The organism is Dialister sp. i34-0019-2H8 (assembly GCF_042846925.1).
GTDB lineage: Bacteria > Bacillota > Negativicutes > Veillonellales > Dialisteraceae > Dialister.
Window position 1 is genome coordinate 1948015 of sequence record NZ_BAABYQ010000001.1, and the last position, 57671, is coordinate 2005685.

Consider the following 57671-nt stretch of genomic DNA (forward strand, 5'->3'; position numbering starts at 1 on the left):
TTATTAGAACCAATAATAGTTGTATTTTGAGCATTGGTTACGGTATTCTTGTAACCATTAATCATAAGTTAGCAACCCCCATTTCAAATGGGGGTTTATTTGGAACCCCTCCGGGGTTTTGTACTGACACCTGCCTATGGCAGGTCTAGCAAATCGTCTTTGTACTTACAGCCGCCTATGGCGACTCTTTCGCTTATTCGTCTTACTTACTTCTCGAACTTATCGCTTTCTTCTTGCTCTGAAATGTAACGCTTGATAACTTCTTCGTTGATATTCCCGACGGTTTCTACATAATAGCCTCGTGCCCAGAGATGCCGTTCTCCCCATCTGGCTTTTATCTCGGGATGCCGGTCGTATATCATTAACGCACTTTTCCCTTTGATATAGGCTACTACGTCTGATATATTCAACTTCGGCGGTATCCCGAGATACAGATGCACATGATCCACGCATGCAGCTCCCTTGATCAGTTCCACTTTCTTCATCTCGCACAATTTTCGGATGATTTCAACCAAATCTTTCCTCATTTGCCCGTAGAATACTTTCTTGCGATATTTTGGGATGAATACGATATGATATGTGCAATTCCATTTGGTATGAGCTATACTATTGTTGTCCATTTGGACTCCTCCTTTGTTAGCTAAAGTGGTTTGCTAGACCCTCTTTATTCTAACACTGGAGGATTTTTTATACTCTAGGCAAAGCTACGGCTCCACCGGGTCCCCCATCTCAGATGGGGGCTTAATATACGAATACAGTTAATTTAGAAACATCCTTCTCTGTCCCAGTCAACGTATTCTGTACACCCAGTAGCTGGGAATAAATTGCCCAATCCGCTTTATTGCCACCGCCGATAGCCATGACAGAACCGCCAGCATATTGGTCAGAAGACTGCATCGCCTTAATGATTTCTTTCTGCGCATCAGAAGCTGATGTCTTATTCCACTTGGTACTAAAAGTTACATTCTCGATAGAATTGGTTACTTCATTCCCGGTCCCCCAAACAAGGGATGCATTGGTATTCTGTGTTCTATTGCCAAATCCTAACACACTATTTGCCATACCAGCTGAATGACTACTTGCAGATGAAGATTCTATGCTATTTAAAGAACCGTAGATAGTTGCACCAAAGTTCTGCGTACCATAACTAGTTGATGTACCTTTATTTGAAATAATCGAAAATGCTCCTGTTACAGCAGACATGGAGCCACTATTATAACTACTTGACCCCAATGTGGTAGAATATACGCTATCATTGAGTGTCATTTTCTTGGCAGGATCTACCTCAATGTCACCCAATTTTCCTACATAGGTATGATCTCCAATCATTACAGAACCTGTACGAGCCATCGTATTTTTCCCAATAGCAATAGCTCCTGCTAACTTTGTTCCATCTGTTACTCTATATTTTCCCCACGTTGCACTACCAACAGCACCTTGATTAAAATCCAAGAGGTATTCTTTGGTGCCAATACGAGCTGACCATTTCCTTGTTAAATAATCTTGAAAAGAATACTCCCCATCCCAAGCATACGCATTTTCACCAATAGCAATATATCCACTAGTGATTCCATCATGCCCAGTCTGTCCATTCCAAATAGCAAAATCTGCACCTTTTCCTATTTTAATATTAGTATCATCTGGTGCTGGATTGGCCGCTTCAATAGCCATACCGCCAAAACCGGTGAGCATCATGGCAGCCGCTACTACGGCAGTCATACTACGGACCCGTTTATTGCTTTGGCTATGACTTTTGGCAATTTCAGAAACTACGGTATAGCAATGTTTCGCTTTATTCCAAATGACCTTGTAAATATGATTCATGATATACCCTCTCTTTCAATGAATTCAGGGAGTAGGATAGGTTCGTAAAGATTAAGCGAATCCCTAAGCATTTATCCTTTTTTCTTCTGTTCTCGAATCACTTTTGGTCTAACTCTATGCTGACTCTATGCTGGGCTTCCCGACAGGTCTCACTGCAAGCACCGAAATGAACGAATGAGTACGGCTTCCTGCGTATGTACTTCATCCTTGGGCAGTCGTTTCCGATTGGCAGCTACACGGCAGGCTGGCGAGCAATATCTCTGCCAACTTTTTAGCGGAGTAAACTCTTTCCCGCACCATTGACATTTCATACCATGCGCATGCCTCCCCTCCTACACACTATCCACTCCGGAAAATTTTTCTTTTCATGATTTGAGAAAATATCTCTTTTCTCACTTTCCATTTTCTCCGCCGGTGAATAATAATGCTTAAATTCTAATTTAGACAATACTACCGCCCTCCGGTTTCGTCAATGCCTAAACCAATTGATCACTACATGTTAAAACGCTATATGGGGAATGGGTATATTTCTGAAATAGCATCCATTGGATCATTCCTATCTCCCGTGACCTGAGCAACAAAAAAACTGGTGACTCATCACTGAGAGAACCTCCCAGTGATGAGTCACCAGTCACGAATCTTAAAATTCACATTTCCAAAGGCCATGCAGATTGCAATATTCATACACCACGCCATGCGGCACATCAGCAAAGACGGCTTTCGGTTCTTCTCCCGGTTTCAGATAGCGCACTTGGAATCCCTCTTCGGTCACCAAAGCGATCCACTGGATGTAATGGTTTTCCAACATAGGATGCAGCACTTCCCCCACTTGTACGTGAAGGAGATCCCCCTCATGAGTCACCACCGGTACATGTTTTTCCCTGGCTCCATCACTGGTGCCTGCTGTCAGCGGCTGCCATGTTTCGCCACAGCAAGAAACAGCCATGGCTTCGCCGGTTTTGAATACGAAAGAATCGCAAGATGGGCAATAATAGATATGAAGTGTCATGATATTCTCCTTTCTCTGCCGGTGGCAGAAAAAACTAGGTGACCAGTGACTAGGGATCAGGTGTTAGGGGTTAGGTACTGCACTCTCCTAAACGTAATTCTTGTCCGCTTGCCATGTTCATGGGGAAGCAGACCGCCAGTCGAGCCTCTCTTGTATGATCCCCCAACGGGGGATACACACTAAAAATGATTTTCTTACCCGTCACAGGTCACTTTATCGATATTTCTCTATATCTATATATTACCATATGGTTCGATATTTATCAATGTGCAAAACATAATCGATAAGGAAACACTGACTCAATCGCAGAATCAGATTTCAAATGGATGAAATACATACTGCTGCAACTGACGCCAGAGTCAGGCGTGGTGCCCACTTGAGACCTGGAGCCTTTAGACTCCAGATGTCAGATGTCTAACGTCTTTCAGTCTCCCAGTCACCAATCACTAGTCCCCGGCCACTACTTCTCCCATTCCAATTCCAGCAGGCGGAAGCGGTGATCCGCGCTGTGCTTCTGCAGAAGATAGATATCCTTTCCCTGCTCTTCATTCTGACGAAGCGCTTCCTCCGCTTCATAGCGGATATCATTCAGCTGCTCGTCATAGCAGGACGCCTCGATATTCATCATCCGTTCCTGCAGGTCAGTGATCAAAAACTGCTGATAAATGACCATGCCGAGCAGCATGGCCATGATAAGGTAGAGATATTTGCGTTCTCTCCACTGTATTTTCCTTTTCCACTGTTCCATGGAAATCCTATTTCCTCATCATATCATCGATCTTACGCGGGTCATTCAAAAGCGTCAGATGGTCTTTGGTGAATTCGATCCAGAGACGGGCAGCACGGGAGAGGTAGCGGCCCTTCTTCCAGATGGCATAGAGGTGATGCGTCATGCGCGGCTCTGTCATCACACGGGTGACGACCTTGCTTTCCTCGCTGTTTGCCGGGCACAGGCGCGACGGCAGGATCGCGACGCCAAGGCCGCTCGCGACTGTCTGCAGCATCAGCTCACGCTGGCTCGTCTCGAATACGATCTTCGGCGTGAAGCCGATCTTTTTGCAGTTCGACATGATGTCATCATGCATATTGAAATCATCGCGGTACAGCACGAGCGGATAGTCTGCGAGCAGCTTCATCGGGACGACAGGGTGCTCTTCGAGCGGATAGCCCTTCGGCATGACGACGCACATCTCATCCTCCGAAAGGAAGAAGGACTCGAATTCGTTATTCGGAATGGTGCAGATGATGCCGACGTCGATGACCCCCTCCTGGACAGAGGTCTCGATGACCTTCGAACCGTGCTCATAGAGCTTGATGGCGATCTGCGGATAGTTCTTCTTGAATTCGCCAAGAAGCTTTGCAAAGACATGCGCATCGGTGATCGGCGGCAGCCCGATCTCGATGGTATCCTGCTTCAGGTTGAATTCATTTTCAAAATCCGACTTCAGATGTTCAAAAATAAAAAGACACCGCTTCGCATAGTTCAGGAAAATGGTCCCCGGCGCTGTGATCTCTACCGTCTTTGCGTTGCGGATGAAAAGCACGACCCCCAGCTCATCCTCCAGCGACTTGATCATGCGGCTGATGGCGGACTGGGAAATATGAAGATTGCGCGCTGCTTTCGAGAAGCTCTTCTGTTCAGCGACTTCCATGAAATATTTCAGATGACGATAATCCATTGTGATCCTCCATGAAAGAGTAAAAAGAAAGGTAAGAGGGTGCATCTTCAGGATGAGTCCGTGGGGCGGGCTGCTTTAGGGAAACACCGATTCAATCGTTGTCAGATTTCATTCTTGGATTTTTATACAGAGCGAGGAATCATCTGACGCGAATAGCAAGCTATTTAAGGAAGATGATGACGAAGCCATGTATAAAAATCCATGTGAAATCCGACTCTGCGATTGAATCAGCGTTTTCCTGGATCCCATGCCGGAGAAGCTCCGCCGGTTCCAAGGGGCATGATGCTCCGCATAAAAAACAGCAGTACGCTCATCAGCTGCTCTTGATTTCTTTCTCCTTCTCATTTTCTTGTGAAATCCATATCTTTATTCTATAATAGAAATGTATCTATTCGGATGCCCTGGAAATGTCCATGGTCTATGACTTAGTATAGAATAAAGTGAATCCATCTATGCAAAATTATCATAAAACCATTGTACCTAATTTTCAGGTATCTTGCAAGGGAAGAGTAAAGGCAAAGGTATAAAAGCCAGGTAACTGATGAGCAGGGATCCGTGGCCGGAAAGGCGCCGCCTTCCTCATCCTTCATCTCCTCTGCTCCCCTTGAACAGATTTCCCATATAAAGGAGTGTTGATCTGTGAGAAATGTAAAAACAATGGATGGCAACACAGCTGCTGCGTATATTTCCTACGCATTCACAGAAGTAGCTGCTATTTATCCGATCACCCCTTCCTCGCCGATGGCGGAAGAAGTGGATGAATGGGCCGCTCACGGCAAGAAGAACATTTTCGGTGACACCGTACACGTCGTCGAGATGCAGGCAGAAGGCGGCGCAGCCGGCGCATTCCACGGCTCTTTGCAGAGCGGTGCGCTGACTACCACCTATACGGCATCTCAGGGCATGCTGCTCATGGTACCGAACATGTACAAAGTCGCAGGCGAATTGCTCCCGGGCGTTTTCCACATCGCAGCGAGAGCTCTTGCAAACCACGCACTCTCCATCTTCGGTGACCATCAGGACGTCATGAGCGCACGTGCGACGGGCTGCGCGATGCTCGCAGAAGCGAATGCCCAGGAGATCATGGACCTCGCAGGCGTTGCCCATCTTGCTGCCATCAAAGGCCGCGTACCTTTCATCAATTTCTTCGACGGCTTCCGCACGAGCCATGAGATCCAGAAGGTCGAGGTCCTAGACTATGAAGAGCTCGCTCCGCTCATCGACCAGAAAGCCCTTGCCGACTTCAGAGCCCGCGCTCTCAATCCGGATCATCCGGTCATCCGCGGCACCGCAGAAAACCCGGACGTTTACTTCCAGCACTGCGAAGCAGCGAACCCCTTCTACAATGCCCTCCCAGACATCGTTCAGGGCTACATGGATGAGATCTCCAAGATCACCGGCAGAAGCTACCATCTCTTCGACTATTACGGCGCAGCCGATGCTGACCGCATCATCATCGCGATCGGCTCTGTCACCGACATCTGCAAGGATGTCACCGATGCGCTCAATGCCAACGGCGAAAAAGTCGGCGTGCTGAATGTACACCTCTACCGCCCATTCTCTGTCAAGCACTTCCTTGACCAGATCCCATCGACCGTCAAGAAGATCGCCGTCCTCGACCGCACCCGTGAACCGGGCGCCATCGGCGAACCGCTCTACCTGGATGTCGTATCTGCGATCGCCTCTTCCGGCCGCGCCATCAAAGTCTGCGGCGGCCGCTACGGCTTAGGCTCGAAGGACGTCATTCCGGAAGACATCATGGCTGTCTATGAACACCTGAAGGAAGAGACCCCGCGCCACAACTTCACGCTCTCCATCAAAGACGACGTGACGAACCTCTCCCTCGCTCCGCTCCCGGTACCGGAAATCCCGTCCAAGCTCGTCTCCTGCAAATTCTGGGGCTTCGGCTCTGACGGCACCGTCGGTGCGAACAAGAGCGCCATCAAGATCATCGGCGACCACACCGACCTCTATGCGCAGGGCTACTTCGCCTATGACTCCAAGAAATCCGGCGGCGTCACCATTTCCCATCTGCGCTTTGGCCCCGATCCGATCAGAAAGCCTTACCTCATCCGCAAGGCTGACTACATCGCCTGCCACCGTCCGTCCTACATCTATAAATACGACCTTCTCCGCGGCTTCAAGCCGGGCGGCATCTTCCTTCTGAACTCCCCATGGAGAAAAGAAGATCTGGACCGCGTCCTGCCGGCAGCCATGAAACGGAAGCTCGCTGCCCTCAAGGCAAAATTCTACATCATCGATGCCTTTGAGATCGCAAAGAACATCGGTCTCGGCGGCCGCATCAATATGATCATGCAGTCTGCCTTCTTCCACCTCACCCACATCATTCCTGATGCAGATGCCGTGAAGTACCTGAAAGACTCCAACGAAAAATCCTACGGCAGAAAAGGCCAGAACGTCGTCGACATGAACAACAAAGCTGTCGACGCCGGTATGGAAGGCATCGTCGAAGTCGAAGTGCCGGCTGAATGGGAACATGCGACCACCGGCGGCTCCATCGCCAAGGTCAGCCGTCCGGACTTCGTCAAGAACGTCTGCGACGTCATGAACCGTCAGGAAGGCGACGATCTCCCGGTTTCCACCTGGAAAGGCATCGAAGACGGCACCTTCCCGTCCGGCACCTCCCAGTACGAACGTCCATCGGCAGCCATCATGATCCCGGAATGGATCCCGGAAAACTGTATCGGCTGTAACCAGTGCGGCGTCGTCTGCCCGCATGCTGCCATCCGTCCATTCCTCGTCACTGAAGACGAAGCAGCGAATGCGCCGGAAGGCTTCATCGTCAAAGACTTCAGAGGCCCGGTCAAAGGACTCAAGTACCGCATCGTTGTCGATCCGGAAGACTGCTACGGCTGCGGCATCTGCGCGAATACCTGCCCGGCTCCGAAGAAAGCCCTCGTCATGCAGCCGGCAGAGACAGAGCTTTCCAAGCAGAACCTTTGGGACTATGCAAAGAGCCTCCCGGCAAGAGACAATCCGCTCGGCAAAAAGAACCTCAGAAGCGCCATGTTCGAACCGACCTACTTCGAATTCTCCGGTGCCTGCGCAGGCTGCGGCGAGACCCCGTACATCAATATGGTCACCCGTCTCTTCGGCGACCGCATGATGATCTCCAATGCGACCGGATGCTCCTCCATCTACGGCGCAAGCGCCCCGTCCATGCCATATACCAAGAACAGCAAAGGACAGGGCCCGGCTTGGGCGAACTCCCTCTTCGAAGACAACGCGGAATATGGCCTCGGCATGCACCTCGGTGAAGCGAAGCTCAGAAGCCGCCTGACCGAAAAGCTCGAAGCCCTCCTCCCGGCAGCGGAAGGCGATGTCAAGACCGCCATGGAAGAATGGCTCGCCAAGAAAGACCTCGGCGAAGGCACGAGGGACCGCGCCGACAAGCTCGATGCGGCCCTCACCGCTGCGGTTTCTATGCATCCGGAATACAAAGAACTGCTGGATCTCAAGGATCACTTCGTCAAGAAATCCCAGTGGATCTTCGGCGGCGACGGCTGGGCATACGACATCGGCTTCGGCGGCCTCGATCAGGTCCTCGCTTCCGGCGAAGATGTGAATGTCCTCGTCCTCGATACCGAAGTCTACTCCAATACCGGCGGACAGTCCTCCAAGTCCACTCCGGCTGCTGCCATCGCCAAATTCGCAGCCTCCGGCAAGAAGACCAAGAAGAAAGACCTCGGCATGATCGCCGTCTCCTACGGCTACATCTACGTCGCACAGATCGCCCTCGGCGCTGATATGAATCAGGCCTTCAAAGCCATCAGCGAAGCAGAAGCTTATCCGGGACCGTCCCTCATCATCGCCTATGCGCCATGCATCAACCACGGCCTCAAAGCCGGCATGGGCAAATCCTCCGAAGAAGAGAAACGCGCCGTCGAATGTGGCTACTGGTGCAACTGGCGCTACAACCCAGAGCTTCTGGAACAGGGCAAGAATCCGTTCCACCTCGACAGCCGCGAACCGAAAGGCAACTTCCGCGACTACCTCATGGGCGAAGTCCGCTTCGCATCTCTGGCGAAGCTCTTCCCAGACAAAGCGGAAGAACTCTTCGAAAAGACCGAACGCGATGCCAAACAGCGCCGTGAAAACTACGTCCGCATCCAGAAATCCTATGACCAGGAGATCGCAGATCGCAAAGCTAAAGAAGAAAAATAATTCTCACGCTGCGTCATACGAAAGCGTAAACAAAGGGGCCGCTGACTCAAAGAGTCAGCGGCCCCTTTCGCGTGGGTCTTCCGGGATAAAGAGTGACTAGTGACTGGTGACTTGAATACTACTTTCGGGCATCGCCACCATCTATACTCCGCGGCATTTCTATATTTTATGCGCCGCACCACCACTCCTCATCCCCGAACTCATTTTCTTCTTGCATCTTACGCGAGACTATGGCATAATAATCTTCGTCAATGATTTATGGGCGATTAGCTCAGCTGGGAGAGCGTCTGCCTTACAAGCAGAATGTCAGCAGTTCGATCCTGTTATCGCCCACCAAAAGAAAGCATCACGTAATCCGCTCCGTGGTGCTTTTTTCTTGCTTTTTGCCTTTTTTCTCTACAGTCATTTAACCTCCTGCATCCGCGCTCACGATCATTTGCGCGTCGCTTTGCTCCTTCAAAATGTGTTCGCTGCGGAACCAGTTCGATCCTGTTATCGCCCACCATAATGAAGGCCTCATGTGATCCGCTCCATGCGGTCTTTTTTCTTGCCTTTTTCCTTTTTTCTCTGCGGTCATTTAACCTCCTGCATCCGCGCTCACGATCATTTGCGCGTCGCTTTGCTCCTTCAAAATGTGTTCGCTGCGGAACCAGTTCGATCCTGTTATCGCCCACCATAATGAAAAGTTCCACGTGCTCTGCGCCGTGGGATTTTTTTATTGCCATTTTTACTGAGAAGTGGCTAGTGGCTAGGGATTAGAGATTGGGGGGTGCAAAGTGACTAGTGACTTGTGACTGGTAGCTAGGGATTAGGGATTGGGGATTAGGAGTGACTGGTGGCTGGTGACTGGGATTTCTCCGCTCAGGATGACGAAATGCGCCGCACCTTCCCCGCCCTACCCTCAGAACCTATAGAACCTGCTGAACCTCTTTCCCAATGAAATCAAAGGGCAACTCGCCCGATGAGCTAACCCCGAACCTTGAACCCTGAACCTCATTCATCTTTTTCTAATCAAATTCCCCCTTGCAAAGCACTGCGAGATTTGATATTATAATGCACGTACTCACGTACAGATTCCTGAATAGCTCAGCCGGTAGAGCGCGTGACTGTTAATCACGATGTCGCAGGTTCGAACCCTGCTTCAGGAGCCAGTGGCCTGTTCGTCAAGCGGTTAAGACACCGCCCTTTCACGGCGGGTTCGGGGGTTCGAATCCCCCACAGGTCACCATGGGCGATTAGCTCAGCTGGGAGAGCGTCTGCCTTACAAGCAGAATGTCAGCAGTTCGATCCTGTTATCGCCCACCAAAAAGAAAGCGTCATGTGCTTCGCGCCATGATGCTTTTTTCTTGCCCTTTCCCTCCCACCTTATTTATCATTTAACCTCCTGCATCCACGCTCACGATCATTTGCGCCTCGCTTTGCTCCTTCAAAATGTGTTCGCTGCGGAACCAGTTCGATCCTGTTTTCGCCCACCATGATGAAAAGTTCCACGTGCTCCGCGCCGTGGGATTTTTTATTGTCATTTCCCTTTTCCCTCATTTGTCATTCCCCCCTGCCCTTAAAAAATCTATTGCATCTCACCCCCAAAAGGGGTATAATACGTAAACACATGGGGCATTAGCTCAGCTGGGAGAGCGCAAGGTTCGCAATCTTGAGGTCAGGGGTTCGATCCCCCTATGCTCCACCAATAAAAAAACGATCCATGGTATGACTCCATGGATCGTTTTTTATTGGTCTAAAACCCGCAGCGCCTCTCTTTTATGATGCACCGCGCTTCTATTTCTCATTCACTGAATCATCGGCAGTGTCGATCCACCGACAGGAATGACGTAAACGCTCGCCTTCGCTCCCCTCTTTTCCAACGCCTGATCGACAGCCTGCTGAAGGTCATGGAAAGGCACCATATTCGCTTTCCTGACAAGGGCATCGTCCATATCGGTCACGAGATAGATGGTGCATTTCTGCTGCACAAGGCCGAGCGCCGCCGATTTGTGACCACCGAGCTCGAAGTGCTCGTGAATGGCCGCGATGCGTTCTTCCGGTGTCGGATAGCTCTCGATCCAGCGGGTGAAGGGCGCGCTGCCGTAGCCTTCGTGGCAGGATGCGGCAACGATCATGATACCGCCCTCTTTCACAGCGTGCTTCGCGTTATCGATGGATTTCTGTGCCTGATAGAGATTGATATCCTTCGGATAGCCGCCAGTAGAAACGATGACGACGTCAGCCGGTTTCTTGATATCCACCCTGTAGAGACCATCCAGGAAACGGCAGGCGTCACGATGCGCTGCGACGGGATCTCCGGCTGCGGCATAGGCGATCTTCTTATGATCATCCAAGACTACATTCACGATGAAATCGGCAGGGCAGTACGCTGCCGTTTCTTCGATGTCCTCGCGCACAGGATTTCCATCGAGATGCCCCGCATACGCACCGGGGCGGATCATATTTTTGTGATTCGACTGGATCGAGGCAAGCGAAGCGCAGCCCGGCATGATGGCTTTCATGCCGCCGGAATAACCGGCAAAGTAGTGGTACTCGACATTGCCAAGAAGAATGCGGCGGTCGGCTTCGGCAACCGTGCGGAAGATATCGACGGAGGTCCCATTCCTGCAGGTGCCAAGATGCACGCAGTCTTTCGGATCGCTGTCGATGCATTTCACTTTGTGATACGCCCATTCACCGGCAAGACGCTCTCGTTCCTCTCCTGTCAGATGGCGATGGGAACCCAGTGCAAAGACGACGGTGATATCTTCCTCGCGGACGCCCGCAGCTTCCAGCTCTTGCAGGACACAGGGGATCAGAAGCCAAGAAGGCACGGGGCGCGTAACGTCGCTCGTGATGATAACGACCTTTTCCCCCGCCTTCACGATCTCAGAGAGGCGCGCCGAGGAAATCGGATGAGCAAGCGCCCTGCGGATTTCCTCTTCTTCGATATCTGCCTCTTCGCAAGGATGAGGGAGAAGTTCTTTCACCGGATGGCTGTCATCTACATGAAAGGAAATGTAGTCTTTGAAGTATTTGATACTGAAATCCATGGTTTGGCTCCTTATACATGAGAAATGAAGGCAGCGGCTTCGCCGCCCTATAAAAACGGGCGATGTTCCTAGGGAAACACTGATTAAATCGTTGTCAGATTTTACTCTTGAATTTTTTATGCATAGCGAGGAATAACCTGACGCGAATAGCGAGCTATTTAAGGAAGGTTATGACGAAGCTATGTATAAAAATTCTTGTAAAATCTGACTCTGCGATTGAATCAGCGTTTCCCTAGCTCTTTTCTTCCATTATAGCGTTCTAGGATGATATAGCGAATATCAAGTAGGCATGAGTAAGTATGGACATCATGCATTCATTCGATAGAAGAGCGGAGATTAGGGATTGGGGATTAGGGATTGGGGATTAGACGTCAGACTTCGAACTGCTGACTTCTGACGTCCGACATCTAAAGTCTCTTAGTCTAACGTCTCAAGCGGATATCGCCATTATTTATACTTCGCGGCGCTTCCATATTTTTATGCGCCGCACCACCATTTCTCATTTCTCATTTCTCATTTCTCATTCCATCGAGGCTTTCAAACGTAATCAAGTGGCGAGCCGCCCCGGAGGGCTCTCCAAATCCCATATTTCCCTCTTGACAACTTCCCCGCCCCGTTCTATAATCCAATCATACGAAACAAGCGATGATGAAGAAGGGTGCTTGAATCTTTTTCAGAGAGACAGCGGTCGGTGTGAGCTGCCAAAGGGACAAGGACTTTCCACTTCGGAGATAAAGATGAAGAATCTTTCGGGATCTGCCCGTTACAGGAGACTAAAGATGGCCGGAAGGCAATTTGGGTGGTATCGCGGGTGCTCTCGTCCCTTTGAGGATGGAGGGCGTTTTTTATTATCCGTATACTGACTGATGCACCGGTTAAATTGGGTGGTACCGCGAGAAAAGAGAAGCTCGTCCCATGGGACGTCTTCTCTTTTTGTGTTTTTTTAGGAGTTTTTTATGAAACGAGTCTATAACTTTAACGCCGGTCCCTCCCCCATGCCTTTGGAAGTTTTGGAGGCGATGAAAAATGACCTCACCGATTTCAAAGGAACGGGCATGGGCATCACAGAGATCAGTCATCGTTCGAAGGAATTTCAGGACATGCTGGATGAGACGAAGGCTCTTCTCCGCGAGCTGATGCACCTTGATGATGACTACGAGATCGTATTCATCCAGGGCGGCGGCACGATGCAGTTCCTGATGACGGCGTATAATTTCCTTCATACCCGCGCCGCCTATGCCGACACCGGAGTGTGGGCGCACAAAGCAAGAAATTCTGCTGCCTTTTTCGGAGAAGCCTATGATGCCAATTCCGCAGCGGACAGAAATTACTCCTACATCCCCGACACCTATGAGGTGAAGCCGGGGACGGACTACCTGTACCTTTGTGCCAACAATACGATCTACGGCACAGAGTACTGGAAATTCCCAAAGGTCAATGTACCTCTTATCTGCGACATGTCGTCAGATATTCTCTCCCGCGACATCGATTTTGGCCAGTTCGACATGATCTGGGCGGGCATCCAGAAGAACCTTGGCGCGGCAGGCGTGGCGCTCGCGATCCTGAAGAGATCTCTCCTCGCCACGGCACGGACGGATATACCGGAATTTCTTCAGTATCAGACCTTCGTCAAGAAGGACTCGACCTTCAATACACCGCCGGTCTTCTGCATCTACTCGCTGAACCGCATGCTCCACTGGATCAAAAACATGGGCGGCCTTCCTGCCATCGAAGAAAGAAACAAGGTCAAGGCCCGGCTCATCTATGATGTGATCGATACGAGCGATGGCTTCTACAAAGGTCATGCCGAAAAAGAAGCCAGAAGCCGCATGAATGTGACCTTCAATCTGGCGAATGCCGAGATGGAGGCCGACTTCGCAGCCAAGGCAAAAGCCAATGATTTCATCGGTGTCAAAGGTCATCGACTGGTCGGCGGCCTCCGCGTCTCTCTCTACAATGCCGTCACACCGGAAGCGGCAGAGGCTCTAGCTGACTTTATGAAAGAATATCTGAGAGTGAATGGATAAAAGTGACTAGGGATTAGGGATTAGGGATTGGGAGTGACTGGTGACGAGTGACTGGAATACTATTTTCGGGCATCGCCCTATTTATACTCCGCGGCGCATTTCGTCATCCTGAGCGGAGTGAAATGTCGGATGTTCGATAATGTAAAGGCGGAACAGTGAGAACTGAGTCGAAGGATCTGGCGCCGCACCGCCATCCCTCATTCCTAATTTTCCTGAACACCAAGCATCATACCGCTGCATTTAATATAAGGAGCAAAAACTATGTTTAGAATTTTCATCACAGCAGACGTTGCCAAAGAAGCGAAAGAAATCCTGGAAAAAGAATTTATCGTCGACATTCAGCCGAATATGAAGGAAGAAGAGCTGTGTCAGGTGATCGGAGACTATGATGCCATCATCACAAGAAGCCAGACGAAGGTCACCAAGGCCGTCATCGATGCCGCCAAGAATCTGAAGGTCATCGGCCGCGCCGGTGTCGGCATCGACGGCATCGATATCGCCGAAGCCACCAAGAAGGGCATCACCGTCGTGAATACGCCGGAATCGAATACGATCGCAGCCTGCGAGCACACCATCGCCCTCATGCTCTCGATGACCCGTCATATCCCACAGGCGCACCAGTCCATCATGGAAGGCCGCTGGGACAGAAAGAGCTTCACCGGCATCCAGCTCCTGAATAAGACTGTCGGCATCATCGGTGTCGGCCGCGTCGGCTCAAATGTGGCCAAACGCCTGCAGGCATTCAATATGAAAACCATCGGCTACGATCCCTACATCACCTTAGAGCGCGGCAAACAGCTCGGCGTCGAGCTTGTCGATCTGGACACCCTCCTCAAAGAGTCCGACTACATCACCCTACATACCCCGCTCACGGATGAGACGCGCGGCATGATCGGAGAAAAAGAACTCGCTAAAATGAAAGATGGTGTCCGCCTTGTCAATGCGTCCCGCGGCGCTGTCGTCGATATCAAAGCACTCGCCGATGCACTGAAATCCGGCAAAGTGGCCGGAGCCGGCATCGATGTATGGCCGAATGAACCGCTGAAGCCGGAAGACAATCCATTCCTTGGCATGACGAATGTCGCACTCACCCCGCACCTCGGTGCGTCCACGAAGGAAGCGCAGGCCGGCGTCGCCACTGACGTCGCCATCGGCGTCGCGCAAGCGCTCCACGGTGAACCGGTCGCTACCGCAGTCAATGCGTCCCCGATCACGAAAGCTACCCTGCATGTCATCCAGCCGTACTTCAACCTCTGCGAACGCATGGGCAACATCGCCATCGATCTCGCAGGCGGCCGCATTTCCACCGTCAATATCGAATACACCGGTGAACTCACAGATACCGAGACCGCACCGCTCACCACGGCTGTCCTGAAGGGTCTCCTCTCACCGGTCCTCCAGCAGACCGTCAACTTCGTCAACGCCCGCGGCATCGCAGAGGAACGCCACATCGATGTCCGTGAAGTGAAAGCGAAAAAAGGTCACTACTATACGAATACCATTTCCCTCACCATCGACACCGACAAGGGTACACACCGCATCACAGGCTCCCTCTTTGACCGCAAGGATGCCAAGATCGTCTCCCTCGACCATTTCCGCGTAGACTTCGAACCGAAGGGCTGCATCATCATCGCTCCGCATGAAGACAAGCCGGGCATGATCGGTCAGGTCGCTTCCGTCCTTGGCAGTGCAGGCATCAATATCAACGGCATGCAGGTCGGCGCTTCCGCAGACAAGGGCACGAATGTGATGGCCGTCGCCGTCGATAAAGATATCCCGACTGCGGTCCTCCCTGCCCTCATGAACATCGATGGCATTCACGATGTGAAGGTCATTCATTGCGAACATTGATGGTTCCAAGTTCAGATGGATGGGTTCAAGGTGGAAAGCGGGGATAAGTGACTAGTGACTAGTGACTAGTGACTAGTGACTAGTGACTAGTGACTAGTGACTAGTGACTAGTGACTAGTGACTGGTGACTGGTGACTGGTGACTGGTGACTGGTGACTAGTGACTAGTGACTAGTGACTGGTGACTGGTGACTGGTGACTGGTGACTGAAATGCCACCTTCGGGCATCGCCCCATATATATTCGCGGCGAAGCCGCCACCACACCTCTGAACCTTGAACCCTGAACCTTGAACCTTGAACCCCCAAAAAGGAGACTCTCTCATGATCCGTATCATTCTTCTTCGCCACGGAGAGACTACGTGGAATATCGAAGGCCGCTACCAGGGACAGGAAGACACGCCGCTTTCCCCCCGCGGCATAGAGCAGGGAAAAGCGGCTGCGCTCGCCCTCAAGGACATCCATATCGACCGCGCGATCTCCTCGCCCCTGTCCCGCTCTCACGACACCTGCCGCTTCGCTGCGGACTACCATCATCTTCCCGTCGCCAAAGACCCGCGCCTCACGGAGATCAGCCACGGCCTGTGGGAAGGCATCCACGCTGAAGAGATCGAAGCGCGCTATCCGGAAGAATTTCACCTCTGGCACACCCACCCTGAACGCGTGCAGATGCCCGAGGGGGAAAATCTCGAAGACGTCAGAAAACGCGCCCGTGAAGCCTTCGATGAATATGCCAGAAGCTATGATGGTGAGACTGTCCTCGTCTGCGCACACGACGCCGTGAACAAAGCGATCCTCTGTGACCTGCTGGGGCTTCCTATGAGCCATTTCTGGCAGATCAAACAGGACAATGCCTGCATCAACGTCATCGAGTGTGACCACGGCATCTGGCGTCTCGTCACCTTGAATACCACGACCCATCTGGGCTACCTCGTCAGCGGCATCGAGCAGAAGGGGCTGTAGTGATGGTTCCGGTCGTCGGGTTCAGGGGATTCCAGGGAAAAGACGAGGAGATATCAGACTCCCGTATCGTCATTTCGAGCGAAGCGAGAAATCTTCCTTGCAGACCGATAAACGATGCACTTGAGACGCATTTCCCCACTCTCTTTCATGCCGCCAGTGCCCTATCCGCCCCTTCTGGGCACCTTCCCCTCGAGGGGAAGGCTGACGATACGAGGGAACCTGCTATCAAGAGCCCTTCGGGCATCGCCAGTATTTATACTTCGCGGCGCTTCCATATTTTATGCGCCGCACCACCATTTCTCATTTCTAATTTCTCATTTCTCATTCGAGCAAAGCTTTCATCCGCCATCCATGGGCGAGGCGCCCACGAGCTAACCCCGCCCCCTCAAACCGCAGCCTTCGCTGCGGTTTTTCTTGACTTTCTCCCGAAATAGTGTAATATGTAGGAAGCATTAAAAAGTGTATACTTATTAGCGAGGCACAAGCGCTCGCAGAAGGAGAATCACATGGAATTTTTTATCGATACCGCTGATGTGGAAGCCATCCGCAAAGCCAATGATATGGGATTTATTTCCGGCGTCACCACGAATCCGTCTCTGATCGCCAAGGAAGGCAAAGACTTCCACGCCACCATCAAAGAGATCGCCTCCATCGTGGATGGCCCGATCTCCGCAGAAGTCCTCGCCGATGATGCGGAAGGCATGATCGCAGAAGGCAAAGTCCTCGCTGCCCTTGACCCGCATGTCGTCGTCAAGATCCCGATGACCGCAGAAGGCATGAAAGCGGTGAAGGGTCTCGCAAAGGCCGGTATCCGCACCAATGTCACCCTGATCTTCTCTGCCAACCAGGCCCTGCTCGCTGCGCGCGCCGGTGCTTCCTTCGTTTCCCCCTTCGTCGGCCGCATTGATGACATCGGATGGGACGGCGTCGAACTGATCCAGACCATCTCCGAGATCTTCGAGCTTCACGGCATCGAGACGAAGATCATCGCTGCCTCCATCAGAAAACCGCAGCACATCACCCAGTGCGCTCTCGCCGGTGCTGACATCGCGACCGTCCCCTTTCAGGTCCTCATGGATGCGTTGAAGCACCCGCTGACCGACAACGGCATTGCCCGCTTCAAGGCTGACTGGGCTGCCGCTCACATGAAATAATTGAGGATTTCGGTTATAATAAAAGGAGTTGCCAAGAGGCAGCTCCTTTTTCGTAGTCTTTTTTACTGGTCTGAACCAGCAAGGATTTTTCAAATATACGATCCCTATGTCTATCAATCTTTCTCATCTCAAAAAGCTGATCGCGACAATGATCCCGATCCTGATCGCCCAAGTCTCCACCGTCGGCATGAACTTCATGGACTCGACCATGTCCGGTCACGTCAGTGCAAATGATCTGGCCGGCGTCTCCATCGGCGCCAGTCTCTTCCTTCCCATCCAGACGACCGCGATGGGCCTTCTCACCGCGGCGACACCGATGGCCGCACAGCTCATGGGGAAGAAAGAAAAGGAGAGCATCCCGATGATCATCCGCACGGGACTCTACCTCGCACTCCTGCTTTCTTTCCTTTTCGCCCTTCTCTACTACCTCCTCATCGATACAGTCCTCGAAGGGCTTTCCCTTGCCCCCGCAGTTTCCTCCATCGCCAAGGACTACATGCTCGCACTTGTGGGCGCATTCCTTTTTGAAATGCTCGCGATGCCGCTGCGCTCACTGACCGACACGGTGGGAGCGACGACGATCTCCATGCGTCTCTTCCTCCTCGCCCTCCCGGTGAACGGCCTTCTGAACTACGCCTTCATCTTCGGGAAATGGGGAGCTCCCGCCCTGGGCGGTGTCGGAGCCGGCATTGCGACTCTTCTGACCTACGTCTTTCTTGTCCTGCTCTTTCTTGCTGTCATCCTGTCTCAGAAGCCATTCATGGGCCGCGCGCTCTTTTCCTCACCGGAAAGCCGCCTCTTCGTCTGGAAAGAGTACATGGCACTCGGCATCCCGAATGCGCTTGGTGTCTTCATGGAAACGAGCCTCTTCGGCTTCATCATCGTATTCATCACGAAATTCGGCACAGAAACCATCGCGGCGCATCAGGCAGCGCTCAATTTCTCCGGTATCATCTACATGATCCCCATGAGCTGCTCCATGGCGATGACCATCCTCGTCGGCTACGAGGTCGGAGCGCGCCGCTATGACCTTGCCCGCGAATACTCCCGGCTGGGGCTCCTCACCACACTCACCGGCGCAGCCATCACCATCACCGCGACGCTCCTTTTTCGCAAGGAGATCATTTCCCTCTACAGCACGGATCCTGCCGTCATTGCGCTTGGCAGCCTCTTTCTTGTCTACTGCGCCGGATGGCAGCTCTTCGATGACATCGCGGCTCCCATTCAGGGGATCCTGCGCGGCTATAAGGACGCGAAAGTTCCCTTCTTCCTCATGCTCATCGCCTACTGGTTCGTTTGCTTCCCCTCCGGTCTTTTCTTCGACTACGTCCTCTCCCACGGTCCCGAGTCCTACTGGCAGTGCATCGACCTTGGCGTCGGCACCTCGGCCCTGCTCCTCATGGGACGGCTGTGGTGGATAGAGAGGAAAGTGACTAGGGATTAGGGATTAGGACTCTGCGCTTGAATCAGTGTTTCCCTAGTCCTGTCTCCTCCTTTGGTGCTACAATAGTATCAAAGGAGGTCTTTTTATGAAACGAATTTCTCTTTTACTCATGTCCCTCATCTTCTGCCTCAGCGTCCTTGTTCCCGCGAAGGCGGCCGATCCGGCTGTGAATCGAAGTCTGGGATACTTCGAGAATACGCGCACCGTGCTCCTGCTACGGGCGCGATACAGAAGCGGTGAGGAAGCCGCTGCCTACGTGAACCGCGAAATGGAAAGGATCTTCCGCTATCCGTATTACCGCACCCTGGATCCGAGCGCGTACGAGGCTGACCTCTACTCGACCTCCCAGATGAAGGAGCTCGCTGAAAAAGCAAATGCAGACATCGTCGTCATGCCTGTCATCACGGAGTGGCGGCAGGTTGTCTATCACCGCTCCTTATTCTGCGACGCTGATGACATCGTAGAGACACGCGCCGTCTTCGATATCTATTCCTATAAGAAAGGGGAGCCGTCCGTCCGCGATGACCGCGCGACCTACTGGAACAGCGAAGAGGAGGGCACCGTCAGGAATCGCTATATCTTCGATGACCTCATGCAGGATATCCTGAAGACCTTCCCCTACCGCCGCGTACCGACGGATATTGCAAGAAATCTCACCGGTGATCCCGATCGGACCCCACTCGCAAAGATGGGAAAATAGATCGCACTCCGATGGAGCCAAGATGAACCCAGGGGACGCTAAGCCTGCGACCCAGCAAAAACAGGAGCCTCGAAAAAGCGCTCCTCGTATTTATATAAAATTTGCTAAATACTCAAAATTTGCCAATCATTCCAATTTCTGATATAAAAACTGGAATGATTGGTTTAAACAAAAAATCATACACTTTAGTAAATGGAAGTCGGAAACTCTTGAATTTATGAGAGTTTCCGACTTCAAATGCTGAAACTTTTGAACTTATGAGAAAGTTTTGGTACAATAGAATCAAAAATGCAGGAGGTGCCTGATGACTAAATTGATAAATCGCCCTCAATATCTGAACCAGTTAATACAGAGCAAGGATGGTTTCTGGAAAAATTTCCCTACCGAGTAAAATTTTACACTAAGAAAGGAGTGATTAAGTATGAAAAAAGAAATAGCAATAGCCATGTTGGCATGCCTGCTTTCATTGAGTTCTTCTGCAGGAGCCATAGATACGACTGCTAACCATACCGGTACAGTGAAGTTGTCAGAATTTTCAGATAGCAAAAACACTGTACCTAAAAACGAAAATGATTTTGGGTTTATGGACTTCTATTATGGTGAACCAATAGAAGAGATTCAGGAAAAATACACTATAGAACACTTATGGGATGAAGAATGGGAGTTACGTAATCTGGCGCCGCGGGGCTGCCTGGGACTCACAAAGCCTGCCTATATCACATTACGATTTAAAGATAAAAAATTAAGAAGTATGGATGTGTATGTATCAGGCGATAAACGAAATATTTCCCAATTCCTGATTAAAGAATATGGAACACCGGTCATTCATAATAAAGTTCCCGGTAAAATGGAGAATTACGCATGGAAGCGAAATCAAATTGCCATAATATATCAGCATGATGATAATGATGAAGCCGTACTCCTGAATTTTATGCCTGCCAATTTAGTAACGGTTTCCTATAGATAAAGACATGTATTATTTACACATAAAAAAGGGGCTGTGAAGAAATGAGGATTCATTTCTTCACAGCCCCTTTTTTTTATACTTCAAAATATTTTTTCATATAATCCACGAAGATCTTGACAGGCGTAGACTGGAGCATGGCCTGCTTGAAGATGAGGTGGCTCGGGCGCAGGATTGGGCGCTTCTGGCGGTCGTAGATCATTTCGCGATTGACATTCGGCGTACACTTCGGGAGAAGGTCTGCCGGGATGAGCGACTGTCCAAGGCCATGATTCACGATCTCTACACAGGTGAGACAGTCAGAAACGGTCAGAAGGAAATGCGGAGATTCGGAGAAATTCTGACGCCACCAACGGCTTCTCAGCTCATCCAGCGACGGGTCACTGCGATAGCGGATGGACGGCTGGTTCGGCAGGGTATCGTAGTCGATCTTCTGTGCAGAGATGAGATAGAGCGGTGCATCCTCGAGAAGAATGTCCGCATCCGGCCATTCCTGATTGCCGCGAACGATGGCCAGATGGATATCCTCCTTCTTGACCAGCTTCGTCAGGCGGTCGCTCGTATCCGTCGTGAGCGAGATCTCGATGTCATTGTACTCATCGACGAAGCCCTTCAGAATGGCCGGCATGTGCGACTGCGCGAAGGACTGGCTCGCACCGATGCGCAGCACGCCGGAAATGGTATTCGGCTCATGTGTCACGAAGTTCTTCATATCCTGATACTGCTGCAGCTCTTTTTCGGCAAAGGAGAAGAGGCGATTTCCCGCATCGGTGAAATGGACGCCCTTATTGGTGCGAATGAAAAGCGGACAGCCGATCTCTTTTTCCATCTGGCTCAAGCGATACGTCAAAGACGGCTGGGTCATAAACAGCCGCTTGGCAACCTTATTGATGCTGCGTTCTTCTCGAAGATAGATTAGAATCTTCCAATCCGTGTTATTCATGGCACTACCCCTTGCGCGGCACGCGCGCCTACTTGATATAAAATAATTTTATTACAGTATATCACGTTGGACGTGTGATTGCTATAGGGGAATGGGATCGGAAGAGAGGTAAACAGTTCGAGGTGAGCCCGTGGGGCGTGGCTTCTTTTGATTCCAGATGAAATCTCTGCTTCGAGTGAGAAGTAAGAAGTGCTGATGCTGCGAATAAAAATCAGAAGCGCTGCGGAGGTTTGAAGCAAGCGGTTTTCTCGTATCGCAAACCTAATCCCTAGCTACTAATCCCTAGTCACTAGCTACCAGTTCCTATACCAATTCCCTCGGCAGGCTAGAAAGCAGTCTGTCCCTTTCTTTATAGTCCGGCAGATAGGTCTCCATCCGTGCATAGAAGTCAGCGCCGTGACCGGCCACGAAGAGGTGGCAGAGCTCATGGACGACGACAGCCTCGATACATTCCTTCGGCTTTGTGACAAGGTCGAGGGCAAAGGAGAAGCGCCCCGTCACTCTCCGGCAGGAGCCCCAGCGGCTTTTCATGACGCGGATGGTGACGCCGGTGATCCGACTCTCCGGGATCGCCATGCGCTTTGTCCATATTTCAAACTGCTTTGTGATCTCCCAAAGAAGGATGCGCTTCATGCCTGCCTTGAATACCTTCTCGCGCTCACTCTGTTTTGTACGGAGGACCAGCTGCAGCTCTCCGCCGGAAGAGATGCCTGCCTCGTCGCGCGGGCCGAGTAAGACCTGCAAGGGATACGCCCTTCCAAAGACATGGTGGATCTCTCCTGTGACATATTGAAATGTGATTTTCTCCGGCACCAGCGCCATGTACTTCGTAAGCCATGCGGTCTTTCCCGCGACGAAGTCACGGATCTCCCGCTCCGAGACCCTCCGCGGCGCCGTCACCTCGACAGATCCTCCCTCCCGCACGCGAAGATAGATGCGGCGGATGGGTTTTCGGATCACCCGCACCTCATAGCCCGTCGCAGGATCGATGAATGTTGTCATGATAGCCTCGTCTCTATAGATCAGAAAAAAACTCATAGGTTCAACAGGGGTGATGGGTGGAACAGGCGCAACGGGGATGGAGCGACACGTAAGGAAACGCCGCGAAATTTTCGTTGAACCTGTCACGCCTTCAAAGCCTGATGAACCTATGAGGTCAGATGAAATCCATGAGAAGACCTTTTGCGTTTTTACACTTTCGTGCTTTCTCCCAGAATGTGATCCTCTGTCTCGAAGAGAGCCTTGGCGAAATCATCCGGATGGAAACGGTCAAGATCGTCCTCGCGTTCACCGAGACCGATCCACTTGATCGGCACATGCAGCTCTTCATGGACAGAGAGAACCACGCCGCCTTTGGCCGTGCCATCAAGCTTGGTCAGGACGACCCCTGTCAGCGGCACGATCTCTCCGAAATTCTTCGCCTGGCTGATGGCATTCTGCCCCGTGGTCGCATCCAGGACGAGAAGCGTCTGATGCGGCGCATCAGGGATGACCTTCTTGATGACGCGGGAGATCTTGGCAAGCTCTTCCATCAGATTCACCTTCGTCTGCAAACGGCCGGCGGTATCGATAAGGACGACATCGACGCCGCGCGCCTTGGCTGCTGAAACAGCATCGAAGGCCACCGCCGCCGGATCCGCGCCTTCCGCATGCTTCACGATGTCTGCGCCGGTGCGCTCCGCCCAGATGGTAAGCTGCTCAGAAGCCGCCGCGCGGAAGGTATCTGCAGCCGCGAGAAGGACCTTCTTGCCTTCCTTGTGAAGCTTGCCGGAGAGCTTGCCGATGGTCGTGGTCTTGCCCACGCCATTCACGCCGACGACGAGGATGACTTCCGGATGGTGCGTATTCTCCTGATCGATGGTATCATCCTTCAAAAGCTCCTTCACGGTCTTTTCCATGAAGGGCATGACTTCATTCGTATTGTGGATCGTGCCTTCGGTGACACCGCGGCGGATCTGTCGCATCAGGTAGTCCGTGGTGCGCACGCCGATGTCTCCGGAGAGCAGGACCATTTCCAGATCTTCCAGGAAATCATCGTCGATCTCCGCATAACCGATGACGACGCTCTCGATATTGCGGATGAGGCTCTCTTTCGTGCGGGTGAGTCCCCGTTTGATCTTATCAAAAAATCCCATGTCTCTTTCCTCCTAAAGAATGTATATGTTTATTGTATATAAATAGGCGTGAAGTGTCTACAGGAAAAGATGTAAGGTTGTCGGGTTCAGGGTTAGCCCTTGGGGCGGGGCGTCCATGGATTGAGGATGAAAGCTCCTCTCGCCAGTTAGGAGCGAGGAGTGAGGAGTGAGGAGTGTTGGTGCGGCGCATTTCGTCATCCTGAGCGGAGAAAAACGTCGTATGTTAAAAAATGGCTTATCTAAAGCGGGAGAACTGAGTCGAAGGATCTAAGCACCGCGGAGTATAAATCATGGCGATGCCCGAAGGTCGGCGGATAGCAGGTTTCCCGTTTGGAAATTCCAAACATCGACCGCTGAGCCGCGAATGACAAAGATTTCTCGCTTCGCTCGAAATGACGATACGAAAGTCTCCCAGTCTCCTAGTCACCAGTCACTTGAGACTCCTAATCCCTAGCTACTAATTCCTAGTCACTAGCTGCTAGTCACTCCACATAATCTTTCATCTTCACAGTAATGAGGCTCGAGACGCCCTTTTCTGCCATGGTGACGCCCTGTAGGGTGTCCGCAAATTCCATCGTCTTCTTTCTGTGCGAGATGACGATGAACTGTGTTTTCTTTTTATACTCGCCGATCATGCGGCTGTAGCGTTCGACATTCGCATCGTCCAAGGCTGCATCGATCTCATCGACGAAGCAGAAGGGCGCGGGGCGATACGCCATGAAAGAGATCAGCAGAGCGATGACCGTCAGGGCTCTTTCGCCGCCGGACATGAGAGAAAGCGGCTGACGCTTCTTGCCGGGAAGCTGCAGGTACATCTCGACACCGCCCTCCAAAGGATGCGCCTCATCGGTGAGTTCGAGACGCGCCTTGCCGCCGCGGAACATGAGCTGCATGATGCGGCCAAATTCTTCATTGATCTTGCGGAAGGCCTCGGTGAACCGGCTCTCCATCGTCCTGTCGATATCGCTGATGATGGTCTCAAGCCCCTTCCTCGCTTCTGCGAGATCGGCCACCTGCCCCTCATAGAATTTTCTTCGTGCGAGCTGACGGGCGTACTCCTCCTCGCCCTCCGGATTCACACTGCCCAGCTCAGCCATGCGGCGGGCAAGGTCCTTTCCCTGCCGCTCCATATCCTCCATAGAGCCGGAAAGTCGGAGCGCTTCCGCCTGCTGACGGGTCATGTGCCACGCCTCGAACTGGCGCAGCACGTCCTCCTCCTCGGCTTTGAACTGCGCGATCCTCACGGCAAGCTCTGCTCTGTCTCGCTCAATCTTCGCTGAAGCGTCCTGCGCTTTCTTCCACGCCTCATCTGCCTCGCGCTGACGGATGGCAAATCCATCCGCATCGTCAGACAGGCTTTCCTGGTGGGTGCGGGTCTTCTGCCAGTGCGCCTCTGCATCTCTGAAAGCAGCCTTCAAAGAAATAAGCTCTTTCTCAAGTGTCTGCCGTTCTGCTTCATTGTCACGCTCAGCTTTTTCAAGAGCGGCTCTGCCTGCCGCCAGCTCTTTTTCTGCGCGGCTGCGTTCCTCGAGCATGCGTTTCCCGAAGCTCACGCTCTCTTCCGCCTTGGTCAGGGCGACGTGGGATGCGAGAAGGGCTTCCTGCTTCTCCTCCAATGCCTTCCTCAGACGCTTGCTCTCTTCATTGCCTGCCGCTGCCGGAAGATCAGGAAAGGCAGACAGTGCCTCCACCAAGCCTTCCGCCTGCGACCTTGTCTCCGAGAGCCGGCCCCGCTCCTCTCCGAGCTGCTTCTTGGCCAGAGAAAGGCGGCTCCGTCTTTCGGTCATCGATCGCTCCGCCCCTTCACGGCGCGCCGAGAGGGTGGCCAACTCGACCTTGAGCGCCTGCCATTCTTCCCGTTCACGGCTGACCTCTTCTGCGAGCGCATCACAGTGGGCCTCCTGCTCCTTCCTCCGCGTACGGCAGAGCGAGAGAGCCTTCTCGCCCTCTGTTTCACGCGCATAGAGATCTGCGATCTCTTTTCTGCGGCCGAAATACGTATTCTCCTTTTTCTTCATCGAGCCGCCCGTCATGGAGCCGCCTGCATTGACAAGCTGCCCGTCCCGCGTCACGATGCGCAGACGGTAGCCATACTTTTTGGCGACCCGCCGCGCCGCGTCCAGGTCTTCTGCGATGAGAGTGCGCCCGAGAAGCGTATCGAGGAGATCCTGATACATCGGCTGGCAGGAGAAAAGGTGAGAGGCGATACCGCAGATCCCAGGCTCCTTCGACGCCATCACTTCCGTCCCGTTGTTGTAGCGCGGATGCATGGACTCCAAGGGATAGAAGGTCGTGCGGCCTAAATGCTTCTCCGAAAGCCAGCGGATGATCTCTCCCGCTGCCTTCGTCGTATCCGTCACGATATAGGAGATCTGTCCGCCGAGCGCTGCTTCCGCGGCCTCCGTATATTTGTCCGGCACACGGATGAGCTCTCCGAGCGCCCCATGGATGGCCTCACCGAAACGGTCTGCCTGCTCCATGATGGTCTTCGTCACACGGGAAAAGCTCGCGTATTCCTTTTCCGCCCGTTCCAGATACGCCTTCTGCGAACGGATCGACGAAAGCAGCGACTCCTGCTTCCGTTCTTCACCGCCCAGACGAAAACGCAGCTCCTCCGCCTCTCGCAGCGCTACGCTATGCTGCTTGCCCTTCTCCGAAAGAGCGGTGAGGCGCTCCGTCTTCTCCTTCTCTTCACGAAGAAGCTCGGACAGCTCGCGCGAGGCTGCTTCTTCCTCCTCGGCGAGGGATGCCTCCTCCTTCTCATGATGATCGATCTCCGCCAGTAGACGCTCGATGTCTTCTCTTGCATGTACAAGCTGCTGGCTCACCTTCTCCTTTTCCTTCTCCTTTTCCTGCGAAAGAGCCAGCGCCCTCACATAGGCGGTCTCCGCCTCTGCCAGCGCTCTTGAGAGAGACTCCTTCTCCTCTGCTTTCGCGGAAACAGCTTCCTTTGCCGCCTGCAGGGACGCCTCCGCACACGAGAGCTCCTCCTTCGCGCTTGCGATCTCTTCTGCGATCTCCTTTTCTGCTTCTGTCTGATCCTCTGCGGATACGGTGAGCTCCTCCCATTTCTCCTTCGCATGGGAGAGCGCCTCTTCCTTCACGCGGTAATCGCCGCGCAGCCGCTCCATCTCCCGCTGGGCATCCGCCATCGCGTCCCCCGCTTCGCGCAGCTTCTCCTGATGCGCGAGACGGTCCTTTTCCAGCGTTTCCTTAGCCAGGCTCGCCTGCGAGAGCTTCGTCTGCCACAGAGAGCCTTCATCCTGGAGCTTCAGCGCTTCATTTTCATAGCGCGCCGTCATACGTCCGGAGGATGTCAGCTTCAGGAGCCCCATCGTCGCATCGATCGCCCGCTTCTCCTGCGTAAGGCTCTTGTACTGTCTTGCTCTCTCTGCCCCTTCCTTCAAAGGCACGAGCTGCTCATCGAGAAGCGCCATCATATCCTTCACGCGCTCCATATTCTCCGCCGTCTTCTCGAGTTTTCGGAGTCCTTCCGTCTTCCGCATGCGGTACAGGCTGATCCCTGCCACATCCTCGAAGATCACGCGCCGTTCATCCGCATGTGCCGTCAGCACCTGATCCACCCGGTTCTGTCCGATGATCGCCATCGAACCCTTACCGAGCCCCGTCGGTGCCAGAAGCTCCTGAATATCCTTCAGGCGGCAGCTTCGCTTATTCAGGTAGAAATCACTATCCCCATTTCTAAGGAGCCTTCGCGTGATCGCGACCTCTACGGTATCGAGCGGCAGCTCGCCTCCGCTGTTATCAAGGACGAGCGTGACCTCCGCCCCATTCTTTTCCCGGCGCGTCTCTGAGCCGGAAAAGATCATATCCTCTGCCTTCTGCCCACGGATCTGGCGCACATTCTGCTCCCCCAGCACCCAGCGGACCGCATCGGAAATATTGCTCTTCCCGCATCCATTCGGCCCCACGATGACCGTCATGCCGTCAGAAAAATCGATCGTAGTCTTATCTGCGAAGGACTTGAAGCCCTGCAGTGTCAATCGGAGTAGTTTCATGAGTTCTCCTTCTTTGCATAATATCGTCCTTATTAGCAGACATACGGTATTTACTGTATCTTTTAGGGATAATACTACTATCAGGCTACTACCTCTTCTAATCAAAATCTAATCTTGTAACTTGCTTGAAATCCATCAACTTTGTTGTCTTTGACATTCAGTTGAAAAGACACACCTTTATTGTACCCAAAATTCCTTTGTACTTCAATTGGAACGTACCATTCATTAGACACCCTTCCTATCCCAGTCCCCACTTCCCACTTGTGCTTCTTTTCGTAGTCTTTGAAGAGGGGTGTGAGGTCTAGCGTTTGATCGACACGCGCAGTGGTGGAAGTAGTAGAGGATGAAGGAGAAGAAGGTGTGTCTTTTAATGTCTCTTTAATGTACTTATCTTTGACTGGTATCTGAATATCAGTACCATTGATGACTGCATGATAGTGGTTATTCAGAATCAAATCTGGATCAGACATATTGGTTTTACTTGATGCTGTTATTTCAGTAGTCAAAGAGGGTGAAGTATAGGAATCTGTAGTTGTAGTTGTTTTTGTTGTTCCTTCTTTATACCCTTTATCATATCCATAATGGTAAATCATTGTTGTTGTTCCAATAAAGAAAATCATCAGAATAAGAACAATGAGTATATTTCTTTTGTTTATACCATTAAAATCAATCACTTTAGAATCACCTATTTTCATTCTCAATACTGTAATAAAGGATTAAGACCTTCGGTATGTCACATTGAAAGTTCTAATAGTTTACACACATAGTGATTCACATGCTATACCTAGTGTAGGAAACATATATCTCTTATTTCATAGAGTTCCAAGTTACAGAAACAAGAGATACATGTATATAATATAGATTCCCTCAGTCTCCCCATAGCGTGCCACAATTAACCACTTCGTATTTATGTGCCACAATTAGGAATTTATTAGGTATCTCCTAAACTAGAGTTGTCTTTTATATGAAACTTTCTCCGCTGTGTTTAGATCCTTTAACATTGCCAGTTTCACCTTGCTATAGTTCTCTCTGCCAACAGGTCTAGGGTTTGTCTGATTCAGTTCTGGAATATAGAAGATACCTCTGTCTGGGTCATCCCATTGTTCAAGTAACTCATCCAGTTGTTCATCCATCCCTGTTTGATAATCCCTATCCATAGAATTAGCAAAGAACTCTACAGCCATAGTGACAGCATCCAATCTATCATCATGAGCAAGTGCTCCTCTTTCATTGGTGAGACGTGTCATTTGATAGATTAAAGAATAGTTAGGACTAGATTCATACGTCTTATAGTCAGCAGTGATTACCCCTTTATTGACAATGAGCTTGTGTCTCATCATAACAGGTTCAAGGGTGTCTATAATACGCTGTTCCTTCTGTGCCTTACTTCTGATTTCTTCCAAAGCACATGGATAGATTCTGGTAAAGATAGGAGCAAGAAGTTTGCCAAACATACCATCACCAAAGTTAGATTCATAGACAACTGTGTTGACCTTCCAGAACTTAGCTTTGTTAGCCAGTGTCTCCAATGTGTTATCGCTGTAACCAGAGGTATAACCACCACTTTCCATCAAGAACAAATAGCCATTAAGGTATTTGATGATTGCATATGCTGTTTCATCCTTACCACGTCCAGATGGGTCAATAGCCATAACTGTTCCAGTGTATTCAGCTGTTTCTGGGGACTGCAAGAGAGGAGAATAGAAGTAGTCACCTTTAAGAGCAACAGACGCAATGTCTTTCCATCTCTTTGTAGGATCAGCAGTCCAAGACCATTTTAGACTAGCTTCATTCATGTCCAAATCCGCTACAATCAAGTCCTGGACTTTAAGTGGATACTTCTCTGCATCAGATAGATTCGTACTGAGCATGAACTGAAGAGCAAACCCAGCCTTACCATAAGACAGTTTACGCTTCTCAATTTCCTCTAGATTGAATCTATCAGGGTCTGTAGGTATGCACTTATCAGCATAAAACTCTGGGTCTGTATCATAAGAATCTGCGATAAAGGGGGCTAAATCATCCCCATATGCCTCTCTTTCTTCTGTAGATGCTGGATATAAGACAGGCCAGATGCATCTGCTATAACCACGTTTAGTTAATTCATTATAGAGACTCATTTCATTCTGAGGAGTTCCCAAATAAATGATTTTACCACCAGGTTTTAAGATTGCATCAAATTCCTTTACAGCCTCTCCTAGTTTATCCCTCTGTATCTGAGTGCCTGAATTTTTAGGTACTTCTACGTCATCAGCAATCAGAATGTCTGCACGAGAACCTGTAATCTGCCCTGTGATCCCTACAGACTTTACAGAAGGAGAAATATCAGGAACAGCAGGGCCGACATCAAATAGATTCTGGGTATCTCGCTGTCCTCGCTGTGTCTGTAAATGCTGCAAGAAAGGTATCAAGTAAATAATACGTTTAATAAAAATAGCATTCGCATCTGCTCTATGTTTAGATGCAGATACAACTAATACCTTTAATTGAGGGTCTTTCCAAAGCATCCAAACTGTGTAAGCACAAGTCAAAAAAGACTTTGCTACCCCACGGAAGCCCTCAACGATACTTCGGTCTGTAGGGGTGTTCATAAGGTACTTTGCAATATCATATTGGATAGGTGTAGGGTCTGGAAGACTAATAGATTTCCAGACAATGAACACAAAGATACGAAAGTCCTCATGCGCCCTTTTAATTTGATCTTCTGTCCAGCATGCTTCTGTAAAATCAGTTAAGTCGATCAATATCTACACCGTCTTTCACATCATCAAAAATGGGGATGCGCTGACGCTCAATCTGCTGCTGTATGTCTGCAACACCCTTAGTGCGAGGGGAGACAATCAAATCATTGTCTTTCAAGAATTTTCTTACACGGTCAAGGAAACGTGGGTCTTTCCGCATTTCTGGGTCAGCAAGCCCTTCACGGATCGCTTGTACTTCACCCTGTGCAATTTCATCCAAAAGTGCAGGATCAATTTCAAACATCTTCATCACCCCATCCATCATATCTATCAAGATCATTTGCTCTAATCGTAGACAGCACCTTGTCTGCATAGTCAGGGTCAGTGGCATAAATCGGTGCAAGAGTGCGTACAAAGTCTTCTACAGACCAAGTACTTTCCCATGCTTCTACAACTTCAGCATATTTGTAGTCTTCAGTAATAAGGATACACCAGTCTCTAATAGCTTCTTCCAGTGTTTCATAAGACTGGAATTTGTCATAGATGGTTACATAGTGCCCATTTTCATATTCAGTAGTCTGCTGTCGTACATAATTGCCCCAGCCATTCCATTTACGTCCAAAGTAGTTATACTGCCCAATGCAGTACCTACCCCAACCACTTTCAAGAATAGCCTGTGCAATGCATACAGACGCTGGAAGATTATATTCTGCACAGACATCACCAGCAGTATTTCCAATCATTTCAATAAATTCATCTGGGGTCATATGGGAATCTCCTTCCATTTTCTTTCTTTACTTCATCAGGCACCCCATGTTTGTCTGCATCATAAAGCCACCTACTAAGCAAAGTTATAGTGGCTGTCATCCCAATCACGACAATAATGAACTGTCTAAATTCTGGGATATTAGGGTGTCCTGTCATAATCCATTCATATGCTGTCATTGTCAAATAAATAAAAAGACAAAGAATTAAAAAATTGACATTGAACTTAATCAATGTCATGGATTCTTTGTCTCGTCTCTTTGGCTTGAATGTAGACAACACTTTGATTAGTTTTGATTTAATTTGTCCCACATATCCTCCATACGTGCAATACGATCATTGTTAATACGATGTGCCATTTCCATAGCTGTCATCCTAGCATCTAATGCACGTCTGTCTGCTGCACTCATTTCTACTTCTCTTTTCAGTTCAGATAAAACCTTAGTGTTCATGTCAATCGTCTTCTGAATAGGGCGGATTACAAGATAATTGAACCCACTACTCACCAGTGTTGCGATGGTCAGAACAGAAACGATACTGTCTAAGAAGTTCATGCTTCCCTCACATACAAAAAAAAAAACAGCACTTATCTAGTGCTGTGCAAAATCATAATAATTTGAACAATACAAGAAGTATACCTACTATAGGAGAAACAACGAAAGAGAGAAATACAAAAACAATCATACATGCTCCTGCATATGATACGTCTCCTTTTTCTTCTACAATAGCAGCTGCAATGAAGAACGCAATAACAGCTAATGTTGCGATCATATTTATCCCTTCTTTCTGCCTATAGTATAGCATGTTTAATATAAATATAATAGGGAGTGCCAAAAGACACTCCCCACCATATTAAACTTACCGACTAACTTATTACTAAGTAGTAGGTGTAGTAGTACCTGTAGGTGCCAAAGGATTTGGAACAATGAAAGCAGGAACAGGAGCAGGGCGAAGTCTCTGAACAAGATCCGCAGTCTGTGCTGTCTGACCATTCAGGATATTCGCTGCCATGAGTTGTCTATCCCTTTCTTCCAGTTTAGCCTTCAGTTCTGCCATCTGGTATGCAGAGAACATTGCTCTGGTCTTCTCTCCATCCTCTTTGATAGCTTCTACGATGCTACAAGTGTTCCTATACCCTTCTGTACGAACTGCATCAATGTTTCTGTTCGTCTCACAGCAGCACATCTGAGATGCCTGCTGATTCTGAGCAAGCTGCTGCATAAGACCAAAGTTGCCCTGCATGACAGTCTTCTCCAGACCATTGATACCATTCGTGAGAGCATAGGTGCTATTAGCCTGTCCATAGGTCAGCCCACGCATCTGAGACATTTCATTAGAGTAATCAAACCCTCTCTGAATGTCTGCCTGAGTTGCAGTATTCCCTTTGTTACCAAAGAGATTACCACCACCACCGAGTAATACGAATAAAACGACTACCCACAACCATTCACTACCACCGAAACCTGCGCCTGTCTTTTCATTCAGATTGAATACAGGTTGCACACCACTCATACCGTTCTCCATAGAATCACCATTCCTTTCGTAAAAATAATAAGAGAACTGTATATATCAACTCTGCCGTACGCTCAGAGCTGAATACCAAACATAGCAAATTTCTGCTTTATATCGGAAATAAGAGGAGCGAGCTGTGTCTGAGAAATACCTTGTGTAGAAATCATGTTCATAACAACTTGCTGCATTTCTGCTGGGGTCTTTCCCTGAAGCATAGTCATTGCCCTCTGGAAGCGTGGATCACTACCTATCAATGACATAAGAGCTGTTTCAATGTTAGTGTTCATGATTAGTCTCCTTTGCTTTTAGCAATCAATGTATCTACTTTTTCTTCAAGTGTCTTTAACCTTTCATTCAAACTTTCTTCCTGCCCTTTTGCTTTTTCGTATACTTCAATAACAGGAAGACCACTAAGATCAATGTACTTTACATAGACACTGTTTTCTTTTTTAGAAATAAAGAAAGTGAGAGAGCCACAAGGGTCTACTCTAGCTCTCCTTACTTCCTCTACATCATTTACTTCACCTCCGAAGCTATTGATAGCTGGTGGTGTTGGTGGATAAGCGAACATGATAATCACCTTTCCTTTTATTTATAATCATTGCTATCTGTGACATGTTTGTTAATTTCTGGAGACCAACTTATATATACAGAAGCATCGGGTTCCCCCAAGTAGGGTTCATCCCGCCAAGCAGTATAAAACCAAATTGCTCGATGATCGTTACAATATACCTCAACATCGTACTCTATATCTTCATTTCCTTCTGTTGTGTCAATCTCTAGTGTATGTGTACTTCCCGGAGTTACACCAACATATTGTGAATCGTCATCCTCATAATTGATTTTAAGAACAGTTATTCCCATTGGAACCGTAAACTTTCCACCTTCGAAGAGTACAGTTCCTGTAGGGATAGCTCCCGCTCTTACCTGATAGATCACTCCAGCTTTATCTTTTGCATAGCATGGAACATCTCCATTACCTTTTCCCTGTTCCATCTTAACGTATGTCTGTTGCCCCTTAAACTTTATTTTAAGGTTCGGATAGGGACATTCATCTATTGTCGTATAGGCATGAGCATCATACTGCACCCCAGCCTTTTTGACATGAAAAATTGCACCTAAGTCACTCATTCTATCCATAACTCACTTCCGTTAATAACAAGGTGTCCGTTGCTGATTACTGCAAATCCACTATCATTAGTCAGCTGAGAAGTCTTTGTAGGAATATTAGCTTCAATAGATTCCCTTGCTGACGCGATAGCTGTACGCACATAAGTTGTAGTAGCATACTGACTCAAATCAATATTACTGATCTTATTGTCTACTTCTTCCTTAGTATAAGTTTCTGTCTTCATATAGTAGCTAGAAGGGTCAAACTTAGCAGCATCAATAGCACTCTGAGCTGCTGCTGCTGCACTAGATGCTGCCTTAGTTTCACTTATCTTTGCATTAGAAGCACTTGTAGATGCATTAGAAGCACTAGAAGATGCTGCTGATGCACTATTAGCACTTGATAATGCACTTTGCTTTGCTGCATTTGCACTAGAAGAAGCAGTAGCTACATAAGATGCACTGGAATCTGCACTAGACTGAGCAGCACTAGCAGAAGCAGCTGCATTACCAGCAAGCACCTTAGCTGCCGCGGCCCAAGTCTTAGAGGACTTACTGTTAGTATCCCCATCTGGACTAGAAGTAGACACAGCCCACTTCTTAGCAAGATCTGCACTATTGTTAGCTTCAGTAGCCTTAGTAGTAGTAGCGTCTCTTAAAGTGGTCATAGTGTTGACGTAAGAGTTCCCAGTAGTCACCAAACGAGTGTTTTGCGTATCTCCTGTAGTGGTCAGTCGGGTATTCTGAGTGTCTCCTGTAGCAGTCAAACGCGCATTCTGAGCATCCCCAGTAGCTACAATAGAAGCATTCTGGGCTGCACCTGTGCTTTTAAGCTGATTCAAGAGACTGTCCTGATTAGCTTTAATGTATCTAAGAGTTACAACATCTCCATCCTCAATAGGATCAAGAGCATTGATAATTCTTTTATACTGTCCATCCCAGCAATTAGGATTATCATATGCAGTAGACATCCCAGAATCAAAGACCTTATCAGATGTTTCTTCCGCAAGATGCAAGAGCTGCACTTCCTGTAAAGACAAGTCAGCACTTCTAAGTACAGAAGCATCCTGCCACTCTACCAGAGGATCAGTAGTTGTCTCACGATAAATCTTAACAGAATGTCCAAGTGGAATACCTTTCACAAGTCGTACCTGTTTGTCTTCTACCGTATAATCCACACCCATAGTAAGTTCTGTACTGTTGGTGTAAATGTCTTCTACCTTTACAAATTTCTTCCGTAAATAATCAAAAGGGAATGCATAGACAAGCTGACTAGCATTCCCTTCATAAATTACAGAAGCCTTTCTTTCTTTAGCCAAAGTTAAGCTCCTTTACTATTTAACATTCATGATTGAAGAAATATCAGAATTTGCATTGCTATTGTTCCCAGAAGCAGCACCAATCTTATAGCGGTTCTTTCGTTCACGTTGCTTCTTCTCCTTATTCATCTCTTTCCGTTTCTTTACACCGCTGGCATCTCTAATTTCAGACGCAAGAAGTGTCATGCCCCAGAATCCATTGAATGGGATAGTCTTCATAATATTTGCCATATCTTCCTGTGACATTCCATCACCAACTGTAGAGTTATAGACACTCCCCCCAATCCCCATGATTGGATTGATAGTAGAAGATACAGCTGGCATCTGGTCTACTGCACGACCTACAATAGAACCTGCTTTCATCTCTTTCCCTGTCCCTGAGGTCTTAGAAGAGTTATCTACAGTAGTACGCATCATAGGAGTGCCAGTCATGATTTCATAGATGTCTGAACCAAAGGAAGGAATAGAGCCAGTGATAGCCCCACGAGAGAAAGCAGCCCATGCAAGTCTACCTGGTGTCAACTGTTTAGCAATGTACTCTTTTCTTCCTTCTGGATCATTAGGGTATTTCACCAACGCTCTAAGGTACACCAAGCCCATATAAGACATGCAGTTCGTTCCCATTGAAGCTAGTGCAGCCAGTGCATCATCCATCTGACGAGAAGACAAAGCTCTGAGTGTCTGGTCATTCACTGCACGAAGAGAATAATCTTTGAACTGAAACAACAGCTTAGTAAACCAGTTCTTTTCCTTCAAAAGAGGGGTGTTCCCGATAGACATCTGCTGAATGCCACGTCTGCTGTAGTTTTCAAGCAGATTTCTAAATTCAAAGAAAGTCTGATGGTCTTCTTTTCTCCATTTGTCAAAGACATCTGGATCAAATTTGTCACTATCAAGATATTTTTTGATGTGTGCTTTCAGTTTGTCTACATCCTGTACATGTGCTGCATCCAATAAGTATTTGCTGAATGGGTCACGAGTACTGGAAATCTTTTCTCCTCTAGCCCATTTGATAGCATCAATGAAGCCACTTTCCCTAGTTTGTCTAATCATCCAGTCAGTCAGTTTAGGGAGCTGATTCAGCGTGGATGTAATATTGGAGAATATCTTCATTGTCTCCTGTGCCTTATCAAGTCTCTTTCCCCAGACACTAGAATAACCAAGGGCGTCTCTAAAAGACCGTGCTTCATAATCAGAGTTCCTATCCCAGAATCTAGTATTCAGTTCTCTTCCATACAATCTTACCTGTGCTTCTTTTGCAAAATCTTCCAGTTCTTTTTCAGATGCAGAGAGCATAGCACGTCTCATCTGTCTAAGGATTGGGATTGACTTATACAAAACACGAGTTCCTGCGTATGCCATTGCAGAACCAAATTCACCAAGCTGTGCCATGAACATCTGTCCACCAACGTCTGCATAGGATTTAGTTCTGAACAATTCAGAGAAAGCATCCCAGGGAGTTTTAGGCTTTGTGTCTACATGTGTAGAGAGCAACCTAGACATCCCTTCTGTCAAAGCGTCTTTCTGTTCCTTTGCTGCTGACTTAGTAATCTTACCTGCTTTAATGCCTAATTCAAGCTGTTTTGCCACATCATCAAGAACACCAGTTTGTCTCCAATTTCCGATGGAATCAAAGACAGCCACTTCGCCACAAACACGATCAATGTAGGAATTGATGATTCTGTCTGTGTTCACATCACGAAGATGAGAATCAAATGAGAAATCAAGCGTTGTCCCTGCTTTGTTCGCAATAGGCATATGTACTGTAGTATCCATAGGAAGTCGAGATTTCAAGAACTGGGGAATACTTACACCATATTTACCGCCAGAGAAACATGTCTCACTGGCGTTCTGGTCAATAACACCCCGTGCCCAAGCCTTACATCTTTTATCAATCTCTTCCTCAACCATAGCCTTCGTAACCTTTTCAAGCTGCGGTTCTTCTGGAATAGTAGAAGTGTCTAGTTCCAGTTGCTTTCCTACTGTCTTTTGATAGCCAGCATCTTTAAGCGCCTTTCCTTGCTTTGAGCGTTTGTTTGTCTCATTAAATTCTGGTTTAGGAACACGCCCACTAAACATTTTGTCTTCCCATTCTTTGTGAACTTTGAGGTATCGTCTTTTTGCATCTGCTTCCATCTGCTTTCTGACAACATCCCTCTTACAAGCCATCTGAGCATATTCATACATCTTTTTCATGCATGTCTCAGTGTCACCATCCATGAAGTCCACAAGGCGTGTCAGCATCTCATTGTCTACTTTACGAGTAAATTCAAGATCAAGTGGCTTCCAGTCTTTATCAATATAACTACCGTAACCACCACCACCATGAAACTGAGAATCTTCCTGCATCATGGTGAGACACCCTTCTCTGATCTTCTTGATTGTTTCTGCTGCTTTGATGACCTCAGGATCCCAAACCATTTCATTCGGAGACAACCCAGCTTTGTTTCCTGCATACTGTGCATTGAAACACTGCTGTACCTGTCTATCAAATTCCAGTCTATACTGCCCCTGAAATTTATAGAATTTATTTTTCTGCAACCAAGCATTTCTAGCATCATAATAATCATTTAGCATTGGTTTTACACGCTGCTGCAAATACTGCTTAATACGTTCACCGACAACAGGATTAGCTCGTGCTGCAATTCTTCCTCGTGTTGGTTCAAAGAGAAAGTCATTCAAGCTACGAACTGCAAGAAGTCTTGAATGACCAAGTACGCCATAGATTGTCTTAAACAGCCCACCTGCTTCCAGATGTTTCCCCAGCCGTGTAGGGAACCAGTGAGGTAATGAACGATGCATCCAGTCATCCACTTCTTTCTGCTCAGCATCCCAAACCATCTCAGCATGGAAGTTGACAGGACTGTCCTTATCAAAAGCAGTATCATAGATGTATGCTGTCCCATCGGGTGATACCTTGATAGGAGTGTCTCTATACTTCTGTTCATATGCAGAAGCCTTTACCCACTTCAATAGCGTGGCGTCTTTTGGCTTTTTGGTCTTAATTCCACGTAAAGCGTAGATATTTGCTCTTGCAAGACTGAGAACTCTACGTACTGTATAGTTGTGTAAATCCCAGTTCTTATCTTCCAAAAGGTCATAGATACTGGTTCTGCTATTTACATTTACTTTCTTATCTCTAAGAATCTCCTTGTAAGCAGAACCAATAACATCTCTTAACCCTGTTGTCATAGTGTGCATATCTCTAACTACATCTGCAAGGGCACGTTTAGACGCTACTCTGTCTCCGATAATGACATACTGTCCTGTTCCTGGCACTGTGAAAGCCGTTTGTCTGTTAGTAATCTTTATACCGTGTTTTGTTGCAAAAGCAGTTGCCTGATTACTAGACAGAACAAAGCAATTTTTCCCTACATCATTCAGCCCCATCTCTTTCATTTCTTTCACTTTGAGCTTCAAACGGCGTCTCATTGTATCAATAGGTTTAGCTGCCTTCGCTTTAACGCCAGAGGACGGCATTGTCTCTTCTGTCACTTTGCCAGTCAGTTTCAGATTATCTTTCTTTGCCTTGTTCTCTTTTGCTTCTTTACCAGACAGCTTCACATCTTCCAGTTCCGTAGATTCACTGATCTGTTTCAGTTCAGTATTGACACGCTTCTTTATGGTGTCTGTTGGTTTCATGCCAAAAGCCCCAGTAAGCATGTTGTCTTCACTACGGTTCAAGTGCCCATATACTTTCTGAAGAGTTTTAGATTTAGGTAATACTCCCTTAACAGTACGCATCGCATCAAACGCATTGCCAAGGATTGCTGCCTGTACCATGTACTGTGCATAGTTTGCTTCAAATCCCCCATATTTGTTAGACAACGCTCTGTCTAGCCCCATCATAGAAGCACCTGTAGCTGCATTAGCTGCCATTCGCGCTACCTTAGATTTAGCAAACATAGAGAGTTTGTCTGCATTAGTACCAAACATTCTTGCAAGCTGTCCTACCATAGTATCAGCAGTAACGCCACCAAGATACTTAGCACCGATACCGCCTGCCACGGATTTGATACCTTTTGCAATAAGCGCCCCTTCGCTAAGTCCTGTAGCCATGAGAGCAAGGTTCACTGGTTCAAGCATCCCACCAGCTAAAGAACCTGCAATGCCAGCGATGTTATAGCCCTGCATCTGCTCATCCTGTGCGAGACGTACTGCCCGATCATAATCCTGTTTCTTCATAGCAGCCAACATAAACAGGTGGTCTTGCGAATATGAATTAGTCAGTACAAAGTTCTGTGCTGTAGGGTCATTAGGCATCAGCTTCTTTACATAGTCAATTTCCTCATCACTGGGTGTATAAGGGGTACTAAACCCAGGTATAGACACACTCCCTCTGACAGCTGGGTTAATCCATGACCAAAGATAACGCAGAGAAGATGTGACACCACTATCAAGAATTGCATCATCAGCAGCATCCACAAATCTGGAAATGGGGTCACGTTCTTCCATAGGAGCAGGAGCATCTGGTACATATTCATGACCATACCTAGAATGCCCCTGTCTATCTACAGGAATAGAGCCAACAGCAGTGATAGGAGAATACTCTTCACCAAGTTTAGCCTTTATTCCATCATAATATTTGTTATCCTCATTGTCCTTCTCTGTAAAATAGTTTCCTGCATATAATGCATCTAAGTAAGAATCTACGTCATGTGCGTCCCCAATCCCATATGGAGCATATTTTGCAAGATAATGCCCCATATACTCTGCATACTCTTCTGGAGAATCAAATATCTTAAAGTATAGATTAGTCCCCTTCAATCTATTTTCTTCCCCATTAGGTTCTTCCTGCGTAACCCCACCATAGTTATTGTTTTCTTTTGCTAAGTCAGAAGTAAAATCTGAGGATTCAAGACGCCATTGTGCATAGATCCAGTGAGGATCAATGTTGTTTGTGCCTAAGGTTTCATTAGCAACTTGTGCTGCCCTTTCTGCTAATTCATAATAAGTCATCTTAATTTCTCTTTCTGCACTTAAATTATCTGTAATTCAATACACTATAAACTTCTGTTGGGTTATCTTCCACTTCATCTTCAGTAATCCAGTGATGTCTTTCTTCATACTGTTCCTGCTCTTCTGCTACAAGGTTATCCATTTCAGACACACCTGTATCTGGGTCTGGGGTAAGCAAGTCGTTGACGTAAGCAGAAAATTCATCTGGAGAGAAATACTGCTGTTCCTGCGTACTGCTGTTCATGAATCCAAGCACGTTTGTTGATGGATCATAGACAACATTCACACTATCTGTGCCCCCAAAAGTATCAATTAGGTGCGTGATTGCCTGACGTGCAGATCTTCCCTTATTTACATAGTCTTCCTGATCTACCCCTGTAAAGAAATCCTTAGGAACGATACAGTCTATCCCTCTTTCATGATAATCAAAGTATTGCCCTCTAATCTGGTCAGCTGCCTGTTTTACTGCTTCGTCTCCGTCCATACCATTGTAGATATAGACTTTTGCCAGATTTCTGATTTTTCCACGAAGGCTAGGATCATTGATACCATAGACACCATTGAAGATAAGTGAGCCATCTGCATTTGTTCCCATCGTCTCTATCTGCATTGCTGTGTTGTCTGCATTAGACATGGCATCATTAAGGCGTGTCTCCATAATGTCTTTTGTGTCTTCGTTATGCTCCTGCTGATACACATTTCCATAGAGCTGCATTGCCTTCTTCAACCCATCAAATCCCTCTTCAGAATGATAAGAAATCCCATCTTCTACCTGTGACAGGGAAGACAAGGCTGAAATGTCACGTAAAGTGCTACTATTAAATACAGAACCTGCCAGTGCTGGGTTTGCATGATAAATATCAAGAGCTGTCTGAATATTCTGCAATGCTGGCGTATCATACGTTGCTGTATCCCAATCAATATTCATCGCATCCATAAGAGAAGAGTTGACAGCAAAATTCAAACTATTCTTAAATGCTTTCATCTGAGGAGCAGTAAGAAGTTTGCCTTCCTGTCTGACACATTCATTCAGATCAATTTCTCCATTAGAAAATGAAGACAAAATTCCTTTCAAGAGTGTCTGACCTGCCCCAATGACTTCCTGCTCTGTCAGTGCTTTCTTAGATACACTCCCATCTGCATTCTGCACACTCTTCTGTAATGGTGCCGTGATAGGAGAACCACCACCATAAGAATTGCCTTTACATAAAGCACTAAACCATTGAGAAATGTTCTGCTGTGTTGCACTATCCAATGCCACGGCAGCTGCTTTCCCTACTGCCCCAGAACGCCCAGAAGATCTTACTCTGCTCTGGTATTCAATCTCTCTCCGCTTATCTTCACGCATAGAGGTGAACATGCTCTTCTGTGCCATGACAGCAGCAATATGAGGATTGTCTTTCTTAATCTGCTCTACCTTTTTGTCAAACTCATCCAGAGATGTGCATTTCTGTAGCCCATCAACAATATCTGCCATGTACTTTTCTCTAAGGGCACCGTCCATAGCAATTCCAGAACCATGGAAATCTTCATAAGGCAGAAGTTCTTTCAGCTTCCACTCTCTTCCGTCCGCATCTATATAGGCGCGTGCTTCAAAGATTTTGTCTAAATCCTTACCACCATTGTTTGCAATACGTTCATCAACTGCCTTAGACATCATGGGAAGCATAGCATAGAAAGAACCACCAGAATCTTCATAATCAGTACATGCCTGTTCGATTTCTTCTATCTGTGTCTCAATAGGGGTCTGAGACACATGCTCTGCACTCATAATGTCTGACAGTTTGGCAGTAAAAGAAGCAGAGCGAATCGCTTCTCTATTCTTCCCTGCTTCTGCCATCTGTCTATTGATGTTATTCTGGGTGTAGGTGTCCATGTTTTCATAGAACCCAAGAGCAAAGAACTTAGAATCTCCATTGTGCTGAAAACTGGAAATAGGTTTGATACTTCCCAGAGCCGATGCACTGTTAGGAGCAGAATCCCCTGTGACCTGTGCGTCTTCATTAGCCTTTTCCCAGTCTTCTCCAATGTTGTATTCTCGTCTGTGTGCTTCTACATAATTCAACCATCTGGCTCTTTCGTCACCCTCAGACAGTACTTCACCCTCTTTAGCTACTACGTCCTGCTCATATCGGTTACGAATATCACGAATTGCATTTTCGCCACGATACTTATCCAGTGCAGCCATGGTATAGGGATTGTCTAACAGTTCTTTGTGATTAGAGTTAGCAAGCATCTGCTGAGAAGAAGTCAGAATCTTTCCTGCATTGTTCGGGTCATTCTTAATCACTTCTGCCATGAATTTGCCGTACTTTTCATCTCTAGCATCCTGTTGTGACATGTGACTAAGGATAGTGTCTCCCAGCACCCCAAGTGCTTTTGCAAGACTAGCTGCCTTAGATCCTGCTCCTGCTGTCGTACTTCCAGAAGGAACAATAAGCTGCTTCTGGTATGTATCTCGTACCTGAGGTGCAAACTGTCTCTGTGTACCTACGGCATTTGCTACATTTGTTGCCATTACTTCTGTCCCCCTGTCTTACGATTTATTTTTACATTCTGATATGCATCATATGTCTGCATTCCTGTTGCCAGCAAAGACAGGATATCTGCCTTCTTATTTGGTTTAGCCGCTTCTTTATAAGACGCCACTGTACGCTGTGTAGACTTCAATGTAGTCAGTTTGTTCAAATCAATCTCATTGCTCTTTCGTAAATAGTTATCCTGAATAGAAGCTATATTTCTAGCAGTATCTCCAACTGTACTCCGCATGATCTGGTCAGCTGTTCTACCACCGCCAGCCATGTCTTCATTTACTGCTGCCTGTACCTGTGAATTGAGCTGTAATGCATTCTGCTGAGTTTTCATGATAGAAGTAACAGCTTCATCATATGCATCTTGTCTTTCCTGTTCATAGTTCACCAGACTGCCATTCATCTGATAAATAGCATCATTTGCCTGTGCCTGATACGCCTGTGCATTAGCTATGTTCTGCTGTCTAAGCTGCAAACCTTTCAAGCCTATCGTTGCTGCTGCCATTCCTGCGAATCCACACATTACTTACTTTCATCTCCTTTTAACTCAAAAACAGAAAAATCATCGTCCAACTTTATCCATGTAGCACCAAGCCAATTCAGATACTCTACATGCGTTGTATTCTTTGTCCAAACTACATTTGTTAAGACACCATAGGCTTTCAGAAGTCTAGGCAGTAATTGTTTTGAGAAACGCAAGAAACTAAGTTTGTGTCTAGCATACTCGGGAGTAAAGCAGAGCCAAATCACGCCTTTTCCTCTGTATTTGTACAGACCACCAATCCCAACTGCCTTGTCTTTGTATGTAATCTTGTAAACTGGATGTTCATAATGTACTACGAGATCAACAATGCACATATCATACGAAGTACGGTTACTACTCATCATGATTTCTTTCTTGTCTTCTCTTCGTAGTGCATTACAAATATCCCAGATTTCTTTTATTCCGATTGCTTTTATTTTCCAATCAGAATTACACTCTAGTAGCTCTCTTATAGTAAACACCTTCCCACCCTGCACCAATCAATGCTACAGGCATAGGAAGTTCTGTCTCTATACTGATAGAGCAATTAGAACTCAAAGACTGTACAGGGAACTTAAACTGTCCTGTCTCTAATGCTGTAAGTCCAATTTTGTTTCTACCAGAACCTAAAAGCCGTGCAGTCATTAAATATTCATATGTCTCTTTGTCAAAACATTCAACAATGGCTTTGATATATCCGCAATTCGCATAGTTCACCCAGAAATTTTTAAGCTGCAATCTTCCTTCTGTGTATGCAGTAACACCGTTGTCATCCTGTTTACGAATCATAACCTCAGAGAACTTTACCTTGAATTTATACAATTCTCCTTCAATGAGACGCCTGCCTACCCAGTTTCCTTGCAACCAGACGTATCTGCCGTCTACCATTTCTTCTGGTGTCCATTTACGGAAAAAGCCTTTGCTGTCTACCAGTCCGTAAGACACACCTGCTTTCAGAGTGTCTCCATACATGATTTTCATATCTACCTTAGTCCGTCCTTCAATATCATCATAAGCATCTGAAGTAATGGCAGGTAAAACAACCTTTCTATCCATAAAGACACGATATGGTTCATACTCTTCATAGTCCTTCGTGTTATAAGTAAAGGAGACACTTTCAAGAGTAATCATCCCTTGTCTATCAAACACAAGGTACAAGGTGGAATTGATAAATCCACCACCAAGAATACGGGCACCATTGAACTCCCAGTAAGACCAAGATGACTGTAATCTGCTATTATCTACAAACAAATATTTGTAAATATATACTTTTGATTCAGCCCCAAGAGTAAAGAACCCCAAAACATTCTCTGTATTGGAAGACACAATTTTATACACACCATTCGGAATAAAAGAAGGCACATGGGACGTTACATCCTGTGCATCTTTCAAATTGGTGGTATCTTCAATCGTGAAATATTCTTTGATCGTAGTAAACTCTGCACGTTCTGTAGGAAAATAGACACGTCTTCCTGCACCTACTGGACGCACATATGGATTGCAAGTAAACTCTGTAACTTCTGTGATAGAGCAATTCTTAGGAGACAATACACCATCTGCTCTAAGTAAGAACTGTGTATCATTCGAGAAGAGAAGCAACTCTTCATCAAATGGAACAGCATGATAGAGGATAGACACACTGTTATGGGATACTGCTAAATCAATAGGATCAGTGTCCTGCATGTCTACTACAGAAGCAAACCAGAAATTAAAGAAAGACGCAGACCTAGACAGGATGACATTCTCTCCTGAAATAAGCCCAAGCCTGTTTCTGTAAAAGAAAATATCATTGATAGTTGCCCCAACGAAAGAAGGTTCTGGGTTAGAATCCTCATCACCTACATCTCTATCATCCCACTCCAAAGGTTTAAGGGTGAAAGACATGTCTGCATTTCTTACCAGTCCCTGAGGCATGGTAGAAGAATCAAGAGTAGTAGGTGTTTCTGGTCTTGCACATTCTGTCCAGAGCTGTGTGTCTCCGTCATATCTGACATAATAATCATCAGCTACATTCGTTGCCCCTTTTACCTGCACTGTGAATCCACTAGGAGCAGAACGTGGAAGATTGTTAAAGTTCTGTACAGCATGATAAATACCAAACATAGACATGCCATTGTACCCATCTTTAATCTTAACTGTCTTAATGGTAGTCCCTGCTTTCTTTACATATAGCCAGCTGTCCCCAGTTTCTACTGTCCACCCATTGCTTTTAGCAGAAGTAGCAAGCTGTTCAGCAATCCAGTTTACGTCTACCTTCGTACTATCAGAAGCATTAGATCCGTCTGGTGTCGTGTAAGTGGCAATCGTTACATCATTGATAATACAAGCATATGTTCTGCCATACTGCCCACTCTTAACATTAAAGAGTGCGCCCTGTGTGTCTTTCCATCTGCCAGAATCCCATACCTTCCCTGTCATTGCTACTTTCTTTTTTGTATTAACAATAAAAGTATAGTCTGCAATGGTAATACATTTAAGATACTTTCTGGGATCTACACCCCTAAGGTATGATGCAGATTTAGCATCAATGGTTACTTTATATTCTTTGCCGTCTTCATCATAAATCTTACAGCTACCATTTCCATCAAAAATCATGATGTACTTTTCTTCTTCATCTCTCTTTACTACATGTACAAGAGGACGATAAGTAGAAGAAGGAGCAACAAACAAATTCTTGATATGCACTGTCGGTGCCCTTTTTTGAAGACCACCTACTTCTGTGCTATATCCATTTATCTGTTCTTCAAGCTGCTCTGGTAAACGAAGAATAGCAGGCTGCTGACTGATACCAGACACAATGTTTTTGATGGTCTGACTGTATAAGTTTGTAGCCATTAGTTACCTCTTTCAAGAATTGTCTGCACACCAGTTACATTCAGCATATTGAAGTCATTGGAATCAAGTTCATATTCCATCAGAGCTGCCCATGCTTCCTGTTCATCTCTGAGAAGCTCTTCACCAAGGGAACTATCACCTAAGTATCTTGTCTGAAAGGTAGTGGCTGCCTTTGCTGTAATATAGCTTCTCATTGGATCTGGCATGTCTTCAAAATCAACAAGAAAAATAATTGTACAATCAATGCTGTTGTTGAACTCTGTTGTCTGGTTTTCCCAGTCAAACAGGTAGTCCCCTTTCTTCGTGTACTTCGTGCCGTCTGTCCCAACAACGTACAGGAGATTAGACAACCATCTAATTCTGTGCGTAGAAGCATCTGGGTTCAATGTATAAGAATCAATTTTGTTGAACGTCCATCCTTTACTCTGCACACGTCTATTTACATTTCTAAGGATACGCAAGCAGTTGATGACATCTACATTTGTCGGATTCTCAATCGTATTTACAGGCGATTCACCGATACTTGCAAGAATTTCATTGACTGCTTCCAGTTCTGTCAACGGAGTTAAAGTCATTGCTATTTATCCTTTCTAAACAAATCAAAAATAAGGTATGGTGTCTCTTTAAGGACTTGAACCTTAAACCTTCTGGGCATGAACCAGACGCTCTGACCATTGAGCTAAAGAGACATGGTGGGAAGATATGCAGTTGCGTTGAGAGGAGGGTATCATGGCGTTCATGATTTTATATGCATATCTTCCCTATAAGAAAGGAGGAATCGAGAGGTGTGAGAATTGCACTCACAACACGCCGAACATGTGTGCCTAGCCCTCTCATAAAGTGCCTGCCGTAGCAAGCACTAAATAGCCTAGTCCTCAGACATCGGCTGTTCGCTTCTTAGAGTGAAGAAGAAATAGTGCCCATGTAAGCAGCTTCTGGACGAAGACCACCATGTCCCATAGCATAAGACGCTACGAGCATGTCTGCCTGATATTCAGCACGACGCGCACGTTCGATAGCAAGGTCTTTCAGTTTGACAGTGCCTACTGCGGTACGATGTGCTGCAATAAAGACAGTGTTGTCTACATAATCAGCAGGGAACACATGTCCTGCACCCTGAATTACACCTTCATTGACTGCTGCACCACCACGAGTAAGGTGAGGTGTTTCAATGATGTCAAAGCCTGCTACACGAAGAACATTGCCTTCTGTGATGGTAGCTACTGCACCATAGTCATGATTGATTGCAACCAGAGAAGCTACAAGAGCGTTTACGCCAGTCGGTGTCATGAATACATAACGGTCATTCGCAGGAACATAGTTTTCAGACATTTTGGTCTTAACATTGAGAAGCATTTCCACAAGTTTAAGCCCCATTTTCTGAGTAACACCAATGTCTTCTCCTGCAAGAGTACCTTTGAGGATTTCACCTTTACCAAGACCAGTAATGTTCTCTTTGTTCGCGACAACCATCTTTGCAATTTCTGCAAGTACGGCACCATCTGCTGCGTATGCAAGAGCTTCACCCATCTGACGGGAATATTCACCACGCACGTCAAAGTGAGACAGTGCTTCATCCAGATCAGAAATGAGCTGAGAAGTAGTCAGAAGACCATCAATCTGAATGATTTTCTCTTCGCCAGGAATGTTTTCACGCAGGTCATCCAGAGACTTACCAGATTTCAGATAAGCGGCTGTAGCACGACCAAATACAGGGAATTGTGCAGATTTACCGCTCGCAATGGATCGAACAATATGACGTCCATTGGTTACAGAAGCACGTTCAAATGCCGTGATGGTTTCTCCTGCAAATACTTTCAGATAGCGGGCAAGAGCATCAGTACCACCCTGATTAAGCCCTGGCTGTGCGATTGTTACGTCTGCCAAAATAAACTCTCCTTTACATTGAAAAATAGAAATGAATGAATATATGAAACAACAAAAAGACACACATCTGCTTAGATGTGTGTTTGAATATATTTTTGTTTTGCGATTTACATTTTGTATTTTTTACCAGCGTTTCTGTAAAAATAATAAGCCAGTGTGTCTTTTCATTGTTGTCATAACAAAATTAACCAATAAAAGAACTGTTCATGGTTTTGTCCTGTACTTCTTTAGTATACGAAGGGTCACGAAGATACCGTGGATCAGACATTGCCTTCACCATTTCTCCTCTGTTAGCAAACCCCATGTTGCCAGCATTGTTGCCAGCGTTACTAGACCGACCAAGAATAGAACGACCAGTGTAGCCGTTAGCAGCGTACATACGAGCCTTAAAGCCATCAAGAGCCAGTCTAATGCCAGCCATATCCCCTTTTTCAATAAGAGAATTAAAGCGTTCTGCACTTCCGTCATTCTGCTTGCTAATGAAGCCAGCAATCTTTTCATACTCTTCCTGTCCCCCTGCATGCTGATAGACATCTGCGATAAACTGCTGTGCTGTAGCTTCAAGACCAGTAATGTATGCATCAATAACAGACTTTGGATAACCTGCCTTTTCAAGCTGGTCATAGGACTTTTCAGACAATGCCCCATCTGCATAATACTCATCAGCAAGGGCATCAAAGTCAATTCCTTTTTTCCCTAATTCATCCTGTAGCGTCTGGTCTGCTTCCACTGCTTTAGACACACGAGTTTCAATAGGCTCTTCTTCACTCTGGGGCTTGTCTTCATTATCTTTGGTTTCTGCCTGCTCTTCTGTTTTCGGTACAGCTTCTTCTGTCTTTTCAGTTTCCTGTGCTTCTTCAGACGGGTCTTTCGTCTCAATCTTTTCTGTACTTGTCGATCTGATTTCAACGTCTCTTCCCTGTAAAGCATCTTCTGCACCACCTGTCACTGCCCCTTCTGGATATAAAGATTCAGTATTTTCTTCCAATTTACTACATGCCTCCCGTCTGGTTATTCATGCCATCCATTGCTCCTTTTGCTAATTGAGGAGCTGCTTTCTCTGCCATATTAGACATCATAGACTGCTGCTGTTCTTGCTGTAGCTGTTCATCAGTCTTTATGAGTTCTTCTGTATCAATGCCTAATGCTGTTGCTTCCATAATCATGATCTTCTGCCAATTCAGATATGTCTGTGCTGCAGGATTCATCTGCTGCAATTCCAAGAACTGTGCTAATTTATTAAGATCATGTCCTCGCCCGATTGCTTCTACACCAGTGATGACTTCCATGTCCACTAAGTCTGGTGGAAGGTCTGGAATCTGCCCACCTGAAGAGAGCTGTGCTACCAGTCGGCGCGCTAATGGTAACTGAAGTTCCTGAGACAACAAAGAGTAAATTCCACCCAGTGTGTCTTCCAGTTCCCCAGCCACATATCTAATCTCTTCTGCGGTTACACGTTCTCCGTTTCTCTGTACTGCACTATTCAGCAAAAAGGCAAAAGACAGCCTAGATTCAATATTCGCTGCGGTCTGCTGTGCTACATTCAGATCATTATATTTATCCAACTGTAACACCGTAATGTCTTCAGCTCTGCCAGGAATAAAAGCTCCTGTTTCTGCTTTAGACAATCTATTCACTCTTGTAATGCCATTCGGATTCACAAGGAAATAAACAGACGCACAAATAGAACTAAGCTCTACAATGGCTTTACTGAGATTTTCAAGAGAACGAATATCACCCAGATATTCCTCTACAAAAGAACGTCCGTAAGATTCACCATCCATCTTTACCATGCGAAGCGGAATCCATGGCGCACTATCAGCAGGAAATGCCTGTGCTGTCCCATCAATCACTTCACCATTGACTTCCTGATAAGAGATATACTGTCCATTCTGTAACTGAATATCTGTATAAATCTCAACTTCATCGGATGCCTTATGCTCTTCCGTGTTTTCTCCTGTCTTAGAAATCATGTTCTGTACATCTTCTGGCAGAGACGCCCATGCTACTTTGTCTAAGGTAATCAGTCTGTACCATGTCCCCAGTGCATCACGTACAACGACATAATCATTGAGACGATACATTTTGATACCGCCTTCCTGAGGTGGTAAATAAAGACAGGCATTCCCTGCGACAATCAGCATTTTCAGAGCTTCTGTAATGGTCACTCTGATCTGGTGTGTCTCTACATATTTCATGCAAATATTTTCAATTCGCATGAGCTGCTGCTGAACTTCCGTCACCATATTATCCCCAGACTGTTCCAGTTCCTGCTTCGTGTCCTGTGAAGGATTCAAAGTAAAGAAAGGACTATTCGGGGGCATAAGAGCTAAGGCAAGTTTAGATGTCAGATTATTGACTGCTCTGGCACCAAAGCTTTGATATGGTGTACTGAAAGTAGTAGAAGCATTAGAACCATTCTGAGGGAACAGAGAAGGAATTGTGTATTTAGCGCAATCTTCCGCACGAGTGATATACATATTTCTATCATTAGACAGACGTTCATATGCACTCTTCGCTGTTTCTTCACGGTTCTTGATAATATCATTCATGCTGTTCTGCTGTGCCATGTTTGTCTCCTATCATTAGAGATTAAGACCAGTACCTGTAGTACCCCCAGAACCAGCTGAACCACCACTATCAATCATTAAAGCTCGCTTGCCTTTGTTCGTCCTCTTCTTTTTGCTAGACACCAGATCAGATTCTTGCTGCCCCTGCGTAGGTTCTGGTGCAGCTACAGCAGGGGCAGCAATCTGCGGAGCAGCAACTTCCTGCGTAGTAGAGGAGCTACCGCCAAGAAGCCCCCCTACGAGCTTAATAGCAGGCTGTGCTACTGCCCCTACTAATTTGCTTACTGCATGTCCTACTGCCTTAAATGGTTTTGTAATTGCGTGTGTAACTTTATGCCACCATCCCATATTTCTCATTCTCCTTTAATTTACAAATTGTAATTTACACCTGTATCATTAGTTGCCTTATTCAGTGTGTCTTTCTTAACAGTAAGAGCTGCCACACCTTTCTTTTTGCTTGCTACTTCCCAATTCTTTGTTCCACCATAGACAGCATTCTCTGGTTCTTGTGCCGTATTGTTTGTCTGTTGAAGCTGCGCTGGGGTCATACTGGGAATAGTGATCTTAGGCATCTTATTCCACAAACACATATCATTTACCTACATTCATTCTCTGGCATGCTAAAAGAGAATCAATCACATCCTGTACACCCTTGATGTATCCAAGACGCATTGATTCACTTCCAACATCTTTAGCCAGTAAATAGGAAATATCAAAATTCTTACGAAGATACTCCATAACTTCTGCTGAAATATATGGACGTTTCATCTCTGCACGTAAAGAATCAGAATCATCCTGTACTTTAATCAAGGACTACACCTCTCTTTCCTGCATGGTATTTGAATAAGATTAGGATACCATGGGATAATCTCTCCTGTCTTGCTATCGTAGTTTTCATCTCTAAGAATCCGTGCTACCTGTGCCTGTGACAATGCATAGGATTCAGACAACCCCTTCTTCTTAAATGCTTCAACTACCGTTTCCCACGACACACCCTTATCTGCAAAGAGTTTCTGGGCAGTCTTTGCCCCAATGCCAGGACATCCAGTGTAATTGTCTGCTGTGTCTCCCATGAGTGTCTGCATAAGATGGAAGTAATCAGCTTCTCCTTCTGATATGACGTACAACTCACGTTTCATAAAATTATAAAAGACACTCGGGATACACTTGAAATCTTTATCCGCAGATATGATGACAGTGTGTCCCTTATGTCTTGTCGCTAAGATACCACAAAGATCATCAGCTTCCAGTGTAGGTCTTGTGATACTTTCATAATTCCTTTTGCACCAATCAACAATGGCATGATAACAAACAGGTTTTCTCTTCCCTACTCTGTTTTGCTTATAAAGTGGATAGATCTTCTTTCTGAAATTATCTTCTCCACTGAAACAAAGGATGATTTTATACTCACCTTCATAATTGAGTTTGTCTAACACCGCAGCAGTGATTTCTGCAATACGAGCGTCCACTTCACCTTTAGCATCAGCAGCATCTGCCCATAATGTCCAGACATCCCCATACCAGTTGACTTCATGCTCTACTACGGCACATGCCTGAAAGCAAATCATGTCTCCATCAAACACGAGCATCAGTGGGGATTTCACAAGATCCTGCTTTTGCACATTTAGCCTCCAGACCTTCAGCAATTCCATACTTCTTTTTCACTTCATCTACTTCCAGTTCCGCTTCTCTAACGTGTCTATATGCAAATACAAGCGCACATACAGCGTCATTAAAATCCTTTACTTCCTGCATAGTTGCAAGCTGACCATAGCAGTCAGAAACATAAAATTCAATAGAATCAAGTGCTGCATAGATGCTCTTTCTTACAGCTGCATTATCAATTTTTTCAAGAGATGTCTTTTCCTGTTCCATTTATTTCTTCTCCTCTTTTGGAAGGTAATGTTTCACTACTTCAATATTGGCTTTTGCTGCATGAATAATAGAAGCATTAGCGTTAAACACTTCATTCAGAATTGTACGAAGTCTAGCAACAATAAAGTTATTTTCATCTGTCGTGTCACACTGGCTTGCGAGATCTTTCACTAACGCAGTATATTTCAGAAGGCGAACACTCATGTCTTCTGCTTTACGATGCGCTTCATCTTCTTCATCCAACTTGTCATTATAGAAAGCAATAATGTCTTTCTGACGCTTATCCATATATGCGACAAGCTCCTTCTCTCCCTTAATAGCGGCTTCCCCTGCTTTATGAAATTCATCATAGTCAACAGGAATATTGTACGTTTTATCAATATTCAGTCTAAAAGCTGGGTGTCTTGCATACCAAGTAAGATTATCTCTAGCCATTTCCAGAGGAGACAATGTGTTCATATCTACTTCCTCATCCATCTCTGGAGACACAACTCTTGCTCTTTCAAGGAATGGATCAATAGATGCAATCCGTACAAAATCAAGTGAGCCATTTGCTCTTCTGACACTGACCGCCTGATCCAGACAAAACATAACTCCATCTTCCATCATGTGACATACACATTCTTTAGACATAATTTGTACTTCCTTTCTTATAAACAAAGAGAAATAAAAGTGTTCTCTTCTCCATAGCGTGCCGCAATTAAAAAATCAGTGGCAATCGTACCAATTTTTGCCAATAATACCTTCTGTATCTAACTGAACTCTAAAGTTGTAATGTGCTTGTGTGTCTCGCATTGCAGCCTGTGCTTCTTCAACAACAATCTTTGCAACATCAAGATCTCTGCATGCTATCTGCTGTTCATCGTGAACCCATGCCATTAAGGCAAAGTCCCCGTCCCAGCCATGCTTCAATCCTCTAGCAAGCAGTCTCTCTTCTGTCCGTACAATCCAGTACTTACAGACAAGCGCACCTGCACTCTGTAACAAAAGATTCAAAGCAGAATGAATAGAACGTACATGCAGCTTTCTCCCATCCAAGCCTTTGAGCCAGTGTCTTTTCCACTTCAAAATGCCCCCACGGAAATCTGTTTCCACGAGAGCATCTTTTACAGCCTTACGTAAAGAGCGAATAGCAGGTACTTTCTTCAAGAATCTAGCCTTAACTGCTTTCCCTGCTTTTTCATCTCCACCAATAAGACCACCCATCTTTTTATCCCCTGCACCATAGAGAAAGGCGTAGATAAATCGTTTCGCTTCATCACGAGTAGCAAGACCTGCTGCCTTCTGGTTCAGTGTATGAATATCACCATTTACAACAACATCTGCATATTCTCCACCATCATAAGGTGCAAGAAAATGTGCAAGACAACGAAGTTCAAGACCACAAGCATCTATCCCTGCCTGATACCATCCTTCTGGAACGCCAAACAAACTTCTACATTCTTTCCCATAAGGACTAGCATCGTGAGGAACTTGTGTGACATTAGGATTTGCGTGTGTCGCTCTTCCACTAACTGCTCCACAAGGATTCACTCTTCCATGCATACAGCCGTCCTTCTTCACAAGTTTAAGCCACGCCTGTGCCCCATCTGAAAGCTGTCCAAGTCTCTTTACAATCATCAAGTATTCCTCAATAAGTGGAGACAAGGTTCTTACTTCCTCTGGAGCATCTGGATCCGTAGACATGAAATGAAATGTGTCTTCATCCACTTTCAGTCTATCTTCCTCATACAGGTCTGGATTGTCTGGGGAATACTGATAATATTCAGTCACCAGCCATTCAATCTGCTGTCTGCTCTTAGGATTAAAATCTTTGTAGCGCTGAATTGGAACACCTGCCTTGTATCCTAATCTCTTGTTATCCCTCTTAGGAATGAAGATTTTATCTGGAATACGAGGAGCCAGTTTCATCAACTCAGCTGATAAGACACACTGTCTTTTCCGTAACCCCTTTTCTAGCTCTTCTGCTGCTTCAGTATTAAACGGAAAACCATTCTGTTCCTGCTTAAACATTAGCCATTGTGCTGCGTGTTCAAGCTGAATTGCCTTTTCAGAATAAGGATGTCTTATCAAGAAATCATAGAGCTTCTGGGTTACAACTACGTCCTGCCTGTTATACATAAGCATGTCTTCGCTATAAGTAGCCCATGCATCCTCTGTCTCTTCCGCATACGTTCCTTTCAACTCTCCCAGACGATACCCCCATGCTTTCAGAGACTGTGAGCCAATAAGTTTACCAGCCAATCTTCCCTTTTTGAACAAATCATAATCATAGTCTTTAATGTTTCCATAGATCAGACGTGCCATAACAAGGGTGTCTCTCACATATTGTCGTTGCTCCCTAGACACATGAAAGATTGCTGGGTAGAGCTTTTCAAGACAAGGAATATCAAAATCAATGATGTTATGTCCGCAGATGGTTTCTCCGTTATCCAGTGCATCCTGCAGCATATGAACACCTACTTCGATGTTTGTAGGAGAGAAGCTATGCATTGTTTCTCCATCAAAGATCGCCATGCAATGAACCTTTGTAGATTCTTCAAGCAAGCCGTTACTTTCAATATCAAAAGTCAACATTGTCTTCTTCTCCTTCCTCATCAATATAGTCACTGAGCTTGTCTACTGCCTGCAAGGTATCATGCTCTTTGGCATAGAACAAATAACCACCAATGCCTGTCTCTCCTGTCCATCGGCATTTCAAGACACGCACTCTTACCAAGTTCTTTTTCTTTCCTTCTGCCTGTTGATTTCTTTCAAGACCAAGCACTGTGTCTGCTAACTGCCCGATAGCACCTGAGCCACGAAGCTGGGAAAGAGAGACACACCCGCCTTCTTCAAATGCGATACTGCCTACTGCATTGTTACGTCTGAGATGAGATATGATAATAAGACCAACACCTGTCTCTTCTGCTAAAGAACGGAGCTGCGTCATAAGTATGTCAATCATCTTACGTTCGTTGTCCCCTTCAAGCCCAGAAATAGCTATAGAAATATGGTCAAGAATGATGAAATCACACTCTTCACTCACTGCCATATATCTGATCTTATCCATCAGATTGTCTCCATCCAATGAACCAAAATGTTCATACAAGACATATCGACCAGTGCCTAAAGTCTCATCAAAGGCTTTTCTGTACTCTTCCTCAGAAACAGCGTGCCTATTAAGATACAGACGTTTCCCAACATGAAGAGACATTAACCCTGTAGCAGTTCGTTTCGGGTTTTCTTCTAACATCAGCATGCCAATCTTCAGCTTCTTTACCACACCAAAGTCATAGGCAATCTGTCTCACGAAAGTTGTCTTCCCTACCCCTGTACCAGCGGTCAAGACACAAAGCTCTCCCTTGCGAAGACCCATAATCATCTTATTCAATGTTAAGTTCTCCCAAGGCAGATTGTATCCATCATTCTTCACATCCTCAGAAATAGCATCCCATAGATCTTTGCCGTTCACAATGCCATCTGGAGTATATTCTTTTGCATTCCAGATTGCATCAATGACAACTTCAGGATGTCCATTCTGCAAGCATTCATTCGGGTCTTTGTAAGGAAGAGTACCAATGTACAGCTTTCCAGGTTTCAATAGCCCCTCAATGTCTTTAATTCCTTTTCGTCCTGCTTCATCCATATCGAAAAAGACAATCACTTTATCAAAGGAATTAAGCCATTCAGACTGTGCCTTGAATACTTTCTTTGCACTGCCAGCCCCAGCAGGTATGGAGACACAAGGGTATTTGTTATCATTGATCTGTGAAACAGTCAAGCAATCAATTTCCCCTTCTGTCACTACTAACATCTTGCGGTGCCCATTTGCCCATAAGTTCTGCCCAAAGAAACGATTAGAGAACTTTGAACCTTTTGTCTCAAACCTTTTGTCTTTGTACCTAACCTTCTGTCCAATAAGTACCCCATGGTCATCATAATAGCAAGCCACCTGTGCAGGTTCATCATGAATAACTGTCTTGAAATATCCGTATTTTTCGCATGTGTCTTTTCTAATCCCTCTGGCTCTTAGAGTGTCTGCCACCATATCGGTAAGAGGAATACAGCCTTTACAGCCATGTCTGTGTTCTGTTTTGTTTTCCATTTCTTCTGCATCTCCTTCATAATGATACGTATCACATGAAAAGCAGTAAGTATGTCCATCAGAATACAGACACAAGGCGTCATGCGATCCACAATCAGCGCACGGTAAATGCGCTTGTACAAGCGTACTCTGCATAATTCACTGGAATATATTCTCCTTTAACCCTTGCAACATCAGCATCACGGAAATCAGTTTTGAAGCATCCAAGCAAATCATTCACGGCTTTTTTCTGTACATCCGTTTCTTCTCCACCAGTAGGAACATCCACAAACACAATGATAGACGTTTCTTGAGGATCCACATACAGACCACCAACTGCCATCTGTTCTCTGCCCTGTTCAACATGCCCATCACGATGAATCACGTAGTGGTAGTCTACATCAAAATCACCTCTACGGCGTGCATCACTGTATAATGCGTCTCCATCTTTGTTTTGAAGATCAATATCAGCAACAATGATTAGATCCGTCATGCTCCTCTTTCTAAATTTAATCTTTTTCACGTTTTCCACCTCTTACATAAATATCTTTTTCACTCATCCCTTTCTTTTCTTCAGACAACCAGTCTAAAGGTATATACTTATCTGCATAAACAAAGCCGTGCTTCTCACACCAGTCTCCATAAGAGGTATTGCTCCCTTTACGAATCTTTGTCCGTGAATTGGAAAAAACAAACCTAATATCAAGATCTGGATGCTGTTTCTGAATCAGCAGATGCTTCTGTCTATCTGCTACAGAAAACAGCCCCTTTGTCTCTACAATAATCCCATTCCCTAAGACAAAATCAGGGGTGTAATGATGCTGAACAGGCGCAGAAGTGTAGTCAATCCTATGCTTTTCATAAGAATACTCCGCTCCTGCATTGTTCAACTCATCAATCACTCGCTCTTCCAGTCCAGATCTGTAGGATTCATTAACTTTTCTGCTCCACCCTCCATGTCTGCTGAAATAGGGCAATTAGAAATCTCCCTCTTCATCAAATGGAACATCATCCTCTTCTACTGCTGGGGAATTAGACGTAGTAGTGTCTTTGTCATATTCACCATCAACTGTAGAATCATATCCTTCTTCATTCGTATTAAAGCCAAG

The 57671-nt window shown here is 46.7% G+C and carries 53 protein-coding genes and 6 tRNA genes (2 of these 59 only partly in view); 13 read left to right on the forward strand and 46 right to left on the reverse strand.

The features are described from left to right. The 6 genes from ACGG9R_RS08405 to ACGG9R_RS08430 all read right to left on the reverse strand — a co-directional run. Positions 1-65: the 5' end (the start) of an S-layer homology domain-containing protein gene (locus ACGG9R_RS08405; RefSeq protein WP_390153886.1), read on the reverse strand. 2752 nt of this gene lie to the left of the window's left edge; 65 of the gene's 2817 nt are visible here — the first part of the coding sequence; the start codon lies at positions 63-65; the stop codon falls past the left edge of the window. Positions 66-206: 141 nt separating this feature from the next. After that, positions 207-620 (reverse strand): IS200/IS605 family transposase, encoded by a 414-nt coding sequence (gene tnpA / locus ACGG9R_RS08410; RefSeq protein ID WP_045172396.1) that lies wholly within the window; start codon positions 618-620, stop codon positions 207-209. A 121-nt stretch (positions 621-741) separates the two neighbouring features. After that, positions 742-1824, reverse strand: coding sequence for an ESPR domain-containing protein (locus ACGG9R_RS08415; protein WP_390153889.1), 1083 nt, complete (start codon positions 1822-1824; stop codon positions 742-744). A gap of 640 nt (positions 1825-2464) precedes the next feature. Then, the gene (locus ACGG9R_RS08420; RefSeq protein WP_390153891.1) at positions 2465-2833 is read right to left on the reverse strand and encodes a desulfoferrodoxin family protein; all 369 of its coding nucleotides are present in this window, start codon (positions 2831-2833) and stop codon (positions 2465-2467) included. 460 nt (positions 2834-3293) lie between these two features. Continuing rightward, a complete protein-coding gene (locus tag ACGG9R_RS08425; protein WP_390153894.1) occupies positions 3294-3581 on the reverse strand; it encodes a hypothetical protein in 288 nt (95 codons plus the stop codon). A gap of 7 nt (positions 3582-3588) precedes the next feature. Then, complete coding sequence (locus ACGG9R_RS08430) at positions 3589-4512, reverse strand: LysR family transcriptional regulator (RefSeq protein ID WP_390153897.1); 924 nt, start codon at positions 4510-4512, stop codon at positions 3589-3591. 657 nt (positions 4513-5169) lie between these two features. On the opposite strand from ACGG9R_RS08430, the gene nifJ reads away from it, so the two are divergent. Continuing rightward, a complete protein-coding gene (gene nifJ / locus ACGG9R_RS08435) occupies positions 5170-8697 on the forward strand; it encodes a pyruvate:ferredoxin (flavodoxin) oxidoreductase (protein ID WP_390155134.1) in 3528 nt (1175 codons plus the stop codon). A 260-nt stretch (positions 8698-8957) separates the two neighbouring features. Continuing rightward, positions 8958-9033 (forward strand) — tRNA-Val (locus tag ACGG9R_RS08440). Here ACGG9R_RS08440 and ACGG9R_RS08445 read toward each other — a convergent pair. After that, positions 9021-9422 (reverse strand): hypothetical protein, encoded by a 402-nt coding sequence (locus ACGG9R_RS08445; RefSeq protein ID WP_390153900.1) that lies wholly within the window; start codon positions 9420-9422, stop codon positions 9021-9023. The genes ACGG9R_RS08440 and ACGG9R_RS08445 overlap by 13 nt on opposite strands. A gap of 350 nt (positions 9423-9772) precedes the next feature. Here ACGG9R_RS08445 and ACGG9R_RS08450 point away from each other — a divergent pair. From ACGG9R_RS08450 to ACGG9R_RS08460, 3 genes are all read left to right on the forward strand, one after another. Continuing rightward, positions 9773-9848: transfer RNA gene (locus tag ACGG9R_RS08450), tRNA-Asn, on the forward strand. Between the two features lie 2 nt (positions 9849-9850). After that, positions 9851-9925 (forward strand) — tRNA-Glu (locus ACGG9R_RS08455). Position 9926: 1 nt separating this feature from the next. Continuing rightward, positions 9927-10002, forward strand: a tRNA-Val gene (locus ACGG9R_RS08460). A 60-nt stretch (positions 10003-10062) separates the two neighbouring features. Here the strand turns inward: ACGG9R_RS08460 and ACGG9R_RS08465 are convergent. Beyond that, positions 10063-10236, reverse strand: coding sequence for a hypothetical protein (locus ACGG9R_RS08465; RefSeq protein ID WP_390153903.1), 174 nt, complete (start codon positions 10234-10236; stop codon positions 10063-10065). Positions 10237-10308: 72 nt separating this feature from the next. Between ACGG9R_RS08465 and ACGG9R_RS08470 the strand changes: the two genes are divergently transcribed. Continuing rightward, positions 10309-10384, forward strand: a tRNA-Ala gene (locus ACGG9R_RS08470). A 100-nt stretch (positions 10385-10484) separates the two neighbouring features. On the opposite strand, the gene larA is transcribed toward ACGG9R_RS08470, so the two are convergent. Further along, positions 10485-11732 carry a nickel-dependent lactate racemase gene (larA, locus tag ACGG9R_RS08475; RefSeq protein WP_390153906.1) on the reverse strand — a complete coding sequence of 416 codons (1248 nt, stop codon included), beginning with the start codon at positions 11730-11732 and terminating at the stop codon, positions 10485-10487. 956 nt (positions 11733-12688) lie between these two features. On the opposite strand from larA, the gene serC reads away from it, so the two are divergent. The 7 genes from serC (at position 12689) to ACGG9R_RS08510 (ending at position 20835) form a co-directional block, all read left to right on the forward strand. Further along, a complete protein-coding gene (serC, locus tag ACGG9R_RS08480) occupies positions 12689-13759 on the forward strand; it encodes a 3-phosphoserine/phosphohydroxythreonine transaminase (protein ID WP_390153909.1) in 1071 nt (356 codons plus the stop codon). 261 nt (positions 13760-14020) lie between these two features. Next, positions 14021-15610 carry a phosphoglycerate dehydrogenase gene (serA, locus tag ACGG9R_RS08485; protein WP_390153912.1) on the forward strand — a complete coding sequence of 530 codons (1590 nt, stop codon included), beginning with the start codon at positions 14021-14023 and terminating at the stop codon, positions 15608-15610. Between the two features lie 321 nt (positions 15611-15931). Further along, positions 15932-16570 carry a histidine phosphatase family protein gene (locus ACGG9R_RS08490; RefSeq protein ID WP_390153915.1) on the forward strand — a complete coding sequence of 213 codons (639 nt, stop codon included), beginning with the start codon at positions 15932-15934 and terminating at the stop codon, positions 16568-16570. A 506-nt stretch (positions 16571-17076) separates the two neighbouring features. Continuing rightward, positions 17077-17724: a fructose-6-phosphate aldolase gene (fsa, locus tag ACGG9R_RS08495; RefSeq protein ID WP_390153918.1), complete on the forward strand. Its 648-nt coding sequence runs from the start codon at positions 17077-17079 to the stop codon at positions 17722-17724. Between the two features lie 106 nt (positions 17725-17830). Next, positions 17831-19168 carry an MATE family efflux transporter gene (locus ACGG9R_RS08500; RefSeq protein ID WP_390153920.1) on the forward strand — a complete coding sequence of 446 codons (1338 nt, stop codon included), beginning with the start codon at positions 17831-17833 and terminating at the stop codon, positions 19166-19168. Between the two features lie 85 nt (positions 19169-19253). Beyond that, positions 19254-19868 (forward strand): hypothetical protein, encoded by a 615-nt coding sequence (locus tag ACGG9R_RS08505; protein ID WP_390153923.1) that lies wholly within the window; start codon positions 19254-19256, stop codon positions 19866-19868. A 421-nt stretch (positions 19869-20289) separates the two neighbouring features. Beyond that, complete coding sequence (locus ACGG9R_RS08510) at positions 20290-20835, forward strand: hypothetical protein (protein WP_390153926.1); 546 nt, start codon at positions 20290-20292, stop codon at positions 20833-20835. 73 nt (positions 20836-20908) lie between these two features. On the opposite strand, the gene ACGG9R_RS08515 is transcribed toward ACGG9R_RS08510, so the two are convergent. The 37 genes from ACGG9R_RS08515 to ACGG9R_RS08695 all read right to left on the reverse strand — a co-directional run. Further along, positions 20909-21775, reverse strand: coding sequence for a LysR family transcriptional regulator (locus ACGG9R_RS08515; RefSeq protein ID WP_022105420.1), 867 nt, complete (start codon positions 21773-21775; stop codon positions 20909-20911). A gap of 303 nt (positions 21776-22078) precedes the next feature. Beyond that, positions 22079-22777 (reverse strand): M48 family metallopeptidase, encoded by a 699-nt coding sequence (locus tag ACGG9R_RS08520; protein ID WP_390153929.1) that lies wholly within the window; start codon positions 22775-22777, stop codon positions 22079-22081. A 188-nt stretch (positions 22778-22965) separates the two neighbouring features. Next, positions 22966-23910, reverse strand: coding sequence for a signal recognition particle-docking protein FtsY (gene ftsY / locus ACGG9R_RS08525; RefSeq protein ID WP_390153932.1), 945 nt, complete (start codon positions 23908-23910; stop codon positions 22966-22968). A 482-nt stretch (positions 23911-24392) separates the two neighbouring features. Beyond that, positions 24393-27929: a chromosome segregation protein SMC gene (smc, locus tag ACGG9R_RS08530; protein WP_390153935.1), complete on the reverse strand. Its 3537-nt coding sequence runs from the start codon at positions 27927-27929 to the stop codon at positions 24393-24395. A gap of 101 nt (positions 27930-28030) precedes the next feature. Continuing rightward, positions 28031-28603, reverse strand: a complete 573-nt coding sequence (locus tag ACGG9R_RS08535) for a hypothetical protein (protein ID WP_390153938.1) — start codon at positions 28601-28603, stop codon at positions 28031-28033. A gap of 273 nt (positions 28604-28876) precedes the next feature. Then, a complete protein-coding gene (terL, locus tag ACGG9R_RS08540) occupies positions 28877-30673 on the reverse strand; it encodes a phage terminase large subunit (RefSeq protein ID WP_390153941.1) in 1797 nt (598 codons plus the stop codon). After that, positions 30657-30914, reverse strand: coding sequence for a hypothetical protein (locus tag ACGG9R_RS08545; protein WP_390153944.1), 258 nt, complete (start codon positions 30912-30914; stop codon positions 30657-30659). The genes terL and ACGG9R_RS08545 overlap by 17 nt, the downstream gene beginning before the upstream one ends. Next, positions 30907-31377, reverse strand: a complete 471-nt coding sequence (locus ACGG9R_RS08550) for a glycoside hydrolase family 73 protein (protein WP_390153947.1) — start codon at positions 31375-31377, stop codon at positions 30907-30909. The genes ACGG9R_RS08545 and ACGG9R_RS08550 overlap by 8 nt, the downstream gene beginning before the upstream one ends. Further along, positions 31364-31687, reverse strand: coding sequence for a hypothetical protein (locus ACGG9R_RS08555; protein ID WP_390153950.1), 324 nt, complete (start codon positions 31685-31687; stop codon positions 31364-31366). The genes ACGG9R_RS08550 and ACGG9R_RS08555 overlap by 14 nt, the downstream gene beginning before the upstream one ends. After that, on the reverse strand, positions 31663-31929 hold the full coding sequence (locus tag ACGG9R_RS08560; protein ID WP_390153952.1) for a hypothetical protein: 267 nt from the start codon (positions 31927-31929) through the stop codon (positions 31663-31665). The genes ACGG9R_RS08555 and ACGG9R_RS08560 overlap by 25 nt, the downstream gene beginning before the upstream one ends. A 52-nt stretch (positions 31930-31981) precedes the next feature. Then, the gene (locus ACGG9R_RS08565; protein WP_390153955.1) at positions 31982-32146 is read right to left on the reverse strand and encodes a hypothetical protein; all 165 of its coding nucleotides are present in this window, start codon (positions 32144-32146) and stop codon (positions 31982-31984) included. A 105-nt stretch (positions 32147-32251) separates the two neighbouring features. Next, positions 32252-32887 carry a hypothetical protein gene (locus tag ACGG9R_RS08570; protein WP_390153958.1) on the reverse strand — a complete coding sequence of 212 codons (636 nt, stop codon included), beginning with the start codon at positions 32885-32887 and terminating at the stop codon, positions 32252-32254. Positions 32888-32961: 74 nt separating this feature from the next. Further along, positions 32962-33174 carry a hypothetical protein gene (locus ACGG9R_RS08575; RefSeq protein WP_390153961.1) on the reverse strand — a complete coding sequence of 71 codons (213 nt, stop codon included), beginning with the start codon at positions 33172-33174 and terminating at the stop codon, positions 32962-32964. A gap of 2 nt (positions 33175-33176) precedes the next feature. Further along, complete coding sequence (locus ACGG9R_RS08580; protein ID WP_390153964.1) at positions 33177-33458, reverse strand: hypothetical protein; 282 nt, start codon at positions 33456-33458, stop codon at positions 33177-33179. Between the two features lie 17 nt (positions 33459-33475). Continuing rightward, positions 33476-34027 carry a hypothetical protein gene (locus ACGG9R_RS08585; RefSeq protein ID WP_390153967.1) on the reverse strand — a complete coding sequence of 184 codons (552 nt, stop codon included), beginning with the start codon at positions 34025-34027 and terminating at the stop codon, positions 33476-33478. Continuing rightward, positions 34015-35316 (reverse strand): phage tail fiber protein, encoded by a 1302-nt coding sequence (locus ACGG9R_RS08590; protein ID WP_390153970.1) that lies wholly within the window; start codon positions 35314-35316, stop codon positions 34015-34017. The genes ACGG9R_RS08585 and ACGG9R_RS08590 overlap by 13 nt, the downstream gene beginning before the upstream one ends. A gap of 15 nt (positions 35317-35331) precedes the next feature. Then, the gene (locus ACGG9R_RS08595; RefSeq protein ID WP_390153973.1) at positions 35332-40275 is read right to left on the reverse strand and encodes a glucosaminidase domain-containing protein; all 4944 of its coding nucleotides are present in this window, start codon (positions 40273-40275) and stop codon (positions 35332-35334) included. A 25-nt stretch (positions 40276-40300) separates the two neighbouring features. Beyond that, entirely contained in the window at positions 40301-42793 is a 2493-nt protein-coding gene (locus ACGG9R_RS08600; RefSeq protein WP_390153976.1) for a hypothetical protein, read from the reverse strand. Further along, positions 42793-43311 (reverse strand): hypothetical protein, encoded by a 519-nt coding sequence (locus ACGG9R_RS08605; RefSeq protein ID WP_390153979.1) that lies wholly within the window; start codon positions 43309-43311, stop codon positions 42793-42795. The genes ACGG9R_RS08600 and ACGG9R_RS08605 overlap by 1 nt, the downstream gene beginning before the upstream one ends. Before the next feature lie 17 nt (positions 43312-43328). Beyond that, positions 43329-43811, reverse strand: coding sequence for a phage protein Gp13 family protein (locus ACGG9R_RS08610; RefSeq protein ID WP_390153982.1), 483 nt, complete (start codon positions 43809-43811; stop codon positions 43329-43331). Continuing rightward, positions 43780-46164: a hypothetical protein gene (locus tag ACGG9R_RS08615; protein WP_390153985.1), complete on the reverse strand. Its 2385-nt coding sequence runs from the start codon at positions 46162-46164 to the stop codon at positions 43780-43782. Before ACGG9R_RS08615 ends, ACGG9R_RS08610 begins: the two co-directional genes overlap by 32 nt. Further along, complete coding sequence (locus ACGG9R_RS08620) at positions 46164-46724, reverse strand: phage tail protein (RefSeq protein WP_390153987.1); 561 nt, start codon at positions 46722-46724, stop codon at positions 46164-46166. Before ACGG9R_RS08620 ends, ACGG9R_RS08615 begins: the two co-directional genes overlap by 1 nt. A gap of 53 nt (positions 46725-46777) precedes the next feature. Continuing rightward, positions 46778-46853: transfer RNA gene (locus ACGG9R_RS08625), tRNA-Met, on the reverse strand. 208 nt (positions 46854-47061) lie between these two features. Then, entirely contained in the window at positions 47062-48051 is a 990-nt protein-coding gene (locus ACGG9R_RS08630; RefSeq protein WP_390153990.1) for a phage capsid protein, read from the reverse strand. A 184-nt stretch (positions 48052-48235) separates the two neighbouring features. After that, positions 48236-49039: a hypothetical protein gene (locus tag ACGG9R_RS08635; RefSeq protein ID WP_390153993.1), complete on the reverse strand. Its 804-nt coding sequence runs from the start codon at positions 49037-49039 to the stop codon at positions 48236-48238. A 4-nt stretch (positions 49040-49043) separates the two neighbouring features. Further along, positions 49044-50621 (reverse strand): portal protein, encoded by a 1578-nt coding sequence (locus ACGG9R_RS08640; RefSeq protein ID WP_390153997.1) that lies wholly within the window; start codon positions 50619-50621, stop codon positions 49044-49046. A gap of 15 nt (positions 50622-50636) precedes the next feature. Beyond that, positions 50637-50969 (reverse strand): hypothetical protein, encoded by a 333-nt coding sequence (locus ACGG9R_RS08645; RefSeq protein ID WP_390154000.1) that lies wholly within the window; start codon positions 50967-50969, stop codon positions 50637-50639. Positions 50970-50989: 20 nt separating this feature from the next. Next, positions 50990-51193 (reverse strand): hypothetical protein, encoded by a 204-nt coding sequence (locus ACGG9R_RS08650; RefSeq protein WP_390154003.1) that lies wholly within the window; start codon positions 51191-51193, stop codon positions 50990-50992. 19 nt (positions 51194-51212) lie between these two features. Beyond that, positions 51213-51431 carry a hypothetical protein gene (locus tag ACGG9R_RS08655; protein ID WP_390154006.1) on the reverse strand — a complete coding sequence of 73 codons (219 nt, stop codon included), beginning with the start codon at positions 51429-51431 and terminating at the stop codon, positions 51213-51215. Then, a complete protein-coding gene (locus ACGG9R_RS08660; protein WP_390154009.1) occupies positions 51428-52273 on the reverse strand; it encodes a hypothetical protein in 846 nt (281 codons plus the stop codon). The genes ACGG9R_RS08655 and ACGG9R_RS08660 overlap by 4 nt, the downstream gene beginning before the upstream one ends. Beyond that, on the reverse strand, positions 52197-52496 hold the full coding sequence (locus ACGG9R_RS08665) for a hypothetical protein (protein ID WP_390154011.1): 300 nt from the start codon (positions 52494-52496) through the stop codon (positions 52197-52199). Before ACGG9R_RS08665 ends, ACGG9R_RS08660 begins: the two co-directional genes overlap by 77 nt. Then, positions 52497-53129, reverse strand: a complete 633-nt coding sequence (locus tag ACGG9R_RS08670) for a hypothetical protein (protein ID WP_390154014.1) — start codon at positions 53127-53129, stop codon at positions 52497-52499. 75 nt (positions 53130-53204) lie between these two features. After that, the gene (locus tag ACGG9R_RS08675) at positions 53205-55073 is read right to left on the reverse strand and encodes a DNA polymerase (RefSeq protein ID WP_390154017.1); all 1869 of its coding nucleotides are present in this window, start codon (positions 55071-55073) and stop codon (positions 53205-53207) included. Continuing rightward, positions 55060-56583 carry a DnaB-like helicase C-terminal domain-containing protein gene (locus tag ACGG9R_RS08680; RefSeq protein ID WP_390154020.1) on the reverse strand — a complete coding sequence of 508 codons (1524 nt, stop codon included), beginning with the start codon at positions 56581-56583 and terminating at the stop codon, positions 55060-55062. Before ACGG9R_RS08680 ends, ACGG9R_RS08675 begins: the two co-directional genes overlap by 14 nt. Before the next feature lie 94 nt (positions 56584-56677). Further along, complete coding sequence (locus ACGG9R_RS08685; protein ID WP_390154022.1) at positions 56678-57085, reverse strand: hypothetical protein; 408 nt, start codon at positions 57083-57085, stop codon at positions 56678-56680. Continuing rightward, positions 57072-57539 (reverse strand): endonuclease I, encoded by a 468-nt coding sequence (locus tag ACGG9R_RS08690; RefSeq protein WP_390154025.1) that lies wholly within the window; start codon positions 57537-57539, stop codon positions 57072-57074. Before ACGG9R_RS08690 ends, ACGG9R_RS08685 begins: the two co-directional genes overlap by 14 nt. Beyond that, positions 57540-57671, reverse strand: the end of a protein-coding gene (locus tag ACGG9R_RS08695; RefSeq protein WP_390154027.1) for an ssDNA-binding protein. 516 nt of this gene lie beyond the right edge of the window; only the last 132 of its 648 coding nucleotides appear in the window; the start codon falls outside the window, past its right edge; the stop codon is at positions 57540-57542.

Bases quoted from the DNA above. Each gene is read 5' to 3' on its own strand.
- ACGG9R_RS08505 (WP_390153923.1), top strand. From the start codon at position 19,254: ATGAAACGAATTTCTCTTTTACTCATGTCCCTCATCTTCTGCCTCAGC.
- ACGG9R_RS08500 (WP_390153920.1), top strand. From the start codon at position 17,831: ATGTCTATCAATCTTTCTCATCTCAAAAAGCTGATCGCGACAATGATC.
- ftsY (WP_390153932.1), bottom strand. From the start codon at position 23,910: ATGGGATTTTTTGATAAGATCAAACGGGGACTCACCCGCACGAAAGAG.
- tnpA (WP_045172396.1), bottom strand. From the start codon at position 620: ATGGACAACAATAGTATAGCTCATACCAAATGGAATTGCACATATCAT.
- ACGG9R_RS08645 (WP_390154000.1), bottom strand. From the start codon at position 50,969: ATGGGATGGTGGCATAAAGTTACACACGCAATTACAAAACCATTTAAG.
- ACGG9R_RS08545 (WP_390153944.1), bottom strand. From the start codon at position 30,914: ATGTTTGAAATTGATCCTGCACTTTTGGATGAAATTGCACAGGGTGAA.
- ACGG9R_RS08520 (WP_390153929.1), bottom strand. From the start codon at position 22,777: ATGACAACATTCATCGATCCTGCGACGGGCTATGAGGTGCGGGTGATC.
- ACGG9R_RS08550 (WP_390153947.1), bottom strand. From the start codon at position 31,377: ATGACCCCAGATGAATTTATTGAAATGATTGGAAATACTGCTGGTGAT.
- ACGG9R_RS08490 (WP_390153915.1), top strand. From the start codon at position 15,932: ATGATCCGTATCATTCTTCTTCGCCACGGAGAGACTACGTGGAATATC.
- ACGG9R_RS08600 (WP_390153976.1), bottom strand. From the start codon at position 42,793: ATGGCAACAAATGTAGCAAATGCCGTAGGTACACAGAGACAGTTTGCA.
- ACGG9R_RS08595 (WP_390153973.1), bottom strand. From the start codon at position 40,275: ATGACTTATTATGAATTAGCAGAAAGGGCAGCACAAGTTGCTAATGAA.
- serA (WP_390153912.1), top strand. From the start codon at position 14,021: ATGTTTAGAATTTTCATCACAGCAGACGTTGCCAAAGAAGCGAAAGAA.
- ACGG9R_RS08605 (WP_390153979.1), bottom strand. From the start codon at position 43,311: ATGGCAGCAGCAACGATAGGCTTGAAAGGTTTGCAGCTTAGACAGCAG.
- ACGG9R_RS08585 (WP_390153967.1), bottom strand. From the start codon at position 34,027: ATGGATAGAATGAGTGACTTAGGTGCAATTTTTCATGTCAAAAAGGCT.
- fsa (WP_390153918.1), top strand. From the start codon at position 17,077: ATGGAATTTTTTATCGATACCGCTGATGTGGAAGCCATCCGCAAAGCC.
- ACGG9R_RS08660 (WP_390154009.1), bottom strand. From the start codon at position 52,273: ATGGAATTGCTGAAGGTCTGGAGGCTAAATGTGCAAAAGCAGGATCTT.
- ACGG9R_RS08425 (WP_390153894.1), bottom strand. From the start codon at position 3,581: ATGGAACAGTGGAAAAGGAAAATACAGTGGAGAGAACGCAAATATCTC.
- smc (WP_390153935.1), bottom strand. From the start codon at position 27,929: ATGAAACTACTCCGATTGACACTGCAGGGCTTCAAGTCCTTCGCAGAT.
- serC (WP_390153909.1), top strand. From the start codon at position 12,689: ATGAAACGAGTCTATAACTTTAACGCCGGTCCCTCCCCCATGCCTTTG.
- ACGG9R_RS08680 (WP_390154020.1), bottom strand. From the start codon at position 56,583: ATGGAAAACAAAACAGAACACAGACATGGCTGTAAAGGCTGTATTCCT.
- larA (WP_390153906.1), bottom strand. From the start codon at position 11,732: ATGGATTTCAGTATCAAATACTTCAAAGACTACATTTCCTTTCATGTA.
- ACGG9R_RS08665 (WP_390154011.1), bottom strand. From the start codon at position 52,496: ATGGAACAGGAAAAGACATCTCTTGAAAAAATTGATAATGCAGCTGTA.
- ACGG9R_RS08415 (WP_390153889.1), bottom strand. From the start codon at position 1,824: ATGAATCATATTTACAAGGTCATTTGGAATAAAGCGAAACATTGCTAT.
- ACGG9R_RS08465 (WP_390153903.1), bottom strand. From the start codon at position 10,236: ATGAGGGAAAAGGGAAATGACAATAAAAAATCCCACGGCGCGGAGCAC.
- ACGG9R_RS08640 (WP_390153997.1), bottom strand. From the start codon at position 50,621: ATGGCACAGCAGAACAGCATGAATGATATTATCAAGAACCGTGAAGAA.
- ACGG9R_RS08420 (WP_390153891.1), bottom strand. From the start codon at position 2,833: ATGACACTTCATATCTATTATTGCCCATCTTGCGATTCTTTCGTATTC.
- ACGG9R_RS08570 (WP_390153958.1), bottom strand. From the start codon at position 32,887: ATGAGTGGTGTGCAACCTGTATTCAATCTGAATGAAAAGACAGGCGCA.
- ACGG9R_RS08445 (WP_390153900.1), bottom strand. From the start codon at position 9,422: ATGGCAATAAAAAAATCCCACGGCGCAGAGCACGTGGAACTTTTCATT.
- nifJ (WP_390155134.1), top strand. From the start codon at position 5,170: ATGGATGGCAACACAGCTGCTGCGTATATTTCCTACGCATTCACAGAA.
- ACGG9R_RS08615 (WP_390153985.1), bottom strand. From the start codon at position 46,164: ATGGCTACAAACTTATACAGTCAGACCATCAAAAACATTGTGTCTGGT.
- ACGG9R_RS08515 (WP_022105420.1), bottom strand. From the start codon at position 21,775: ATGAATAACACGGATTGGAAGATTCTAATCTATCTTCGAGAAGAACGC.
- ACGG9R_RS08565 (WP_390153955.1), bottom strand. From the start codon at position 32,146: ATGATCGCAACATTAGCTGTTATTGCGTTCTTCATTGCAGCTGCTATT.
- ACGG9R_RS08560 (WP_390153952.1), bottom strand. From the start codon at position 31,929: ATGAACTTCTTAGACAGTATCGTTTCTGTTCTGACCATCGCAACACTG.
- ACGG9R_RS08670 (WP_390154014.1), bottom strand. From the start codon at position 53,129: ATGTCTAAAGAATGTGTATGTCACATGATGGAAGATGGAGTTATGTTT.
- ACGG9R_RS08580 (WP_390153964.1), bottom strand. From the start codon at position 33,458: ATGTTCGCTTATCCACCAACACCACCAGCTATCAATAGCTTCGGAGGT.
- ACGG9R_RS08650 (WP_390154003.1), bottom strand. From the start codon at position 51,193: ATGCCTAAGATCACTATTCCCAGTATGACCCCAGCGCAGCTTCAACAG.
- ACGG9R_RS08430 (WP_390153897.1), bottom strand. From the start codon at position 4,512: ATGGATTATCGTCATCTGAAATATTTCATGGAAGTCGCTGAACAGAAG.
- ACGG9R_RS08575 (WP_390153961.1), bottom strand. From the start codon at position 33,174: ATGAACACTAACATTGAAACAGCTCTTATGTCATTGATAGGTAGTGAT.
- ACGG9R_RS08510 (WP_390153926.1), top strand. From the start codon at position 20,290: ATGAAAAAAGAAATAGCAATAGCCATGTTGGCATGCCTGCTTTCATTG.
- ACGG9R_RS08675 (WP_390154017.1), bottom strand. From the start codon at position 55,073: ATGTTGACTTTTGATATTGAAAGTAACGGCTTGCTTGAAGAATCTACA.